This is a genomic window from Rhodococcus sp. FW305-130, from assembly GCF_058788335.1.
Map to the genome: position 1 here is coordinate 398,806 of NZ_JBYTAP010000007.1, position 57,671 is coordinate 456,476.

Below are 57,671 nucleotides of genomic sequence, written 5' to 3' on the forward strand. Positions count from 1 at the left end.
ACTCGACCGCCGAGCCGACGTGCACCGCTATCAAAGCCAGGCCTGTGTGCTGTCTTGGCCCGTTGGGGAGCGGTGCATCCTTCAAATACCGGACCTCCTAGTGTCCTGCGACAGTGGTGTAGAGATCGTCAGCGTGCGCGCCGAAGACGACATGGGCACGTACGCCCGAGTGATACTGACCGAGCTACTTCCGGAAACGTTTCGGGCGCACGGCATCGACTACCGCGTATGTGGGACGATGCCGCGCCAGCGAACTGTGAATCTTCGCCTGCTCGGCGCGCTCCGGTGGAAAGCGCCTGCCATGAAAGAGCCTTGGTGGGTGGCGGGTAGCGACATTCAGTCAACGAAAAGCCTTGGTGCAGTGTCGGATGCGTTCGGCGGCGGCCCGGTAGGACGTGGACGGGCTCTGCGGGCGCTCGCGCAGTGCCATCTCGACGTCGATCTCGACCGGCCCATCACGCAGGCGTCGGAGGTGGCATGGCGATGAATACCAACACGTTCGGCCTGGGAACCCGCTTCGAGGTGGACGGGCAGCTATGTACGGTGATCTCGATCGCGGCGACACTGACCCCACCAACTGCGACTCTGCGAAATGATGCCGGCGAGTACATCGAAACAGCTCTGCTGCAGGCTATTTGGATGTTCAATGACTTCTGCATGATCGATCAGCCGAGGATCACCGACACCAGCGACAGCGACCTACTCGACGATCTACCGACGCACGTCAAGTTGCAAACGATCGAACGAGCCGCACACGCACGCACTGTGATCCACGGGGACCCGTCAGGAGTTGTCGGCCCCGACAGCGATCCTCGGTACAACCCTGCACTGACCACGCGGCCATCGAGACTCCGGACGCTGACCCGAGATCTCGCAGGCACCCGTGGATACTCACGCGCTCAGTTGTATCGCATGGTTTCGGATTTCGAGAGCGGCGGCATCCACGCGCTCATTCCTCGTCACGCTGACAAATCGCGCCCCGACGACCCGAGATTGGGTCTCCGCGAGGGCACATTGGACACAATCTACCGAGTGTTATTGGATCTGGCGAGGCACAAGTCGACGGTGGGTCTCCAAGCGAGGAAGACGCGAGTGCTGCGAGAGCTAGACCACCTGGGAATCAACGACCCACTGCTCACATCTTTCCGCCTCGAAGCTGTCGTCCGGATACTGTCCACCGAACTGACTCTCGCGGGCACAGCACGGACTCGTCGCACCAACAACGCCCGGGCTCAACGCGGATATCGCAGGCCTGCACCGTCAATGCCCGGCGAGAGAATTGAAATTGATGCCACCGAACTCAACGTGTGGATTAGATGCCCCGACACGGGAAAGGAAATACGGCCATGGATCAGCGTCGCCGTGTGTGTGGCAACTCGACTGGTCACGGTACGGGTCACGGCTGAGAAGCCATCGGGCCGAGACACGCGGATGCTGCTCTTCGACGTAATGTCGCCGCTCGTCCTACCTGAAATTGCCCGCCCCCACACTCTTGCGCTGGGCGTGCCCCGAGAAACGCTCGTCCATCCAGGGATGGGTATCGGCGTGCTGGTTATCGATCACGGCAGCGAGTACGAGAATTACCGTGTCGTCGATGCGCTTGCACGGTGGGGTAGCACGATCGAACTGGCACGAACCCGACGCGGCATGGACAAGCCCTACGTCGAGTCTGTGAATCGGTCACTAGCCATCATGCAGCAGAACCTCGATGGCTTCACCGGCAACGGTCCCGAAAACCGAGGCGATGATGTCAATGCCACTCTGACATTGTCTGCGGTGCAATCGATCTGCAAGGAATGGGCGATGACCTACTATCCGCATCTTCCTCACAGCGGACTACCGTCAGCAACCAAGAAGGGGCACTTTTTGACTCCCGCCCAGCGGTATGAGCAATGCTTGATTCGGGGTGGTGATCTGCACGTAGCTCCCCACCCCGATGACGTGTTCGGTTTCCTCGACTGTGCCGATCTTGCAGTGTCGTCGGACGGCGTTCACTATCGAGACTTCCGCTACGATGGACCGATCCTCAACGAGGTTCGGAGAGGGTCCATCTCGCCGTTGGCTCGGCCTGGACGCAAGCGCCGGTTCTTTTACGACAGCTACGACAGGTCTCGGATGTTCTTTCGAGACGACTTCGACGGGCGCTGGCACACCCTCACCGCCATCCACGACGACGGTACGACATTTCCTCCGTTCAGTGACCTTGTCGCAGATGACTTTTCGCAGTTCCTCGGGCGCAATCGGTTGACCCGCGAAGAGCGAGACAACGCCGAAATTGCCTTCTGTAAGTTCGCTGACGAACTAGCCGAACACGAACGCAAACGTTGGTCCCTTGACCGCGCCCGTGTCGCGAACTCAGCTCCGGTCCCGCAGTCGAACCCCGGAACGACTGAGACAAGCGGCATCGGCATGCCGGCACTACCGCCAGTCGACGTGGACACTTTCGCGATCTGGGATCTCGAGCCAGCCGATACCGACGAGGTGTGGTGACCCATGACAATCCAGACAACATCTGCCATTCGTTCCCTCATAGCAGATCAGCCACCCGTCCTACAGAACCGCGCAGACTGGCCTCGACTGCGGCGGCGAGACTCTGCCGATGCGCCGCCGTGCGGGATCGACGGTGATGGGATCACACTCGCCCGATGGATCAGATCGATCGGCCCCATCGAGACTTCCGACATCCAAACGATCGAAAACGACATGCGCAAGTTGCTCGACCACAACGCCACTTCGGTGAATGCGGGCCGTCGATGGGTCGCGATCAACGGGCCATCACTCGTCGGAAAAACACAGGCGACCACGGCCGCCATGCTCCGAATACATGACGACCTACTCAAACATCCTCACGATCCAGGAAAAGGTATTCGAGCCGAACACATACCGGTAGTTTTCGTCAGCGATGCGGGCGCAAGCTGGCCGACACTCCTACGGGCTATCGGCGCATTCGCCAGCGTCCCGAACACCAGGCTGGCGACGGGGGCCGACATGCTCCGGCAGCTACGAACAGTGCTGCCCAGCATCGGAACTCGGATGATCGTCGTCGACGACGCGCACATGCTTCGCCGCGTGGGTGCCGCTCGTGATCTGACCGACAACCTGAAAATGACGGTCGACGCGCTTCCTGTCAGTTTCGTCTTCGTCGGAGCCGGACTCGAAAACAGCGCCCTCCTCAGACGGACGGATCGCTCAGAGGACGAATACTCCGCAGCAGTGCAGCTCGCTGGTCGAATGCATCGTCGCGATCTGATGCCGTTCGTCGACACGGACAAGACTCAAATGCGAGCCTGGCATCGACGTATCGGTGCACTGATCGGCCGACTTGAACTCATCGACGGACTCGACAGCAGCGAACTCCGTGACGCGACGTTCGCCGCCAACCTCTTTCACGCGTCCGGCGGCCGAACAGGCCTGTCCCTCGAGCTGCTCAAGGACGCCACTATCGCCGCAATTGCCCACCGCCGGAGCCCCACAGTCAATGACCTCATCTTCGAATCCAAGAGAAAGGCCACCGAATGATTCCAATCCGAGCCGATCTTCTTCACGACGAGTCACTCGATTCTTGGATCGAACTTCTCGCCGATCTCAACGGGTGCCGCCCACGCGACATTACAGGCCACGACGACACCATCAACAAGGACAAAGCCCTACCCCTCACCAGGGCCGTCGACGACCCCTCGCTCCTTCGCGTCTCCGAGTGCACCGGTGTGGACCCTGACCGATTGGCCGAGGCGACACTACGTCGATACAAGCCTGTCGGGCTCGCGAACGTCACGCGTGATTCATCGACCGGCCCATGGTCTCAGGTACGCGGAACCGGTTACTGCCCCATATGTCTCATCGACGACGATCTCCGCTGGAAATTGCCTTGGCACCTGCGCTGGATCAACATCTGCGAGGAACACCACACAGTGCTAAGAGACAACTGTCCCGCGTGCGGATCGAGAGCGCGTGACACGCGCACACACCACCCACGCACTACCGGCTCCCACATATCCGCATGGCGCCTCAGAAGATGCAGTCACGGATGTGCCACCGAAATCCTGGCTCAGAACACGGCGCACACAATCGAAATCCACTCGGCCGCTTACGAAACGCACTCATGGCTCACCAGAATCCTGCACACCAACGGCGCTTCATGCGCATACACCGGCGACGAGTTCCTCAGCGCGGAAAGCATCCTCACAGACGCCTCGCTCCTGACCCGGCACGCTCTCAACGCCATGACCTACGTCGATGGCGTCGGATCCATCCCCGACAGCCCGGACCCAGGAGCGTGGACTCAAAAACTGAGTCGGTCGGACTTCGTCAGCACACCCATGGGCCGAAGTGGAGTATCCGAAGTAACAACCCCACAGTTTCTCATCGCACAAACCGCGGCGATCGGCATCCTCACCACCGCTGCCAGCGGCAGAGACTTACTTGATACGTGGTTGTCACCATCGCGAATCACACACATCATCGACCATCTACGACGAAGGAACCACGCCACCTGCACCGTCCACCTCGAACGGTTACTCAGCTGGCGCCGACCGCCACAAACCGGAACCGTCTTGAGCGACCGGCTCGGACGCCGCCGACCACAGCATTCCGCGAAGGCATTGACTAACGCCACCACACGATCGATCGACGCGATGAATCTTCCCTCCTGCATCTGGAGGCAGGTACGCGACAACGCTCCCGAACTCCCCGACCGAGTCATACGACTCTTCCCGCTCACCGCACCGATCGCACTCGCCTCGATGGGACGCAAACCAGACTACAACCGACTCGCCCTGGAATTCAGCCTTGACTACAACGCCGACGAAATCCGCTATGCACTAAACCATCTCATCAGCAACGAACACGGAACCGAAGTATTCAACTACCTTCAAAACCTGCATGCGCATCTACTGTCATACCCGCCACCGATCGACTACCGGAGGCGGCGCCACCTCTTCCCCGCGCCATCCGACATCGGACGTAACCACACCAGACTTCTCGCCCGAGCAGCAAACACCTACCTGACCACCGCATTCACATGGAAGATCCAACGCTATATCTGGCAGCTCCTGACCGGCAGCGACCCGCTCGTGACCTACGGAGCCGCTCTGCTCCACGGCCCCGCAGCCTACAGCTACCGCAAGTTCGTCCTGACGATGCCGGTCGACCTCCAAGACAAGTCCGGCGAAGTCGCGCAACGCCTTTTGCTGAAGCATCGAATCGGTGAACCAGTAAGTTATACACCACAATTCACAATTGAAACTGATACATGGGCGGACCGCGGGCGCGAAGAACGCTACCTCCCCGACATCGGTCGCAGCGATCTCCGACGAACGAGCCTCTCACTCACACTCGCAGCATCCGCTGCAGGCGACCCCGAAGAACTCGTCCATCTGGCGCTCGCCGGCGAAAAGATTGCAGCACTTCGACTCTGCCGATTCGCCGACAGCGCCCACTGCAAGCTCGATGGCGACGCTGCCGCGATGTTCGGGGTCCGACCCACCCAGATACGCCGGGAATACACCTACCTTGCCAAGGCACTCGGAACCGACGTTTTCACACGAGATACCAGCCACGGGCCACGCCAACTCACACCGACTGGCAGTTCGCTGTACCACCTCGTGCGGGCGAACATCGATCGCCTCCGGCAGATAGCCAGCTACGAACCACCCCGACCAACCTAAACCCCCAACGATACCGACGTCTTGCGGTCGTATTTGCCCGCAAGGCGTCGCTGTGTGCAGGAAACAGTGTCCTGGCACGCAGCAATTCCAACCTTCAGAAAGCTGAGAGTGGGCTCAGCCCGCATTTGTCTCAAATTCACAAAACTGCAGGTGTTTGTCTCAAAATCTCATGATGTCCGATTTTTGTCTCATCACCAGGCGATGGCGGCAGCCACTATCCACGGGCCATGTCCACAAACTTGGACAGGTGAAGCTGGTGCGCCACAGTGATTGTCGCGGTTGGGCCGTTACGGTGCTTACCCAGAATCAGGTCGGCTTCACCGCCACGGGGATCGTCTCGCTCGGTCGCGTCGGGGCGGTACAGCAGAATCACCATGTCGGCGTCCTGCTCGAGCGATCCGGACTCACGAAGGTCGGCGACCTGCGGACGCTTGTCGGTTCGCTGTTCGGGACCACGGTTGAGCTGACAGATCGCGACAACCGGAACTTCGAGCTCCTTCGCCAAAAGCTTTAGGCTACGGGAGAATTCGGAGACTTCCTGCTGACGGGACTCGACCTTTTTACCTGAGCTCATCAGCTGGAGGTAGTCGATCACGATCAGGCGAATGTCGTGTTTCTGCTTGAGCCGCCGCGCTTTTGCGCGAATTTCCATCATAGTGAGGTTGGGGGAGTCGTCGATGAATAGCGGCGCCTCACTGATCTCACTCATGCGACGCGCGAGCTTGGTCCAGTCGTCGTCGGTCATCTTTCCGGAGCGCATGTCGCCGAGCTTGATCTTTGCCTCTGCGGACAGCAGACGCATGACGATCTCGGTTTTGCTCATTTCCAACGAGAACATGACGCTGGCCATGCCGTGCGTGATGGAGCAGGAACGCAAAAAATCCATTCCAAGGGTCGATTTGCCCACACCAGGTCTAGCCGCGACGATAATCATCTGACCAGCGTGAAGGCCGTTGGTGATCTCGTCGAGATCCTTGAATCCGGTGGGCACACCGAGGGAAATTCCGCCTCGGCTGGCGATGGAGTCGATCTCGTCCATCGTGGGCTGGAGGAGCTCGGTGAGGGGTACGAAGTCCTCGGTGGTTCGACGCTCGGTGACCTCGAAGATCTCGGCCTGCGCGCGGTCGACAACCTCGGCCACGTCCTGGCCCTCGGTGCCGGCGTAGCCGTACTGGACGATGCGAGTACCGGCGTCGACCAGACGACGCAGCACGGACTTCTCGGCCACGATCTCGGCATAGAAGGCGGCGTTGGCGGCTGTGGGCACTGTCTGGGTCAGCGTCACCAGGTAGGCAGCACCACCGATACGGCGGAGCTCACCTCGACGGTCGAGCTCGGCGGAGACCGTCACCGGGTCGGCGGGCTCGCCACGGCTGTAGAGGTCCAGGATCACGTCGTAGACGGACTGGTGGGCGGGCCGGTAGAAGTCACCCGGACGCAGTACCTCGAGGACGTCAGCGATGGCGTCCTTGCTCAGCAGCATGCCGCCGAGCACCGACTGCTCGGCAGTCATGTCCTGAGGTGGCTGGCGTCCGAACTCCTGGTCGGGCTCGGCCTCGGGAGGGCCCGGGTAGTCCGGCCCCGAGAAGTCGGAAGGTCCTCGATCATCTACAACAGCCACAAGCGAGACCTTCCCGTAAAACACTCGACGACACTGCCAGAAACCGCAGCGCCCTCATCATTTGTACCTGCCCCCACCGACATCCCCTAGCCGCATTCGGCCGGGCTGTAGATAGACGCCGAGATGACGTTAGGGACTAGTAGGTCCGCATACAAACCGGACTGTGGATAAACCTGTGGATGCTTTGTGGAAACTCCCGCCCCACGGTGTGCACCGCCTGTGGAGCATTTGGGGACTACTTTGCCTAGCAACCACAAAAGACCAGGTAGATGGCTATCCACAATTTCACAGGCCTGTTGATGAAAATAGTTTTTCCACAGTCGGCGCGTCGGCGTGTCGGGCGTGTTGCCTCGCCCGATTCGTCACTGATCACCAAGTCGAACATCACAGTGTGAGAGTTATCCCCAGGTCCGATTCGGGACGCTGTCAGGCGGCACACCTCACCCCGAAACAAAACGTCGGGCCCCACACACCGAAGTGTGCGGGGCCCGACGAGACGAACAGTCGACTATGCGCCGACGACGTTCAGGTTGAACTTGGCAACCACATCGGGGTGCAGGTTCACGACCACGGCGTGCTTGCCCGTGTTCTTGATGTGAGCCTTCGGCAACACGATGGAGCGCTTGTCGACAACCGGTCCACCGGCAGCCTTGATCGCAGCAGCGACGTCAGCGACGGTAACCGAACCGAAGAGCTTGCCCGAGCCACCGGCGGTCTTGACCGTCAGCGTTACGGACTCGAGGCCCTCGATAGCTGCCTTGAGCTCCTTGGCGTGATCCAGGCCGCGCACAGCGCGCGCTTCCTGTGCACGACGGATGCCCTCGACCTGCTTCTCGGCGCCACGGGTGGCGACGATTGCCAGTCCGCGGGGGAGCAGGTAGTTACGGCCGTAGCCGTCCTTGACCTCCACGGTGTCGCCAGGCGCACCGAGGTTGTCCACGTCAGCGGTGAGGATGAGCTTCATGTTCTTTCCTCCCTTTCCTTAGCGAGCCACGGTGGCGTAAGGCAGCAGTGCTACCTCACGTGAGTTCTTGACGGCAATGGCAACGTCGCGCTGGTGCTGGACGCAATTGCCGGTGACACGGCGAGCACGGATCTTTCCGCGATCGCTGACGTACTTACGAAGCAACGTCGTGTCCTTGTAGTTGATCTGCGTGTTCTTCTCTTTGCAGAAGGTGCAGACCTTCTTCTTCATAACCTTGTCGCGCAAGGGCGGCTTCGGCATGTCTTTGCTCTTTTCTGGATGTTCCTGATCAGGTACGGATCAGAAGGGCGGTTCGTCGCTGCCCGCACCACCGAAGGAGCCCGAAGCCTGAGGCGCACTGCCCCAAGGATCGTCTCCACCCGAAGGTGCAGCGCTCGGACGTCCGCCACCCGATCCGCCGGAGGAACCGCCGAAGTTGCCGCCTCCACCGCCGCCACCACGGTTGGCCTTGTTGACCTTTGCCGTGGCGTACTTCAGTGAAGGACCGATTTCATCGACTTCGAGCTCGACGACAGTTCGCTTTTCGCCCTCGCGAGTTTCGTACGAACGCTGCTTGAGCCGGCCGCTCACGATTACTCGTGAACCACGGGTCAAGCTCTCCGCGACGTTCTCGGCTGCTTCGCGCCAGATGTTGCAACGCATGAACAGCGCATCGCCGTCTTTCCATTCATTGGAATTACGGTCGAAGGTGCGGGGCGTGGAAGCAACCGTGAAGTTTGCAACCGCGGCACCCGCCGGGGTGAAACGAAGTTCAGGATCAGCCGTCAGGTTTCCGATGACGGTGATGATGGTGTCGCCAGCCATGTGGTTCCTCCTGCATTGATGTAAGACCGTTGGGCGCGAGAGTAGAGCTCGCTACCGACAGTAATTACTTGTTGTGGCGCAGAACCTTCGTGCGCAGAACCGACTCGTTCAGACCGAGCTGACGATCGAGCTCAGCGACGGTGGCGGGAGTGGCGTTGATGTCGATCACCGCGTAGATACCTTCAGCATGCTTCAGGATCTCGTAGGCGAGACGACGCTTACCCCAGACATCGACCTTGTCGATCGTGCCGCCGTGCTGGCGCACAACATTGAGGAACGTATCCAGTGAAGGAGCGACAGTGCGCTCGTCCAGGCTGGGGTCAAGGATGACCATCAATTCGTAATGACGCATAAGACCTCATCACCTCCTGTGGACTAAGTGAAAACGGCCACGGACTATCCGTGGCAGGAGGGTCGTTGCGTCAGCAACCCTCGTAGGTTACACGAGGGGCCTTGACCAGGGAAATCGTCCCGGCCCTCCAGGAAGACCACCAGATCGATGCGCGACGCGTGGCGCAGACGCATCACCCCGCGAGCCACTGCGCCCCCTAGGGTGAGAATCATGCGAACAGACCGCAAGACCCCGGCGTCGATCCTGGCGTTGGTCGTCGGATTGTGCGGGCTGACGATGGCGCTGGGCTATTTCAACAAGGCCAGATGCGGCGGTGCACCGTTCGCGCCCGACGGCCGAAGCCTGAACTTCGACGTCAACAAGAACATCGACGTCTGCTACTCCGATATCCAGTTGCTCTGGCTCGGACGAGGAATCGATCAACATCTGTTCCCCTTTGTCACCGGAGGGATAACGCCCGAAGGATTCCTGACCGGCGGAACTGTCGAATACCCGGTGCTCAGCGGAATTCTGATGTGGCTGGGCGGTATCGGCTCACACACCGACACCGATTTCCTTCTGCACTCGGCACTGATCCTGGCTCCTTTCGGACTGCTCACGGCGTGGATGCTCGGCAAGATGAGCGGCGCGTACGCGCTCGTGTGGTCGGCGACTCCGCCCCTGGTTCTGTACGCATTCCACAACTGGGAGCTCCCGGTGGTGGCCACCAGCGTCGGCGCGATCTTCCTGATGACGTTCGAGCGGATTCCACTGCGAACTCGCGCGGTTCTGGCGGCCGTCATCCTGGCGATCGGTTTCTGTTTGAAGCTGTACCCGGGAATGTTCGTGCTGCCGCTCATGGCCTACGTGCTCCTACGCGGCACCGAAGGCAAGCGCTACGACGTTCGTGGGGCGCTGATGACGGCGGGCGCGGCGATCGTCACCGTCGTCCTCGTCAACCTGCCGTTCGCCCTCATCTCGTACGAAGGCTGGCGCGCGTCGTTCAGCTTCCAGGAGAAGCGAAGCGCCGACATCACCACCAACTCGGTGTGGTTCTGGGGTTTGCGCCCGTTCTACGGTTTCGGAGTTCGCGAACTCAACGCCGACTACGACGCACTGGTGAGCATCCTGTCTCCGGTCATGATCCTGGTCTCGTTCGCGCTCGCGATGTATCTGGGTTGGCGCCGCTACGTCCGTGACGGCTACTTTCCGTGGATTGCAGTCAGCGCCGCGATGTTGTGCGGATTCGTGTTGCTGCACAAGGTCAATTCACCGCAGTACACACTGTGGATCCTGCCGTTCCTCGTACTGTTCAAGATCCGGTGGTTCTGGATCGTCGCCTATCTGATCGCCGACGCTGCGTTGGGTATCGGCATCTTCCGGTACTTCTACCAACTGGACATGAATCTCGATCCGAGCAAGTACGAAGCCGTCGTCCAAGCGAGTGTGTGGGGCCACGTCATCCTGCTCGCCGTGTTCTTCGTCCTGTTCCTGCGAGTCCCGTTGCGGTATCCGCTGGCCGGTGGGACCGATCAGATTGCGAACTCCGACAACAACCTTCCGACTCACTCACGGGAGCACGCCTGATGACTGCATCATGGTTCGAATCACCGACGCTGACCGGTGATCGTGTCCGACTCGAGCCCCTGGGCGTCGCGCACACCGACGCTCTGCTCGCTGCTGCCGACGACGCGGCGATCTTTCGTTGGACCGCATCGCCCATCACCGATCGGGAACAGGCACGGAAGTACATCGCTGCAGCAACCGACGACCCGAATCGGATCGCCTTCGCGCAAGTGAACATCGCCACGAACGCCGTGGTCGGCACTACGTCCATGTACCAGATCGACCCGGTAAACCGCAGTCTTGCAATCGGATACACGTGGTTGTCGCGATCGGTTCAGGGAACCGGGATCAATCCCGAATCGAAGCTGCTCCTGCTTCGTCACGCCTTCGACCAGCTCGAGGCCGTGCGCGTCGAGTGGCACACGGACGAGTTCAACGAACAGTCCAGGGCAGCGATCGCAAAGCTCGGCGCTCAGTTCGAGGGCCTGCTGCGCAAGCACCGGCGCCGCGCCGATGGCAGTTGGCGTACAACAGCGCTGTTCGCGATGACCGACGACGACTGGCCGACCATCGCACCTCAGCTCGAGACACGTACCCGAAACTAGCCATCACCTGCACTCTTCGACGAAGTCCATGCCAAGATTCACCTCATGAGCGATCAGGGTGGGTACGGGTACCAGGGCAATCAGAATTGGCAACCGTCTCCGTACGGGCAGCCCGATCCGTACGGCAGGCGGCCGACCAACACACTCGCGGTGCTCGCCCTCGTCTTCGCGTTCCTCATCGCGCCGTTGGGGATCGTCTTCGGGCACATCGCTCGCGGCCAGATCAAACGGACCGGCGAGGAAGGCGACGGACTCGCCCTTGCCGGACTGATCATCGGCTACATCTTCACCGCACTCGGCATCCTGGCCGTGATCGTGTGGATCGCATTCTTCGGCCTGCTTGCCGCCGCTTTCGGCAACGCCGCCGATGAAGCGAGTTCGCGGAGTTTCACCTACACGACGCCGTACTCGTACTCCACGACCACGACTCGGGCACCGAGTGCACCCACCACAGCGCCGAGAACGACGACACCACCACGCGTCACAACCTCGATCGGTCCGGCGCCGACCGTCTCTGGCACCGACCGTCAGGGTTTCATCTCCGGCGGCCCCAGTTGCAACTCCACCAATCCTGCCGTCGCCATCGCCGTCACGACCGGATCACGAATCGTCATCTGCGAAACGGGAGTCGGCCGCTACTACTACAAGGGTCAACGGCTGAGCGACGGCGCCACCATCGAACTCGACGATCCGACGCCCACTGGCAACGGATTCACCGTCACCAACAAGGACGTGACGTACAAGCTCACCTCCGCCGGACTGGTGATCACCGGCAGCGGAGGCGAGCTGGGTCGGGAAGCGGCGCTCGAGTTCTGGATGAACTGACCCACGTCAGCCGGCGCACGGATCCTGATAGGGAACACCGGGCAGGTACCGCTCCCATTCGGCTTCCGTGATGGGAGATCCTGCGGTGCGGCACAATCGATCAACGACGCTGTCGGGGTCGATTCCCCACAAGCGAACGGTCTTGTCCGACCCGCTGCCCGCGATCATGTCACTCGCGCCGGCGAACTGAGCGTCGTTGACGCGACCCGGGTAGGCGGACAGCGTCGCAAATCGTGTTGACCGCGAGGGAGTCTCGATATCCCAGAGCCAGACGGTTCCGTCACCGACACCGGCAGCGAGCCGATCACCGGCGCGGTTGAACGAGATCGAATAGATTGCGCCCTCGGGGCCGAGAAGACGAGCGAGCTCCTCGGGTGCCGACGGTGTGCGTACGTCCCACACGGCGACCCTGTGATCCGCACTTCCAGCGGCCAACAACGTCCCGTCGGCGCTGAAAGACACTGCTAGTGCGTAACTTTCGAATCCACCCACCGTCGCCGCCACCCGGGGCGACGCTGCGTTCGACACGTCCCACAGATCCACCTCGTTCTTGGCGTTCGCGATCGCCAGGATGTCGGCGCCCGGTTGAAATGCCATCATCTGCGGGTAGGAGCCGACATCGGTCGACGACAGCAGCTTCGGTTCCGATGGATCGGAAACGTCGACCAACGCAATGCTGTTGTCGTCCTGCGAGGACACCGCCAGCAGATCTCCGGCGGGATTCAACGCGACGACCGCCACGATGCCCTTCACGTACACCGCGGGTTCGCTGTAGATCCGTGGCGACGCCGGATCACTCAGGTCCCAAAGATAGGCACCGCCGCCGCCGGTGCCGCTCACAGCCAGGTTCCCGTCTGCCGACACCGCCGATGCACCGCTGAAAGAGTCGGCCCCTTGCGGTTTCAACTCCGGCATCACCGCGGGGCGATCGAGATCCTCGGTGTTCCACGCCAACATCGCGCCACCCCTGGCACCGACGCCGGCCACCAGACGCGAGCCGTCCGCGGCAAAGGGACTGGTGAAGATCGTGTCCCGAGCTCCCGCCCAGACCGGACCCGGTAGAGCCCACACGCGAGTCACACCGTTGAGTCCTCCGGTGACCAGGTTGCGGCCGTCGTCGCTGTAGTCGACGGTGGTCACCGCCCCACTGTCCGGAAGTGTTTCGATCAACGCCCCGGTTCGTGGGTCCCACACGCGCACGGAGTTGTCGGAACTTCCTGCGGCAAGACGTGTTCCGTCTTTGCCGTAGTTGAGTTCGTTGACGTAGCTGGAAAATCCCGTCAGTGCTGGCAGGGGAGTGGGGCGCGCCGGATCGCTCATGTCCCACCGAACCACCTCCCTGCCAGTGGTTCCCGCCGCAAGCTCGCGTCCGTCCGGGCTGAAGGCGACGCCGAGGTAATGGACGGTGGTGCCGTTCGGCTCGGTCGCGAAGATCGGCGCCGATTCCTCACCCCACTTTGCGACGTCCCACACACGAAGTGTCGATTGACGCCCGCCCGCCACGAGGAAACGTCCGTCAGGACTGAACGTCGCGGTGACGATGCCGTCAGCTGGGTGCGGAAGAGCAGGCAAAGCAACGGCATTCGCGGAAACGTCGATGTTCCATCGCAGGACGTCGGGCGTCGAGGTACCGGCGACCAGCTTGGTTCCGTCTGGACTGAACTCCATGTCCTGCACTACGCGTTCACCGTCGACGGGAAGTGTTCCACGGACCGGATTCTCGGGATCCGCCACGTCCCACAGCGCAGCGCCGCCGGCGCCACCGGTCGCAAGCAGCCGTCCGTCCGGGCTGTAGGCGACGGCAAAGAGGGCCGTGCCCTCCGAGACTCCGAGGAACTCCGCCTGCGGAACAGCTGAGGCCACACCGTCCACCATCGGATAAAGTCTGACCTTCCCATCCGAACCACCCACCGCCACAACAGTTCCGGCTGGGTTTATCCGGGCCTTCATCGCGCCGGGCGGTCCGATGATGCGAGTAGCCGAATGAACGCCCGACGCATCCAGCAACGCCGAGCGGGCTTCGGTTGTTTCGTTGACCGCAAATGCCGCCAGAGCAAGCTGCGACGCCAGCGACGGATCCCGCTCGCGCATCCTGACCGACTCGGTGGCCACCTGACGCGACATCGCCTCGTCTCGCGCGGTATCTGCTTGGACACGTTGACGGTTCGCTCCGATACCGGCGACGGTCGCAACCACCGCCAACACCAGAGCGATCACCGACGCAGCTGCCAACGCAGTCACGAGCCGTCGCAGAACGCGTGTACGTCGGCGATCGGCAAATTCCTGCTGATCACGATGCTCGATGCTCGCAGCGAGGTACTCCCGCTCGGTGGCGTTGAGGTCGGCGGCGCGGGTCCGACTCGGTTCCAGTGGGAGACCGAGTTCACCCGAGTTCAGCCATTCTTCCGTCAGGTGAAGACGTGCGGGTCCGAGCAGCGCACCGGGGTCGCGTCCACTGTCTTCCCACACCTGCGCCGCGTACGTGAACCGGCGATGCACCGCCAGGCCGGCGCGGTCCGAGTCGATCCAATCGCGAAGCCGACTCCACGCTGACAGTAAGACCTCGTGCGAAACCTCGACCGTCTCTTCGTCGACGGTGAGAAGGCGACGTAAGGCGAACCGGTCGATGACGGTGTTCACGTCGTCGACGTCGTCACCGAGGAAGAGTTCGGTGCGCGGTGCACGCCGACGCGTCTGCGTCACTTCGTCGACGTTGACCAATCGGAGGAAGATCCTGCGCGCCAACTGCTGCTGCCGCTCTGTGAGCTCGCCGTACACTTCCTCCGCGCTTTGCTGGACGGCTCCGGCAATCCCGTCGGTGGCGTAGTAATCCGAGACGGTCAGAGTTTTACGCGTCGACCGTTGCCAGGTCCCCAACAGTGCGTGTGACAGCAAGGGCAAAGCTCCGGGGTCGCTCGCCGTACGCGAGCCGCGTGGTGTCAGCTCGGAGACCAGAACCTGAACCAATTCGCTCTGCACGGTCATCCCGGCCTTGACCGCAGGCTCGACGATCACCTCGCGCAATTGTTCGTCGGTCAGTGGCCCGACCACCATCGGCGAATCGTCGAGCAGCGACACCAAAAGCGGTTCCTCCGCCGCGAGACCGTAGAAGTCGGCGCGCATTCCGATGACGGCGATGGTGTTCTCACCGAGTTCCGCGAGAGTCCGCAGTATTTCCTCGCGCCGATCACCGTCGCACTGCGTCCACAGTTCCTCGAACTGGTCGAGGATCAAGACGGTTGGTTCGTCGGAAATCGACGACGGAATTCCTCCCGTACCCGGCTGCAGGATTTCCACCCGCCAGCCGTCGAACCGTGAATCGCCCTCGGCAACCTTGGGGGCGAGTCCGGCCCGCAGCAACGACGACTTACCCGATCCGGAAGCACCGATCACCATGAACTGACTGCGGCCGACACCTCGTATCGCCGACGCCACCCGTTCGGCCAAGTTGGCAGTGAGTTCGTCTCGACCGAAGAACCACTCGGCGTCCTCTTGTCGGAAAGATTCGAGACCTCGGTACGGAACGGTGGCGTCGCCGCGTCGTCTGGCCGTCAACTGCCTCACTCGTTGCACCGCACCGATCCAGCGCTGCCGCTCATCCTCGGAGTCGACGCCGCACGCCTCGAGGAGCGCAAAAAACATCGGGGTACTCGCCGGCGTCGGCAGGTGTTGGCCGGCAAACCATCCGCTGACGGTTCCGTGCAAACCACCCGAACGCTCGACCGCTTCGCGAACCGTCAGTCCGGCTGCCTTCCGCAACGCCGTGAGCGCCTCAGCAAACTGTCCACGCGACTCGATCTGGCCCGGAACGACCTGATTGTGCCTACCGGCTTCCGCCTTCGAGTTCATAGCGACGCACTCTATCGGAGCAGGTAGGGGATTTGTCCGTTGTATGGACTCTGTATCGAGAGAGTTGCGCCCGTTCCACTGAGTCGCCTCGATCGAAATACTCGTTCTCAGTCGCGCCCCATCTCAGCAGCCCTTCTGCAAATACGGCAGTCGACGCCCATTCCCTCCGTCGAAAGGCGCTACTCGCATGTCTTCAATCGGCATTTCTCCGAAGATCGAGGCAAACGTGTCCCGAGTCGGCAACCCCAAGCACGGCAAGCACCAGCCGAAGCTGAGCGTCCGCGAGATCGAAGTACTTCTCGCCTGGCTTCGTTCGGATTCCAAGTCCGAGGTCGCCGAGACACTCGGCCTACGCGTCTGCACCGTCAACACACACATCACTCGGGTACGCACGAAGTACAGCGACGTCGGGCGGCCGGCTCCCACGAAGGCAGCGTTGTTCGCCCGCGCGGTCCAGGACGGGTACACCACCCTCGACGAGTGGTGACCTCAGACCGCGACGGTTTCCGGTTCCTTCGCTTTGGACGGCTTCAACCAACCGGGTAGCCAGGCAGGTTGTTTGTCCGGAGCCTGATCGAGAACACCGCCCGCCGGATCGTCGATGAACCCGTACCGCACGAGATCCTCCGACGGCCGGTAGATCTGCCGGAGCACCAGCGCGCACAGAACGAGTACCGCGATGTCGCGAATCACGACGGTGCCGGTGAACCACTGCTCGGGCAGCCCCTTGTTGGACACCCCGAGGTAATACATCATTCGAGGAACCCAGACCAGGGCGTCGATGGTCATCCACGCGAGCAGAAGTCTGCGGTGAGGCAAGGCCAACACGGCCAGCGGCACCAGCCACAACGAATACTGCGGGCTCCACACCTTGTTGGTGATCAGGAAGCCGGCCACCAACAGGAAGCACAACTGCGCAACTCGCGGACGACGCTGCGCCGTCAGGGCGACGTATCCGACACCGATGCAGACGGCCACGAACAAAAGCAGAGAGACGGCGTTGAGATTCGACGGTGACTCACCCTGGGCGAGAGGACCGTCGAGGCCCTTCCACGACGTGAACGACGCGATCACGTTGTAGAGGGAATCGGGATCGGCCCCGCGCTCGGAGTTGAGCCGGAAGAACTCGTACCAACCATGCGGGTACAGCGCGGCGATGGGCAGGTTCACCGCAAGCCATGCCGCGACGGCGCTGAGTGCGGTCACCAGCCAGTCCCTCGTCTTGCCCGCGCGCAGACACAGGACAAAAAGCGGTCCGAGTAGGAGCAGCGGGTAGAGCTTCGCGGCGCCGCCCAGGCCGAGCAGGATTCCCGCGAGCACGGGCCGCTTGCGTGCCCACGCCAACAATCCACCGGCCGCGAACGCCGTCGCCAGAGGATCGAAGTTCGTGAACACGTGCACGATCACCAACGGGGAACACGCGATGAGCGCACCGTCCCACACTCGTCGTCCGGCCAGCAGGGTGCTCGCCCACACGGTGACCAGCCACGCCAACGCCAATCCGAACGCCACGACGTTGAAATAGAGCGCCACCTGAATCGCGCCCGGCAGCCAGGTGATCGAATCCCACGCCTTCGCGACTTTCATTGCGCCGTACTGATAGAGCCCCGAGATGACCGGATACTCCATGTACCGCATCTGGATCGAACCGTCGCCGCGTACTTCTTCCCACGACGTCTTGTACGGGAATGCTCCCTGATCGAGGCGTTCGGCCCCGTACAGCGGAACGGTGTCGGAGTAACACATGGCCACGTACTGACGGCTGCCACTCCAGTCGAGGCCGACCTGCCCGCTCTCGCCGACCGGCGCCTGCTGAATACAGCCGGCCTTCGCGAACCAGCCGAAAGCCAAGAACACCACGGCGAGCAGAAGGATCACTCGCATCGGTGTGAAGAAGCGAGTGCGTCCGATCAGTGCGTGACGACCTACCGGACCGCCGACGGTTCCCGACAGCGCAGACACCATCGCGTCGTTGCGACTGGGAACGTCCCGCCAATCCGCCGAACGAAGATCTTCGGCCAGCGGAGCTGGGGAGGTCGGTTCGGCATCATCAGCATTCGCGGCCACTCCGCGAGGTTACCGTCTTTCGAACCGACCACCCTCCAACTACTGGCCGGGGCTCACACCTGCCGGTTCTTCCTCGGTGGTCTCGCCTGCCCCTGGTACCTGCGGCGTGGTTGTCGTCGGCCGGGAGATGCCCGGAATCGGGATGGTGATGCCTGGCAGAACCTCGACCTGCGTCGTCGTCACCACGGGCGGCGGAGTGGTTTCCGTCGTCGTCGGTGCGGTGGTCGGCGGCGCCGACGTCTTGGGCGGTGCAGGTGCCGTGTACTCCGGAACACCACCGGCTTGGCCGTTGATCTTGCCCGGCGTCGGGAACTTCTCGTTGTCGGTGCCGTCGAGGGCGCCGTCCATCGTGTCCTTCCAGATGTCCGAAGGCAGACCCGAGCCGTAGATCATCGCGCCGCCCGAGTTGGTGATCGCTTCACCGTCGGGAGTTCCGACCCAGACCGCGGTCGAGAGTGACGGCGTGTAGCCGACCATCCATGCGTCCTTGTTGGCTCCGGTGTCACCGAGCTGCGCGGTACCTGTCTTCGACGCCGACAGACGTCCGCCGGCCAGGTTGTGACCGCGCGAGTACGCCGCGATCGGCTGCATCGCAGCCGTCACGTTGTCCGCCACGGCAGCGTCGATGCGGTCCTCACCGGCGGGTGCGCCGCGGTCCAGCAGCACGGTGCCGTCGGCGGCAACGACCTTCTGGACGAAGTGTGGTGCGTGATACGTGCCGGATGCGGCGAGCGTCGCGTACGACGACGCCATGTCGAGCACGCGGGCCTGGTACTGGCCGAGCACGATGCCGTTGTTGGGACCGGAACCGTCAGCCTCGGTGAGCGACGGGCCGACGCCCGGGATGTCCTTCGGGATGCCTGCTTGGTGTGCGATGTCCGCGATTGCCTGCGGGCCGTTGCCGTCGAGGCTGAGCATCTGGCGGTAGAAGCTGGTGTTCAGCGAACGCTTGAGCGCCTCTGCGATGGTGCAGGTGCCGCAGCTTTCACCTTCGACGTTGCCGATGGAGATGCCGTTGACGGTCAGCGGCGAGCTGTCGTACATCTGCGAGAGCGGGATTCCCTGATCCAGGGCGGCTGCGAGACCGAACACCTTGAACGAGGAACCGGTCTGAAGTCCGGCATTCGCGAAGTCGTATCCCGCGCCGTCCTCACCGCCGTAGTACGCCTTGACGGCTCCGGTCTTCGGGTCGACCGATACAACGGCGGTGCGCAGGTTCTCCGGCTCACCCTCCATGTTGGAACGGGCTGCCTCGACCGCTGCGGCCTGAGCCTGCGGGTCGATGGTCGTGGTGATCTGCAAGCCCTCGGTGTTGAGCAACTGCTCGCTGATTCCGGCGTCGCCGATCTCCTTGAGCACCTGACGCTTGATCAGGCCCTCGGGTCCGGTCGAGCCTTGGCTGCTGTTGTCGACCTGGGCGAGCGGGATGTAGGCGGGGTACTGCATCGGCGTGCGCGCGGCCTGATCCAGCGTGCCGGCGGACACCATGCCGTCGAGCACGTAATCCCAACGGGACTTCGCGCCGGTCGGGTTGGTCTCGGGATCGAGGAGCGACGGAAGCTGAATCGACGATGCCAGGACGGCGCCTTCTTCGATGGTCAGCTGGTCGACGGGCTTGCCGAAGTAAGCCTTGGATGCTGCGCCGATGCCGTATGCGCCGCGACCGAAGTAAATGGTGTTCAGATACGCGGCGAGGATGTCGTCCTTGGACCACTCGTTGGCCATCTTCGAGGAGATGACGAGCTCTTTCATCTTTCGCGTCAGCGAACGCTCCGAGCCGACGAGCGCCTTCTTCACGTACTGCTGCGTGATGGTCGAGCCACCACCGGCACTGTCGCGACCGAGGACGTTGTCTCGGGCTGCGCGTGCGAAACCGGAGATCGAGAAGCCCGGGTTCGAGTAGAAATCGCGGTCCTCTGCGGCCAGAACGGCGTTCCGAACGTGAAGCGGTACCTGATCGAGCGAAACCTCGACGCGGTTGCCGTCCGGCGGGACGACGGTACTGATCACCGTGGTGCCGTCGGCGGCGAAGACCGTCGCCACCTGATTGGTCTTGAGGTCACCTGGCTTGGGGACGTCCTGCACGATGTACGCCGCCATGAAGGCAAGGACGGGCAGAACAAGACCGAGCGCCACCAAGACGTAGGCCGAGCGGCGAACTGTGCGCCACTTGGACTTCTTCTTCACGGTGCTCTTTCTTCCCTTCGGGGGTTGTCCGTCGTTGCCACCGCCACCGGAGCCACCTGTCGGCGGCTTCGTCGGCGGAGGTCCGACCGGCGGGCGGGTGCCCGCGTTGGTACGGGTGGTCGCTGCTGCTGCCGCGACGCGCTGGGTCGGTTCGTTTGCCTGAGCGCCTGCGGCGCGATCTCGAGGCGACGGGCCGGCAGGTCGGCCTTGCGGCGGACGACCCTGAGGAGGGGGACCGGCGGGGCGGCCCTGAGGAGGCGGGCCCGAAGGTCGACCCTGAGGCGGACGACCCTGAGGCGGGGGTCCCATCGGACGGCCTTGCTGCGGACGACCCTGAGGGGGCGGACCCATCGGAGGGCGTCCCTGCGGAGGTGAACCCTGCGGTGGTGGACCCATCGGACGTCCCTGCGGCGGACGACCCTGAGGAGGTCCGGCGGGACGGTTGGGACCGACGGGACGGCCACCCGGGTTGTTGCCTCCCGGGTTGTTGTTGCTGGGGGAACTCACGAATCAAATCTCCAGTGGTCACGGACCGATCACGTGCAGACTTCGATCGGGCCCTTCTTCGGGTGTGGCGTTACTCGCTGGCGGTGCGCCGGCTTGGTGGGCGTGCTCGCCGCGGTCGCGGCGGCGCAGGTACTGCGCCGAGCACATAGGACTGCACCAAGTGGTTCCAACTGCAGGTACGGCACACCTCTACAACGTGCACCGTGAACTCCTCTGCTGTTTCCGCAAGCCGAGCGAGCTCGTCCGAGGTTCGGGCCGATCCCGAAACCTGACCGAGCTTGTCGCCGAACACCCAGGACACGAGCGTCAACTGTTCCTTGCGGCAAATGGGGCAGACGACGTCGCTGCCCCGGCCGTGGAACTTCGCGGCTCTGAGTAGGTACGGATCGGCGTCACACACTTGCTTGACGTCGGTCCTACCCGCAGACACTTCGGCCAGCACAGACCGACGCGCGAGCGCGTAGTCCACAACTTGCCGCTGTATCCGCACCTGACCAGCGTACGTGCGTCCGTGCCGCCACGGACGGTTCGGGAGGGTCACGATGAACACATTTTGCGGTCCGGACGCATGGCGACCAGCCATTACGATCACTTCCTGTGAAGTCTTCCCGTTCCCCGATGACGCGTGCTCGTGATCTTGATCGCGTCGAAACGTGCAATGTGTTGGACGCCGCGTACGCCGAAGGGCAGTTGAGCGCGGAGGACTACTTCGAACGGACCGAAAAGGCGAGGTCCGCGAAAACCCTGCTCGAGCTCGCGCGCCTGGTCAACGATCTGCAGGTGCCGAAGATCGATACCACAACGGCGCCTCGGACGTCGGTGACGCGCAAGGCCGTGTACATCGGTGGCGCTGCTCTGATCGTCGTCGGCGCGGTCGCCGCGGTGGCCTGGAGTCGCTCACCATTGACGCCTTCGGAAGACATCACCGCCAGTTATGCCAGCACTACTTCCCTCGCGCCACCGTTGCCGACCACCACCCTGGTGCCGGAGCCGACCGTCGAACCGATCCTGATCGCACACATCGACACATTGACTCCCGAGGGTATCGGCGCATTTATCGAGAAGTATCGCGACGAGTTCGGCGACATGTTCATCGATGACGCCAGCTTCCACGGCGACTTCTCCCTGGTGAGCCGGGCGGTACCCGACGCTCCAGCCCTCACCGAGTCCATCAGTTTTCGCGACGGCTTCGAGCGGGAAGTGACATCCATTCCGCGGCGAACGGGCCAGCCGACCTTCGATCTCGGTTCCATCCAGATCGACAAGCTCGCGCCGTACATGGTTAACATCGGCGCCTACGTCAATGTTTCGGACGCCACGATCACGCACTTGATCGTGGACGCGAACTACGGCCTCCCGGAGATCGCGATCTATGCGGAGAACGGACTCGGCCACCAAGGACGAATCGAGGTCACGCCGTGGGGCGAGATCTCTCGTTCCTACCCGTACGGGAGCTAGGGTGAGCCGGTGAGTGGGTCCCCGACTACTACCTCTACGCGCACCCGTGCGCGCGACGTCGACCGTTCCGATACCTGCGCCGTTCTCGATACGGCTCTGTCCGACGGCCAGATCACGGTCGACGAGCACGCGAACCGGACGGCTGCGGCCATGACCGCGACCACCCTCGGCCAGCTCGATCTACTGGTCCGCGATCTGCAGAAAGCAACGCTGCGCAACGCAGTTGCCAAAGTTCGTCGTATCGACAAGATCTGGTACCTCGCGGCCGCATCGGTTGTCTTCGCGGGCCTGATCGGGTTCCTCACCTTGTCCGCCGACGATTCACCCCCACCGCCTCCACCGGCGGCAGACGAAAACGTCGAACCGCTTGCCCCCATTGTGAGTTCGACACTGAACACCGTCACCGCAAGCGGGATCGGGGAATTTATCACAAAATACAGCACCAAGTACGGCACGACGATAATCGATTCCGTCAACTTCTACGACGGCTATGCAAGCGTTACTCGCGCCGCCGCTATCTCGCCGAATCTGGAGGAGGACATCGACTTTCGAGGCGGTTTCACACCACGTGACAGCACGTCGACTCGAGCGGCCAGCACTGCCACCTTCGACCTCGCTGCCGTCGACATCGACAAACTCGCCGGATATCTGGCAGGAGTGTCCGCAAATCTCAACGTCCCCGACGCCGAGATCACACACATCAGCATGAGTTCGTCGAGCGATGATCCACGCGTCTCCATCTACGTGAGCAACAACCTCGGCGCGAGCGGGTGGATGGACCTGACGCCTGACGGACGCCCGATCCGCTTGTCTCCCTTCACTCCTCGATAGGCCCGGACATGCCGAACGATCTGACCAGGACCACCCGCGCTCGCAATGCCGATCGCGAGGCTACCTGCGCGGTGCTGGACTCCGCCTTCGCCGACGGGCAACTCACGGCGACCGAGCACGACGAATTGACCGAACTCGCCGCGGTGGCTGTCACTCTCGGCGATCTCGAAGATTTGACGTCCGATCTGCAGACCGAAGCGTCTCTGCCTGTTCTCCGGAAAGAACCTTCGCTCGACACGCGTTTGATCGCCCTTGCGATCATCGCTCTGTCACTGGTGTCGGCAATCGGCTTCGGAATCAAATATGTGGCGTCGGACGTCACGATCTTCTCCAGCCCCGAGCCACAGTTGCACACCGTCGACGGCCTGGGGGCGATGTTCCGTGCCATCGAAACGGAGTACGGCAGCGGACTGGTCGACGAGATGACCATCTATCCCACTTATGCACGCGTAACGCGCGCCGATCCTGCTGCGCAGCGCAAGAGCCTCGACAGTTACTACCGAGGCGACCTCGAGGACACGACTTCGGGAGGATCGCGCGAACCCGGCGTGACACAGATCGACGTCACACAGCTCGATCCTCGCATCGTGATCGCCCTGCTCGACGGCGCCGGAACCACAACGTCGGTGCAAAATCCGACCACTCGGTACGTCTCTGTCGGAAGCACCGAAACCGTGCCGACCATCGAGATCCACGTCGGCAACGACCTCGACGAAAGCGGGTACCTGACCGCTGGCCTCGACGGGGAAATCATGTCGATCTACCCGTTCACCCCCTGATCTAGCCGTGACACCTTGGTACACGTATCGGGCCGCAGTGTGGTTTTATATATCGGCGCGATATAGTTGGTTATCGCATCAAGCGGTTAGGTTCAACGACTCGGGAGGTTTGTCAGTTGCTCGAACTCGCAATCCTCGGGCTGCTCCTCGAGTCACCGATGCACGGATACGAGCTGCGTAAGCGGCTCACTGGTCTGCTCGGCGCATTCCGCGCGTTCTCGTACGGATCGCTGTACCCGGCACTGCGGCGCATGCAAGCCGACGGATTGATCTCGGAAGACGTCGACACTGCCACCGGCACGCTCAAGCGTCGGGCGCGTCGCGTCTACCAGCTCACTCCGGAAGGTCGGCAACGGTTCACCGAACTGGTCGCCGACACCGGGCCGCAGAACTACACCGACGACGGTTTCGGCGTTCACCTCGCCTTCTTCAGCCGCACCCCCGCAGAAGCGCGGATGCGGATCCTCGAAGGCAGGCGACGCCAGGTCGAGGAGCGCCGTGAGGGGCTCCGCGAGGCCGTCGGTCGGGCCAGCGGATCGCTGGACCGCTATACCCGTCAGCTCCATCAGCTCGGACTCGAATCGAGTGAACGCGAAGTGCGTTGGCTCAACGAATTGATCGCAGCCGAGCAATCGACAACAGGAACATCCCGGAAAGAAGGAGAACCCGACCATGGGTGAGAACAGCACCGCGGTGCGCGTAGCCATTGTGGGCGTGGGTAACTGCGCCTCGTCCCTGGTTCAGGGCGTCCACTACTACAAGGATGCCGACGAGACCCAGACGGTCCCCGGCCTCATGCACGTCAAGTTCGGTAAGTACCACGTCCGCGACGTGCAGTTCGTCGCTGCGTTCGACGTCGACGCCAAGAAGGTCGGCTTCGACCTCTCCGAGGCGATCCTCGCGAGCGAGAACAACACCATCAAGATCGCCGACGTCCCGCCCCTGGACGTTCCCGTTCAGCGTGGCCCGACCCTCGACGGCATCGGCAAGTACTACGCCGAGACCATCGAGCTGTCCGACGCCGAGCCCGTCGACGTCGTCAAGGCACTCAAGGACGCTCAGGTCGACGTCCTCGTCTCCTACCTGCCCGTCGGTTCCGATGACGCTGACAAATTCTACGCACAGTGCGCGATCGACGCAGGCGTTGCATTCGTCAACGCCCTGCCCGTCTTCATCGCTTCCGACCCGGAGTGGGCTGCCAAGTTCAAGGACGCCGGCGTCCCGATCGTCGGCGACGACATCAAGAGCCAGGTCGGCGCCACCATCACCCACCGCGTGATGGCGAAGCTGTTCGAAGACCGCGGCGTCGTGCTGGACCGCACCTACCAGCTCAACGTCGGTGGAAACATGGACTTCAAGAACATGCTCGAGCGTGATCGCCTGGAGTCCAAGAAGGTTTCCAAGACCCAGGCCGTGACGTCCAACCTGACCGGCGCACTTGCCGGCAAGGTTCACGACCGCAACGTCCACATCGGTCCCTCGGACTACGTGGAGTGGCTCGACGACCGCAAGTGGGCATACGTCCGCCTCGAAGGCCGCGCCTTCGGTGACGCTCCCCTGAACCTGGAGTACAAGCTCGAGGTCTGGGATTCGCCCAACTCTGCCGGCATCATCATCGACGCCGTCCGCGCAGCCAAGATCGCCAAGGACCGCGGCATCGGTGGACCGGTTTACCCGGCTTCCGCTTACCTGATGAAGTCCCCGCCGGTCCAGATGGCCGACGACAAGGCTCGCATCGAGCTCGAAGCGTTCATCATCGGAGCCGATGAGGCGTAGCTAGACGCCGGGCCGACGAGGCCTGATTTAGGTTCACGCTGATTCGGGGTCTTGCGCCAACGGCGCAAGGCCCCGATTCTGTTATCCGCAGGGTGTTTCCGCATCCGCGCGGGTAATCACGCCTGCGGCTGCCGAATCGCTGCGCGGGTCCGGGTGCCGATCAGCGTGGAATGATGGACATCAGAACCATCACACGGATCGAGGACCCCATGTCGATTACGTCGCTGCCAGTGCTCGATCTGTCGCTTGCGCAGAATCCCGACACCGCCGAGCAGTTCCGCACTCAGCTCCGCGAGGCCACCCACGAGGTCGGATTCTTCTACCTGGTCGGCCACGGAATTCCCGACGAACTGCAGCGACGCCTCCTCGCCGTCGCCCGCGAGTTCTTCGCGCTACCGACTGCCGAGAAGCTCGCGATCGAGAACGTCCGCAGCCCGCACTTCCGTGGGTACACCAGGCTCGGCGGCGAACTGACCGAAGGCAAGCAGGACTGGCGCGAGCAGATCGACATCGGCGCCGAACAGCCCGCAGCCGAGCGCACCGACACCTCACCGGCCTGGGAGATCCTGCAGGGCCCCAACCAGTGGCCCGACGCCCTTCCCGAACTCCGCGACGTCATCACCGAGTGGAACGACACACTCACCTCGATCGCATTGAGCCTCTTACGCGAATGGGCGGTAGCCCTGGGCCAGGATGCGAACATCTTCGACGACGCGTTCGCTCACGATCCGTCGATCCTCATCAAGGTGGTGCGTTACCCGGGCCGCCCGAAAGGTGCCGGCTCCCAGGGCGTCGGCGGGCACAAGGACGCGGGTGTGCTGACCCTGCTCTATGTCGAACCGGGCAAGGGCGGTCTGCAGGTCGAGCACGACGGCGATTGGATCGACGCACCGCCGATCGACGGGGCGCTGGTGGTCAACATCGGCGAACTTCTCGAGGTCGCTACCGGCGGCTACTTGAAAGCGACTGTGCACCGGGTAGTTTCACCCGAGGGCGACGGCGAACGTATCTCGGTGCCGTTCTTCTTCAACCCGAACTACGCAGCGCAGATCCCGGAGTTCGACCTACCACCCGAGCTGGCGGCGCGCGCCACCGGCGTCACCGTGGACGCGAACAACCCGATCCACGATTCCTACGGGGCGAACGCCCTCAAGAGTCGACTACGCGCGCACCCCGATGTCGCGGCCCGATGGTGGCCGGACATCGTTGCGGCACAAAGCGCTACCTAGGGGATGGGTCAAAGATCCATCGCAACTTTCCACGCCGTGTGCATCGCACCTTCGATGTAGTCGACGTTCACCGCGTCACCGACCACGTGCACGTCGGAGACGACGCCGATCAGAGCGTCGGCCAGCGGCGCTTGCGCTGACACCCCCGATGCGACGACAACCATGTCGGCTGGAGCGGTCAGTGTCTTGTCACCGGAACGGAATTCGACGTGCTCCTTGGTGATTCGCTGCACCGTAGAATTGCGGTGAATGTCCACACCGACATGCTTGGCGTGGCGCACAGCCGTCCAGCGGCGCGGCATCGCCATCGGAATACCCAACTGCTGGCCTTCTTCGATCAGCGTCACATTGCGACCTCGCTCGGCCAGGAACTCCGCAAGCTCGAGTCCGACAAGCGAACCACCGATCACGACAACGTCCTTACCCATGGGCAGGAACTTGCGGGTCACAGCTCGAATCGCCGCGGGGCTCTTGGTGATACCGGACAGCTTGCCCAACTTGGCCATCGTCCGCAGGAACGGCGGCACCTGTGAGACGTCTCCCGCTCCGGTCATCAACGCGCGCAACGAATCACCGGTGTGCACGTGCGGCAAGTCGCCGCCCGGAACACTAGGCCGCTCACGAACTGCACCGGTGGCCACGACTGCGGCGTCGGGGTTCAGTGCCCGGATCGAAGCAACCGAGGCTTCGGTCTTCAGTCGAACATCGACACCGAGACGCTCGATTTCCACTTTCAACCAGCTGAGCAGACGCCCGTTGTCCGGGGTAGTGAGGCTCGAGAACCACAGGGTGCCGCCAAGGCGATCGGATTTGTCCAACACCGTGACTCGGTGCCCACGTTCAGCGGCCACGCGAGCCGTTTCGAGACCACCGGGGCCCGCTCCGACCACAACAACGTGTTTCGGAGTGCTGGTCCGAACGAAGGGGAGCAGCGCTTCGTTGCCCAGGGCAGGGTTCACCGCGCACAGCGGGGTCTCGTCCCAGAAGTTCTCCTGCACGCAGACGTAGCAATTGATGCAAGGCCGAACCCGCTCGGGTGCACCGTCTTTGAGTTTGTTCACCAACTGTGGATCGGCCAGGAGCTGGCGGCCCATCGCGGCGAAGTCCGTGCGACCTTCCGCGATCATCTTCTCGCCGACCTCGGGGAGCATACGTCCGACCGTGATCACGGGGATCGATATCACCTGCTTGATTCGCGTTGCGTTGTCCGTGTAGTAGCCGACCTTGTCGGGCAGGGGGCCGTCGGTGAAGTTGGCAAAAGCATTCAGCGCGGTACCGGTGACGTGAATGGCGTCAGCGCCGGCCTCTTCGAACATCTTGGCGGCCGCAGCAGCCTCGTCGACGGTCAGCCCGTCGGTTTCGCCGTACTCTTGACCGGCCAGACGCACGATGACGGCAAGCGCACCGCCGACCTCCTCCTTGACCGCCCGAATAACCTCACAAGCCAGGCGTGCACGGTTCTCCATGGAACCTCCGTACTCATCGCTGCGCTGATTCGTGTACCGACTCAGGAACGCTCCGAGGACGTAGTTGTGGGCACAGTGAATCTCGACGGCGTCGCCGCCCGCCGCCTTCACTCGTCCGGCAGCCTCGGCGAACATGCGGACGAGCCAATCAAGATCTTCCTTGGTGGCCTCGTGGTAGGTCGCCCTCTTGCCCTCGTTGATGGCAGCCATCTTGCCCAGTTCTTCGGGCGTGCAATCGGCCATCGCACTCATGTCACCCGGCGGCTTCGGTGTGGACGGGACCAGCTGCGGTCGGCCGTCGAGGGTATCGATGCGCGCCACCTTGCCGTGGTGTGTCATCTGCACACAGAGCTTGCTGCCTGCGTCGTGCACCGCGTCGGCCAACGCTTTGAGCCCGGGGATGAACCGGTCTTCCGAGAGCCCTGGTTCCTTGCGGCTGGTGCAGCCCAGCGGGTACGCAACAGCGCAGCAACCGGTGATGATCAGACCCGTTCCACCGGCCGCACGAGCCACGAAGTGGTCGATGTCGCCCTTTTCGATTTCCCCGTCTTCACACAGGTTCATGTCCATCGCAGGGAGAACCACGCGATTGGGCACGGTCATCGGGCCGATGGTGCCTGGTGCGAGCAGGTGCGGAAAGGTCTGGCTTCGGATCGTCACGAGCAGACGCTAGAACTGGACCACGCCCATCCGTTGCCGCACTCCCGATCAACGAGACTTCACGCGCTGTGACGTGCGAGGCACTCGGCTATCACCTCGAGCGCATATTCGAGGTCCGCGGATTCCACTCGCCCGTAGCCGATGACCAATCCACCGGGGTCTCCGTGCGTTCGGGTGGACTCGACCAGGGTGGGCACTTCGACGCCGTGTTCAAGTGCCTCGCGAGCGACGGTGGCTGCCAGATCCGCGTCGAGCATGAGCGTCGTGTGCATGCCGGCGCCGAGTCCGCGCAGTTCACCGAACGATGACAGTGCTTCCTCGACCGCCCGATCGCGCTCGCGGTACCTACGCCGGGCGGTACGTACCGCTCGATCCCATTCGCCGTCACGGAGCAGGGACAGGAGTGCTTGCTGCAGCGGAACCGACGGGAAGTCGCCGATTCGCTTGCGGTGTAATGCTATGCGGTCGACCAGGTCGAGGGGAGCTACCAACCAGCCCAATCGAATTCCGGCGCCGAGCGTTTTGGCAACCGTTCCGAGATACACCACCCGATCAGGAGCCAACTGGGCGAGCGCAGGCAAAGGCGCTACGTCGTAACGGAATTCGGAGTCGTAATCGTCCTCGAACAGGACGACGTCGCGGGCGCGTGCGAACTCGATCAACTGGTTGCGCCGACCTACCGGAAGCAGCCCACCCGTCGGATACTGATGGGACGGTGTCACATACACACCGCGGACGCCCTCCGACGCCGTTTCGAGTTGGTCGACACAGAGACCATGAGCGTCGACGGGCACGTCGAGCAGCGACCATCCACAGGCTGTTGCGGCCGAGGACGCATACCGGTATCCGGGATCTTCCATCGCCAGAACAGCACCACGGGTACGCAGAGCCGACAGGGCGAGGCCGAGACCATGCGTGGCACCTGAGGTGATCAGGATTCTCTCGGGTTCAACCGACATTCCGCGGGCTCTTGCCAGCAATTCCGATAGTGCCGAACGCAATTCGTAGTCACCCGCAGGATCGGGATCCTCGAATGGTGGCGGTTTGGACCCGACGTCACGCCACGCCCGCCGCCACGCTGCCGATGCACGCGGCGGCGTCCACGGCACGCCCGGCCGGAGCTGCACCCTGGGTGACATCTTGTCGGCGGTCTTCTTCGGTGTAGTCGTGGGAGTGACCGCGGGAGAGGGCGCCTCGGCAACGAAGGTGCCCGAGCCGTGCACAGCGACAAGCCACCCCTCGGCGATCAACTGCTCATACGCCCGTTCCACGACGCCCCGCGCCACCTCGAGCTCCGCCGCCAGCTTCCGGGAACTGGGTAACCTCAGTCCCACTGCCGCCTTACCACTGCGGATATCAGCTCTGAGGTGGTCGGCAATCTGGATCGGGAGCGCCCGCCGATCTGTCCGGTCGAGGACGACGGCTACCGCCGAAGGAAGAAACATTCAGAACCCTCCCGGAAGTGGCAAATCGAAGTGGCCTATCGAAGTCTCCACTGATTGGACCATGACTTGAAGCCACTTTGCCACCAGCATTGTCTGCATGACAGATTCCGTTGTCTTTGCTGCCCCTGCTCCTGCCCCCACTGCACCTATTCCGCTGTCTCCGACAGCACGTACGACGCACAAGCGCGCCCGCCACCACGGCGTCGCAGAACGCGCGGCACTCGTCGACGTCTTGCAGTCCGCGAAGCTGTGCCACATGGGCGTGAACGTCGGCGGAGTTCCCATGGTGTTTCCCACCGCGTACGGGTTCGACCTCGACGGCCCTGACCGCGACGGGTCTATTTATGTTCACGGCTCGGTGGCCTCGCGAAGCTTGGCTCCGGACAGCGAAATCTGCATCACCATCACGATCCTCGACGGGCTCGTGTTGGCGCGGTCGGGCTTCCACCACTCGATGAACTACCGCAGCGGCGTCATCATCGGATCACCTCGAGTCGTGACCGACGGCGACGAGCGAGTGAAGGCTTTGAATCTGATCGTCGACCAGGTGCTTCCCGGACGTTCCCAACATCTTCGGGATCACACGCGCAAGGAAATGGCGGCAACCATCGTTCTTGCACTGCCGTTGTACGAGGCTTCCGTCAAGGCTCGCACCGGCGGCCCCGGCGACGATGCCGCCGACATTGGTGTCGAAACCGTTTGGGCTGGAGTAGTTCCCGCAGCTACGCACTTCGGTGAACCGATCCCGTCCGAGGATCTCGACTCCGGTGTCGCGCTTCCGGACCATATCTCGACGATGCTCTGACCGCACACGCGACTCCGACAAACGCAGCTCGCACCGGGGCATGGCTATGCCCCGGTGTGTACGTATTCAGTTGCGCCCGTTCAGGCTGCTGTGGGCGGGCTGTTCCCGCCGATCGGCTGCTGATACGGATCGATCGACATCGGCGGGTAGAACACCGTCTTCCGATCCGGACCGATCTCCACCCGCCACTCCGTATGGTGCAGTGTCCGATGATGATGACCGCACAACAAGATCAGATTGTCGAGATCCGTTGGGCCACCATCACCCCAGTGAACAATATGATGAGCATCGCACCACCCCGACGGCGTCCCACACCCCGGAAACGCACACCCACCATCACGAACCGCCAACGCCCGCCGCTGCGGAACCGTCGCCGTTCTCGCTTCCTTACCGCAGTCGAGCGGAACACCATTCTCATCCAACACAATTCGGGTGACGGTGCAGTCGCACGCCAGCATCCGTGCGGTATCGATACTGATCGGACCCACCCAATCCGTCCACGCGAACCCCAACTCCTCCGTGGACGGCAACAGGTCTTTCAACGCTTGCAGGTCCGTCATGTCTTTCGCGGACGCGGTGACCGTGATGTGTGGTTTCACGCCGCCCTCGATCGGACCCAACCCCGCTCGCTCGTACCGGCGCAACAGTTCGCAAAACCCATCGGCCCGTCGTAATGCCGGCGTGCGGGTGTCCTTCACGCCGTCCTTCTCCGGTGTCGGAGCGGACAGGCTCGACAGCAGCGTGATCAACCGTGCCCCGTTGACCGCATCCAGATCACCCTTCACAGTGACCCGCCCGTACAAGCCTTTCGAGGCGTAGAACTCGTTACGTTCGGAATCTTCCCCGACCGGGACGCCGTCCTCACGCTTGCCGTACTGCTTCTCGATCCGCCGAATCGCTGCCCGCACTGCATCACAATCGGCAATGTTCTTCGCCGCCAGGCCGAGCAGGATCCCGCGGGCCTTGTCCACATCCGCCAGGGTCATGTTCTTCGGCGGATGCTGACAAAACGACGCCACCTGCCGGGCTTTCAACGCATCAACGTCACCCCGGTGAAACGCATCCGCGACAACAGGTTCGAGCATCAACAACCGCGCCAACCCGACCAGCAGACTGCACTCACCGATCTCCAAATTCGTCGAACCATGCAACCACTGCGCGATCGCCCGAAAACCCTTCCCCCCGAGAACCTCACGGGAAAACATCTCCACAATCAGCAACACCATCCGCGACTGCAACTCGTGCCGGGCGCGCACCAGATCGAGAACCTCACTCTTGAGGTCCTCGCCATCCAGTTGCCACGGATCCCGACTGTCCATGCAGCAATCATATTCGAACACAGTTTCGAATACAAGAGAATATCGAGATGAAACTAGCTGCTAATCAACAACTTTCGCATTCCAGACAGAACGGGCATGTTCTTGGGTGGCTGTGGAAACCTCCGTTTGGCCGCCCATGAAGGGCCGGACAAGATCCAGCGGCAAGGGGAAGACAACGGTGGAGTTGTTCTCGCTACCGATCTCGTGAAGTGTCTGCAGATATCGCAATTGCAGGGTGGTCGGATTGCGGCTGATCACCTCGGCCGCCTCGGCGAGCTTGGCCGAAGCCTGAAACTCGGCGTCGGCGTTGATGATCTTGGCTCGACGTTCACGTTCGGCCTCTGCTTGCCTGGCGATGGCGCGCTGCATGTTGGCTGGAATCTCGACGTCCTTGATCTCGACGGTCGTGACCTTGACGCCCCACGGTTCGGTCTGCTGGTCGATGACTTTCTGCAGATCCTCGTTGAGGCGTTCACGTTCGGATAGCAGCGAGTCCAGCTCAGCTTTACCGAGGATGGAGCGCAGTGTGGTCTGGGCGATCTGTGAGGTGGCGGCCAAAAAGTCCTCGACTTCGACTATCGAACGGTCAGCGTCGACGACCCGAAAGTAGGTGACGGCGGTGACCTTCACCGGAACATTGTCGCGGGTAATCACTTCTTGGACCGGTATTTTCAGCGTGACGGTTCGCAGACTGACCCGTTCCATGCGATCGATCGCCGGCACCAGAATCACCAGGCCTGGGCCTTTCAAGGTGATCAATCGGCCGAGGCGGAACACCACCGCGCGCTCGTACTCGCGCAGAACTCTCACCGACATTCCCACAAGGACTGCAATCAGCACGACAAACACGGACAACATGACAAGCACGGTGGTCATAGCGGCAGCTCCCACGGTTCACGACGGCGCACTTTCAGAGTCAGGCCTCGTACCTGCTCTACGACGACGAATTCGCCCACGGCAGGCACGGAGTCGTCGTACCCGAATTCCATTCGAGCACTCCATAATCCGCCGTCAAGCTCGACCTGACCCTGCGCGCCGGTCCAACTGCGAACGGTCGCGTCGGAACCGACAAGAGATTCCGTCCCCGTACGCACGGGAGCGCGGCGCGCGGTAAGCGCTTTTCGACTCGCTACCGCCACCACGCCCAGGCCGACTACCGCGACTCCCGCCGTCACCGGGATCGCGATCAATTGGCCGATACCGTCGGATGTGAAAAGCATCCAGACGCCGGCACCGATCATGAGTGCTCCAAGCACACCGAGCACCCCCGCGGTTGGGGCATGCGCCTCGACCACGATCAACAGGACGCCCAGCAGCAGGGCAACGACACCGATCGTCGTCATCACTCGTCTCCACGCTCGCGAGGACGCGGTCACGTCGCGTAGCCATTGTGCGATCGCGCCCTCGACTTCAACGGTAATCACGTTCGGCCGGATCTGCCACAAGCGCTTCACGCCAGTTCAGAGAAGCACTTCACCGATCTGTCGCGCAGTCACCTTGGCAAGGTCGGCGAGGAACGGAATCCGTTCGTCGATCATCAGCTCGACCGGACCACGAAGCCCGAGAGCGTAACGCACAGTGCCGGATCCATCGATGATCGGAATTCCGATCGTTCGGTAATCCGGGGTCAACTCCTCGTCGTTGAATCCGTATCCTCGCTCACGAGTCAGTTCCAATTCCCGGCGGATACCGGCAACGTCGGTGATCGCACGCTGAGTGGTCGCTTCACGTGGCAGCGCAGCGAGCTCGGAATCGTCGACATCGGACCAAGCCAGAAAGGCCTTCCCCAGTGCGCTCGCATGCAAGGGAAGGCGGACACCTTGGAGCACGTGCCCGTCGGCCTCGCGCCACCGACTGAATCCGAGCAACACCACCTCACTTCCGCTTCGCACTGCCAGGGAGGCGGATGCTCCTGTCGTCGCGGCCAATTGCTCCAAATAGGGCTCGGACAGATAGATCCGATGCTGCCGGTAGGAGACCTGTCCGTAAGCCGCCAGCGCCGCGCCGATGCGATACCGACTGGTTGCGTCGTCCTTCTCGAGGAACCCCGCGTCGACGAGAGACTGCAGCAATCGATGCGTGGTGCTGACCGCAAGCTCTTGTCGCCGCGCAACTTCCGAGACTCCCAGTTCTTCGCCACTGCGAAAACATGTGAGCATGGTCAGGGCACGGGTTACCGTCTGAACTCCCGCGCCGCGTGCGTCCGTCACGAACGATCCTTTCGCTGTGGCCTGATCGACCTGAGAATCGGACGCTAACACGGACCCAGCAGTCCGGCCATCCTTTCCATCAGGTGGAAAGGAACCAGACGACGGTCCATAAAAGCCCAGATGAACAGACTTCCGATGTTGTCAAGATTTCCAATCTCCAGAAAACAAACGGGGGTAAAACGGACAGGCACCCAATAGCGTCATCGTCGTCAGTTCTGACGAATCAACGCCTGAAGGAGCCACATACATGTCCCGCTTCCGCCGACTGCCACGAGCTGCCGCTGCGCTCGCCATGATCCCGCTGGCCGGGTTGGCGGTGGCGTGTGGGTCTTCCGATTCCGACAGCGCCGCAGGCAATTCCAGCGCCGACTTCACGCTCAAAGTCTTCGATCCCGGAAACTCCGGTGCCATCGCCGTCGGCAAGCGTGACGGAACCTACGACGAGGCGCTGGCACCGCTGGGCGCAAAGATCGAATGGGTCAAGACCACACCGGGATTCAGCTCCAACCTCAAACTGTTCAACAGCGGAGAACTCGACATCCAAACCGGCGCATACAGTCCCGTCGTCGGCGCACTGTCCAAGGACGTGGGTGTCCGCATCTTCGCCACGTCCGACCCGTACAACAAGGACCAGGCCGGCATCATCGCCACTCCGGAATCCGGAATCAAGACCGTCGCAGATCTGGCCGGCAAGCGCATCGCCGTCAACCCTGCAGGTAAGGGCGAGTACATCACGCTCAAGGCCCTGACACAGGCCGGAGTGCCGATCGATTCCGTCGAACGCGTTCCGCTGCAACAGGCTGACGCGGCGTCGGCGTTCTCCACCGGGCAGGTCGACGCGTGGGCATCGTTCCTGATTCCGTATCAGGAGGCGAAGGCCAAGGGCGCGGTCGAGATCGCAACCGAGGCGAGCATCGACTCCGTGGACAGCACCATCATCGCCGGCCGCACCGCAGTACTCGAAGCCCATCCCGAGGTTGTCCAGAAGTTCCTCGAGGTCACCCAGGAACTCACCGCGAAGCAGCAGGCCGACCCAGCAGCCTTCGAGAACGTCTTCGAACAGACCGGTCCGCGTGCACTCTCCGGACAGCGACTCGACGACGCGATCACCCTCGGCGGCCAGATCACCAACTTCCGCTACCCGACTGCAGCCGACGCTACCGACCTCGAATCCATCTCCACGCTGTTCGCCGAGAACAAGGTGATCCAGCAGCCCCTCAAGGGCAGCGATGTGATCTTCGACCTCCAGGGTGCTGTGGCAGGTTCGGCAGCGGCAGCGCCCACCACCGAGGGGAAGTGACCCGATGGTGACGCTGACCCGGCCCGCACGAACGGCGTCGCCGTCAGTGGAGCATCCGCAACTCGAAACGCCCCGCTACCGGCGCAATCGCAGCAGGCCCAAGTGGGTCTCGATCCCCCTCCGCTTCCTCGTGCCCGCGCTGCTGGTTGCCGGATGGTGGATCGGATCCGCTACCGGACTGATCCGCGAAGAGATCCTGGCCGGACCTCCGGCGGTGTGGACGGCATTCGCCGAGCTGTACCAGTCGGGTCAGTTGGTCGACTTCGGTCTCGCGTCGCTTCAACGTGCTGCACTCGGTGTTTCGGTCGGTGTGATCGTCGGATTGGTGCTCGGGGTTCTCTCCGGTCTCTCCTCGCTCGGCGAAGAACTGATCGACTCGACCATGCAGATCAATCGCGCGGTCCCGTTCCTCGCGCTCGTTCCGCTGTTCATCGCCTGGTTCGGTATCGACGAAACTTTCAAGGTGGTCCTGATCGCGGTCGCGACCGTCGCCCCCATGTACGCGTACACCTACCTCGGTGTGCGCGGGGTCGATCGCAAGATGGTGGAAGCGGCACAGGGTTTCGGACTGACAGGTTGGCGACTGGTGTTCGGAGCGATTCTTCCGACCGCCCTCCCCGGTGTTCTGATGGGGCTTCGAATCTGCCTGTCGCTCAGCATCACCGGATTGATCGCCGCCGAGCAGGTCGGCACACGTGAGGGGATCGGATACCTGGTCACTCTGGCGCAGGAATACAACCGCACCGATTACATGGTTCTGTGCATCGTCATGTACGCGGCGCTGGGTCTCATCTTCGACGCCGTCGTCAGGCTGATCGAGCGGTACTCCATGCCGTGGCGGAGATTGTCGGTGGCGCGATGACGAACACGACCGTCGGCTCGCTGCCTACCTCCGAAGCACCTCTACCACCGTTGGCAACGCGTGAGCGGACCGGTACCACCGCGGCCGAACGACGAGCCGGATCACCAGTGGCAGTCTCACTCACCGGAGTGCGGAAGTCGTTCGGTGACAAGACTGTTCTGGGCGGCATCGACCTCGAGATCACACGCGGAGAGTTCGTCGTTCTCCTCGGCCCCAGCGGCACCGGCAAGACGACCCTGTTGCGAGTGCTCTCCGGTTTGGAAGCACCGGACAGCGGCGAGGTGCTGGTTCCGCGCGACCGCACGGTCGTCTACCAGGAACCGCGATTGATCCCGTCGAAGCGAGTTCTGGCTAATGTCACAGTCGGACAGAAGCGGTCACGTCAGGTGACCGACAATGCACGCAACGCACTCTCCGAGGTCAACCTCGCGGACAAGCACCGTGCCTGGCCGGCCACCCTCTCCGGCGGCGAGGCCCAACGCGTCGCATTGGCTCGCGCTCTCGTTCGCGAACCTGAACTATTACTGCTCGACGAACCGTTCGCGGCCCTCGACGCTTTGACCAGGCTCCAAATGCAAGACTTGGTAGGCGATCTGGTCGCCCGCCACCGTCCGGCTGTACTACTCGTCACGCACGACGTCGACGAAGCCGTACGACTTGCCGACCGCGTGCTCATCCTCGACAAGGGCGGGTTTGCCGTGGACGTCGACATCGACCTGCCACGCCCCCGCGATCGGAACGATCCCGAATCTTTGCGCTACCGAGCGAGTTTCCTGAAGGAACTCGGTGTCGGCCGCACCTTCCCCGACGGACAGGACAGTCATGACATTGATCGCTGATTCCGCAATCGACACACTCTGGTACACCCGCTGCCCCGTTCCCACCGCCAGCGGTCTCGCCAACAGTCTCGGTTGGCTCGACCGGACGGCAAACGAATCCGGAGTGCGTTTCGGCGTACTGCAAGATGCCGGACCGGAATTGGCAGTGCGCCATTTCGATCACCACCTCTCCGGACTCATTCGCGAGGGCGGCAACGTCCCCGCACTGGCCGCGCGTGCCAGTGGTTCTCCGACGCGGCTCATCGGGCTCACCTGGATCGACGAGGCCCAGGCGATCCTGGTGCGCGGAGACTCCGACATCCGAGAAGCAGGTCTTCTGGCCGGCGCTCGGATCGGAATCCCGGCCTGGGCTGCGGATCAGGCCAGGAGCTTTCCTCGCGCCATGGCCCTGCACGGCTTCGCCTCCGCACTTCGACTGGGCGAGTTGAGTTTTGCCGACGTCACCCTCGTCGAGGTTGCGACGACCGCAGCCCCCGAGGTCCGCACCGCCTCGTCCACCCGCAACACGACGTGGGGTGTCGAATCCCTGCTCCGCGGCGACGTCGATGCCATCTACGTCAAGGGCGCCCGCGCCCAGGAAGTTGCCCGCGAACACGGCCTCGCCGTGGCCGTCGATCTCGATTCCACTGCATCCCTCCGTGATCGCGTGAACAACGGCACCCCACGACCGATCACGGTTCATGCCGACCTACTCGAACAGCGCCCGGACATCGTCGTCGGTTTCCTCGCCGAGAGCCTGAGAGCAGCGGACTGGGCCGCAGCCAACATCGACGAGGCCCGAGCCGTGCTGCAGACCGAAACACAGTCCGGGCCCGAAGGTGTGGTGGCAGCCTACGGCGAGAACTTCCACACCGGACTGCATTTGAGCCTGTCGGACGAGCGTGTGGACCTGCTCGGCATGCAGAAACAATTCCTGTATGCGCATGGCTTCCTTGCCGCCGACTTCGACCTGCAGTCCTGGGTGGCGCACGAACCACTGGAACAGGCACGCGCACTTGTCGCCGCGCAGAAGGGCACAGAAGAATGACGGACGTCTACTGGGAGCTGCCCTCGCGCGGTGACGGACGCCGGGCCGTGGCCGCACTGAACAGTCGCGGCGGCTTCGGGCCACAGCGACCGACTACCGTCGCGACCGATGTTCGCCCCGGAAACTTCGGGCCCTTCGACGAATTGGCACAGATCGTTCTCGCAGCCGAACTGTCGGGCGTCGACGGCGTTGTCGCACCGTACGATCCGAATGGCGAAGAATCCTGGATCGTTGCTGCCGCCGCCCTACGTCAGACGCGTCATTCGCGAGTGGTCGTGGAGTTTCACCCCACTTTCGGCACCCCCGTCTACGCCGCCAAAATGTCGGCGACACTTCAGCGCCTGTCGGCAGGTCGTCTCGAATGGCGAGTGAAGGTAGAGACGGACCCCGAAGACGCCGCTGCTCGCGGAGACGCGGTTCGAGGAGCCGACCGCTACGCGCGCGCCGCGGAGTTCCTGACCGTCGCACGCGGTGTGTGGAACGAGGAAAAGATTCTCCCCGGCGGATTCGGCGGCACGGGTTACGACTTCGACGGCGAGTACTACGACGTACTCGGCGGCGGATTCCGAGGCATCTTGTCGGGACTCCGTTTTCCCCGAGTACATCTGACCGGAGACTCACCGGAAGCTCTGGAACTCTCGGCCCACCATGCCGATGTCCATCAGTTCACCCTTTCCGGTGGCGAGTTGTCGACACGGATCACCACCCTCGACGACCGAGCATCCGAACTCGGCAGGACCGTCGAGAAGGTCCTGCGCATCCCGATCATCGCGAGGGAGACAGCCGACGAAGCCTGGGCTCGCGTCGAACGGCAACTGAGAGAATCCGATTCCGCTGCACTCGAGATCGACCGGGGCGGCATCCTGTGGTCCGGATTCGACCGCATCGGCTACGAGCACAGTATCGGCCTCGTCGGAAGCTACGAGGAAGTGGCGCAGCGATTGTCGTCGTATCGCGATCTCGGCGTGGACGGTTTCGTCCTGTCCGGTCGGCCACACATCGAAGAGCTGCACCGGGCGGGCGAGCATCTCCTGCACCTGGTCGATCCCGAGGGTCGGATCCGCAAGGAAGAGAAGGCCACCACAGAAGAGAAGGCCACCGCATGAGCATCGATTTCTATTGGCGGATCGGGATGGAAGGCGACCACGCGTCGCTGCGTACTCCGCGTCGCTACAACCGCGGCGATGCCGGTGGATACGGGCCGGGCAACATCGCTCCCGCGATCCGCGGCGGCGAGTTGGACGGATACAGCTACATCGACCACATGGCCGCAGTGGCAAAGGCTTCCGAGTCTGCCGGCTTCCTCGGTGGACTGCTGCCGTCCTTCCCGATGACCGAGGATCCGTGGGCGACCGCAGCAGCGTTGGCCGCCGAGACCACCACGTACCGTTTCATGGTCGCGTTCCAACCAGGGTTCCTTCACCCGGTGCAGGCCGCGCGGATGTCGGCGAGTCTGCAGCGAGCAACTGGCGGACGTCTGGTTTACAACATCATCAGTGGTGGAGGCGGCGCGCCTCAGCTGTGGTGGGGCGACAAAGTCGACCACGACGATCGCTACACCAGGACATCCGAGTTCCTCGATGTCCTCAAGGGTGTGTGGGACGGCGAACCTTTCGACTTCGACGGTCGCTTCTTCCAAACCCACGGCGCTGCACTGCCACCCGGACTTGCCGGCCAGCCGTTTCCCGAGGTGTACTTCTCCGGATCTTCGGCAGCAGCCGTCGCCGCCGCCGGACTGCACTCCGATTACTACCTTTCCTGGCTGGAGCCGTACGCCGATCTGAGAGCCAAGATCGACGGCGTGCGGGAGAACTCGGCCAAGCTGGGACGCACCCCGAAGTTCGCCGTACGCATCGACGTCGTTGCCCGGCACACCGAAGAAGCCGCGTGGGCCGAGATCGAGAAAGGCTGGGCTTTCGTCGACAAGGGGGCCGCCGACCGCGCAGCGCAGGGTGATTCGGTGGGCGCCGCCCGCATCAAGGGGTGGGTGCCCGAACACATCACCGGTTACCGAGATCTGGAAGTGCAGCCCAACGTGTGGTGTGGCTTCAGCCTCATCCGCGGCGGACCAGCGTTCGGACTGGTCGGCAGCTACGAACAGGTCGCCGAAAGACTCGACGAGCTGCGCGAACTGGGCGTCGACGCCTTCATCCTCGCGGGTAACCCGCATCTCGAAGAGGCATACCGCGTCGGCGAAGAAGTTCTTCCCCTCCTGCAGCGCACCCCGATCACACCTTCTGGACTGGAGACTCGATGACCACCACCGAAACTCGACTCGACGCCGATACCGCAGCATTCGTCGAAGCAGCGCGCAAAGCAGCAGACAAGGCATTCGACGTCTTCCGCAAGACTGGAACGGTTGCAGCCAACGGGACCGTGAACTTCGTCGAACGCGTACCCGGCACCGAAATCGCGGTCGCCCTGAACGACCCGGGACCGTGGGCGGACGATCCGTCGGTGTCACCGGTTGTCGCTACGTTCGATGGAGAGGTGCTGTCCGGCAACGGATCGGCTGGTTTTGTCACCGGCTACGCGTCAGTGTTCCGTGAGCATCCGGAAATCACCAGCGTTGTCCACATCCACACTCCGTGGCTCGGCGGTTGGGCCCAGACACACCGGACGCTACCCATCCGATATGCGGCTTCGCAGAGGCTGACGCTCTCCCGAGAGATTCCGCCGCACATCGATCGGTCCCGTTCTGCGGGCGAGTTCATTCTCGAGCGTCTCGAACACGATCCCGATCTGGTGGCGATCTTCGAAGCCAACGGCGGGGTCAACGTCATCGGCCGCAGCGGGTTGCTCGACCTCGCGAAGTTCGTCGTCCTCCTCGAGGAAGGCGCGCAGTTCCAGGCGATCGCCGAAACCCTCGGCGGTTCGGTCGAATTCGATCCGTCCAACCTCACGGTCCAGTGGGGCCGTAGCGGACTCGCCGACGAGGCGCGTCGACGCGGCCTCATCTAGCCACCCCCATCACTGATTCAGAACAGGAAAGCGTAGATCTCATGACCGTTCGCGTCGGATACTTCCCACACAACAATTCACTGTTCGTTTTGCGCCACACCGGAATCCTCGAACGTCGTCTCCCGGACGTCGAGTGGGTGGACCTGCGTGAGCTTCCCGCCAAGCCTGCAGTGAACCCGGAAAACGCCTTGCCGACCCTGCACTCGGACTGGCTGTTCGAGGAGGGCGGATACGATGTGATCGGAACCGGATTCACGCCGCCGGTCACCGGATTGGCTCAGGGCCGCGATCTCGTCTACATCGGAATCTCCGGCCCCCGCGTGGAGAACGGGCGCCTGGTAGTCAAGGCAGAGTCCGAGATCAACACGGTAGAGGACCTGCGCGGCAAGCGCGTCGGCATCGCGCACGGATCATGGCAGACCACACTTTTGTTGTTCGCCTTGGATCAGGCGGGGCTGACCTGGTCCGACATCGTCCCTGTCGACACCGACGTGCGCGGTGGTGGAGCGGACCTCGTCGACGGCACCATCGATGCCTGGGTAGGGGCGTACCCGGGGCTGACCGACATCGAAGCGAACCACGAACTGCGCACGCTGATCGCCACCGACGGACTCTTCAGCCACCCCTCACTGTGGTTCACCCGGCGCGATTTCGCGGATACCAACCCGGAGGCCCTCCAGGCGATCATCGAGGCCCTGCAGGAATCCGACGCCTGGATCGAAGCCAACCCCCGCGAAGCCGCGCAGATCTTCGTCGACGACATCGAGAAGCGTGGCGGGTCCGCGAGCATCAATGCCTGGGAAGCTGCACTGCGCGGACGTCCTTTCGGTGTCAACCCGGTCACCGACGAGTTCCTCGACGAGCAGCAGCGCGCGGCCGATCTCCTGCTGAGCAACGGACTACTGCCGCAGGCGGTCACCGTCCGCGAAGCAGTCGTGCCGTGGATCAGCGAGTTCGTCGGTTCGGATCGTTCGTCGATCTGAGGGCCCACACCTGACAGATCCGCTTCACACGTGACAGATACCGAACGGTCTGCCATTGTGAAGGGATGCGGCGGCGCGTGGGTGAGAGTTGGTCCACGCGACCAGTCTCAGGGGTAACCCCTGGGTCGGCCAGAAGAATTGGATGCTGCGTCCACCGGCGTTCGGCACGCTCCGCGTGCTTGCCGCCGCACCGGACAAAGGATTTGGTCACCCCGCCCCGTCGCATCCCGGGGTCGAATCATGCGTGACTTCGAGCTCGATCCCGAGTTGGCGCGTCGTCTGGCCGTTGCGGCTGCTGATGCTCCGTGGACCCTCAGCGGCCTCGAGGAGGCATTCGGAACCGTCTTCGGCGTTTCCCCGACGCTCCTGGCCGTGCGCGTTCTCGACCTCATGCCCGCCCCACCGTTCGAACCGCAAACGCTGTACCGATTGCTTCGCGAACTACCTCGCCTGCGGCCTGTTCCTCTCTCACTGGACACCAATGAATCCTCGGTGTGGCAGTTCGACGTTCCTCGCTACAACACCAGTGTGGACCTGGCTCGTTCACTGGATCTGACGATCTCCGAACTCGAGTGGTTTGCCGACCGAGGGGATTGGCTCCGCACGAAACCCCTACCGCTACGCCACTACCGGCCCATGCAGATCAGCAAGAAGACCGGCGCTCGCCTCCTCGAGGTACCGAAACCTCGATTGCGCGAAATTCAGCGCAAGATTCTGCGCCGCATACTCGACCTGGTGCCCCCGCACGACGCGGCACACGGATTTGTCCGTGGTCGAAGCCCTCTGACTTTTGCAGCGCCGCACGCACAGTCGGAAATCGTGATCGGTGTGGACCTCGCGCAGTTCTTCCCCTCGATCAGCGGCAGCCGCGTCCACGCCGTCTTCACCGCCCTCGGCTATCCACCCGCAGTGGCAGAAGTTCTCACCGGATTGTGCACTGTTGCAACACCTGCCGATACCCTGCGCGGACTACCGTATGCACAGGCATCACAGCTACGCACCGCGCATCTTCCGCAAGGCGCGCCAACTTCGCCTGCACTGGCGAATCTCGTCGCACGCAAACTCGACATCCGCTTGAGTGGACTCGCACAAGCGAACTGGCTCACCTACACCCGATACGCCGACGACCTCGCGTTCTCCGGAATTGAAGTAGCCGACGTCGGAACCCTCCTCTGGACGGTCGAGCAGATCGCCAGGGACGAAGGGTTTGCCATCCATCCACGAAAGACCAAGGTGATGCGCCCTCATCGACGCCAACACCTCACCGGATTGGTGATCAACGACCAACCGTCGTATCCGCGTGACGACTACGATCGCTTGCGCGCCCTGCTGCACAATGCCGCCAGTACTTCTGCGCAGGAACAGAATCGGGACGGTATCGAGAACTTCCGCGCCCACATCTACGGCCGGATCGCTCACATCGGCGAAACCAGCACTACGCGCCGACGCACATTGCTGCGCCTGGCTGAACGTGTGGATTGGGACGGCTAGTGCCCGCGAGCAGTCAGACCCGCGGTGTGTACGCCATGCATTCGACCTCCATGTGCGCACCCAGCGCCAGTCCGTCTGTTCCGAACGCACTGCGGGCCGGCAGTCTCGACGCCGGGAAGTACTCGAGGTAGACCTTGTTGAACTCCTGCCAACGAGACATGTCGTCAAGCATGACAGTGCATTTGAAGATTGCTTCGACGCCGGAACCGTAAGCGATCAGCGAAGCCACGATGTTCTCCATGGTCTGTCGAGCCTGCGCTTCGAAGCCGTCGGCCAAAGTCCCGTCCGGGAGCATGCCGATCTGACCCGACAGATACAGAACGTCTCCGACGCGCACTCCGGTAGAGAACGGCGTATCGAAAGCGGGTGGGATGAACTCGACGGTCTGAGATGAATCCATTAGATCTCCTCGGAGTTGGAATATGCGTGACGAGTTGGTGTTTCAGCGCACTGGGCGGGCACGAACATCGGCCAGGAAGTGCGCCACCAACTCGTTCCACGCGTGTGGGTCCTCGAAGTAGGGGGAGTGGCCGCGGTCGGCAAGTTCGACCACTTCGGCGTGGGGCAGGAACTCGGCGGCGCTGCGAATCCGCTCGGGTGTCATCAAATCGTCCAGCTCACCCGCGATCAGCAGAACCGGCGCCGTCACCGCGGCAAGATCGCTCGGCGAGTAGTTGTGGGCCTTGAGAATTCGGAAGAACTCGGTGTCAGGTGGGCGATGGCCGAAGGTGCCGAGAGCTTGGTACAGGTATGCCCTCGCCATGTCCAAGCTCGGCAACCGTCCGCCCACAGCGGGGTGTTCCCCCAGTGGCCGCGCCGTGACGGGCACCGCGGTGAGGGGAGGTGCGCCGTCCGGACCGAATCCGACGGGAATGCCGCCGGTCGTGCAGGCCAGGACTACCGACTCCACCCGCTCCGGAACAGCGATCGCGGTCCCCAATGCGGCCCAACCGCCCATCGACTGGCCGACCACGTGCGCTCGATCGACCTCCAACAGGTTCATGATTTCGATCAGATCCGAGACTGCCGCTACCGGGCCGTGGTTGCCCTTTTCGTTGGTGGACCGGCCGAATCCTCGCTGATCCCAGCTGATTACCCGATAATGCTGAGCGAAGTACGGTACCTGTTGGTACCAGACCGCGGCGTTGCCGCCGAGCCCGTGCGTGAGAATCAGATCCGGGCCTTCGCCGGCAGTCTCGTACCAGACCCGTTCGCCGTCTGCGACGGTGATGAAGCCCTCGGTCCGTGAAATCATCCTTCTTCTCCTGTGTCGGACGGGCGCTTGCCCGAAGTGTGGTCAGTGAGGAGTTGCTGCACTTCATCGGTGGCCCGCAGCAGGTGTTCTTCGACCATTCGCGTCGTTTTCGCATCGAAGTCGGTATCGAACCCGATCACCGTCAACGCGCAGAGCGGAGATCCCTTGCGGGAAGACACTGCACGCGAGACCGAACCGATGATGTCCTGAGATCGTTTGTGTACAACGGCGAATCCGGTTTTCTGCGTCTCGGCTATGTCGGCGAGAAAGCCGGTGGGGCCTTCCAGCGGATAGCCACTCTTCTCCACCATCGCCAGGTAGGGCGCCCGGGTGTTGTCCTCGAGTGCCGCGACCAACGCGAGCGGACCCGCGAACCGGTGCGGCGGAAGTAGATCCCCGAGCATCCGAGTGATCATCTTGAGTCTCTCGGGACGCAGCGCCGCGATGATCCGCGTTCCGCCGCTCTCGAGAACCTGCAGATTCACCATCATGTCCGTGCTCTCGGACAGCACCCGCATGGTCGGATCGCACAAGGCCGCCAACGAGTGCGCTGCCGCTTCGTGGGAAACCTGCAGTGCAGCCGGGCCGGGGAGATAGCGACCGTCGTAGCGGAAGACCCAACCACGGTTCGCGAGTTCTCCGAGCACTCGGTGCGCAGTCGGGCGGAGCATCCCGACTTCTTCTGCCAGTTCGCTGAGCTTCATCGGCGTGGTCGAGCGCGCGATGGCCTCGAGTAGATCCAGCGCTTTGTCGACGGCGGACGCAGAACCCTTCGTCATCCGATCCCCTCCCGGTGCCGTGGATGTACCCGGCGATCCGAAATCTCGTGTTCTTGGAAAACCCTTGGCATTCGTCTTGGAAATTACTATAGTCACAACAATCGTTCCGGCGTACGGAATTCTTTGAGCGTCTTCACCTTCCCACCGGATTACCGGCAAGGAAGTCATATATTTCCCAGCGAGAGGCTTTCGGACATGACGGTTGGACATACCCTTCGGTCGACACCACGGTTCAGAGTTGTTGCCCTAGCTGCGGTCGCGACCGCAGCATTGGCACTGACCGGCTGCTCGAGCGACGCCACGGCCTCCGACGACGGGGGCACCCAGACCACCACGATTCGAATCGCACCTCAGCCGATCGCAGACTTCGCACCGATCTGGCTCGGAATGGAGCAGGGATACTTCACCGACGAAGGACTCGACATCCAACTCGTCGAGGGCGGCGCCAGTTCCTCGGCTCAAATTCCGTTGCTGCTCAGCGGAAATGCAGATATGGCAGCCACGACCGCCGCCGCCGCAATTCAGGCACGCAGCCAGAACATGCCCGTCACCATCGTCGGAGGACTCACGAATTTTGCCGCGAGTGACGGCGTCGACCAGTCCGGCCTCGTCGTCGCCAAAGACAGTTCCATCAGCGGCTTCCGTGACCTCGAAGGCAAAACCGTTGCGATCAGCGGATTGAAGTCCGTCAGCGAGGCAGTCATCTCTGCTGCGGTGGAGAAGTCCGGTGGAGCAGCGGACAAGATCTCGTTCATTCAGGCGCCCATGCCCAACCTCGGTGACCTTGTTTCCACTGGCGGAGCCGATGCGGCATTCCTCATCGATCCGTTCCTGAGCAAAGCAACCGACTCGGGGCTGAAGATCCTCGGCCACCCCTTCCCCTTGGCCGCGCCCGGTGTGCCAGGGACCTCGCTGGTCGCTTCGGAATCGTTTGTCGACGCGAACCCGGACTCACTCGCCAAATTCCGTACGGCGCTTGCCAAATCCGTCGACTACGCCAATCAGAATCCGGGCGCCGTCAAGGCTGCACTCTCGACACAAGCCAAGATTCCGCTCGAAATGCTGGCCAACAGCAAGAATCCTCAGTTCGTCGCAGTAGTGGAACCGGGTGCTCTGGGCACGGAGATCGAACTGCTGGTCAAGTACGGGGTACTGACGGATTCGGTCGAGGCCGAATCCCTGCTGACACCGGCCAACTGAGTTGTCCGCCTTGACAACCCTGCAGACTCGCCGCAGGCAGGTTCTGCTCGGTCGGCTGCTGACGCTCTTCGCGTTGGCAGCCGCCTGGCAGATCTTCGGAATGCTGGGCGGCGAGGACGTCAAAGGTATTCCGAAGTTCAGCGACGTGGCAGTGGCCCTTGTGAACGAACTCGGCACGTCATCGTTGTGGACATCACTGGGACAAACGGTGACCACCACGGCGATCGGATTGGCTCTGTGCCTGGTGATCGGAATCCCGGCAGGACTGCTGCTCGCCGCGCACCCGTTCCTGACGGTCTCCTCCCGTTTCGTCGTCGACTTCTGCCGAACCGTTCCGCCGCTCGCAATCATTCCGCTCTTTCTGCTGATCATGGGCCCGACGCAACGGATGGCGGTGGCGCTGATCGTGGCAGTAAGTGTGTGGCCGATTCTGCTCCAGACCATTCACGGTGTGCGCAACGTCGACCCGGAACTGCTGGCGACCGCACGCTCCTTCCGACTTCCGCTGTGGCGCAGACTCGCTCTCGTCGTCGCACCGGCGTCGATGCCCTACATCTTCACCGGGATTCGCATCTCGGCAACACTGAGCTTGCTGCTGACCATCGGTGCAGAATTGATCGCGGGCGTGCCGGGACTCGGTAAGGAGATCCTGCTGAGCCAATCCGTCCCCGATCGAATGTTCGCACTGATCATCGTCGCCGGACTACTCGGAATGCTGCTCGCCTTCGCCGTGATGGCGATCGAGAATCGTTTACTTGCTTGGCATTACATCCCGAGGAGGATGACGACGTGAAGATGATGTCAGGACTTCGACTCCTCGCGTGGGAGTTGTGGCTGCCGATCTTGATCGTCGTCGTATGGTACCTCGGTTCGGAGTCGAGCAAGTCGCCCTACTTCCCGCCACTGTCGCGTATCTGGAAAGCGTTTGTGGACAACTGGTTCGGTCCGGGATTCGCCCACGACGTCGTACCGAGCTTGACCAACCTTGCCTTCGGTCTCGCCGTGGCACTGGTGGTCGGCATCGGCGCCGGTCTCCTGCTGGCACTGTTCCCGCTGGCTGCCGATATTGCCGATCCGTTTCTCCAGTTCTTCCGCGCCATTCCGGCGCTGGCCGTATTGCCCGCCCTCTTCATCGTTTTCGGAACCGGTTCGACGGGTAACGTTGCCGCCATCGCCTTCGGTGCGGTCTGGCCGATACTCCTCAACACCCTCGACGGCATTCGCTCCATCGACCCGAGTATCCGATTGGTGGCGCGCAGCTACCGGATCCGTACACCCCTCCTGGTGACGCAGGTACTCCTCCCCGGAGCGATGCCACAGATAACGGTCGGTATCCGTACCAGTCTCGCGATCGGTGTCGTCATCATGGTCGGCAGCGAAATGTATGTCTCCACTGCAGGAATCGGCCACTTCGTGATCGTCGCGCAACAGACATTCGCCATCGCGGACATGTGGTCCGGAATTCTCCTGTTGGGAATCATCGGATACGTGCTCAACCTCGGATACGGCGTGATCGAACGATGGTTGCTCAGATGGCAGCCGCGGACCCACGACGCTCTCGCAGTGAAAGGAAACTGATGTCATCCACAGAACCTGCGGCATCGATACCCGCAGTCGAACTGAACGGCCTCGGGGTGACCTACGGCGGCCCCACCGGCCGCGAAGTGCTCCGCGGGATCGACCTTACGGTCGCACCGGGAGAAATCGTCTGCATCGTCGGCCATTCCGGCATCGGCAAAAGCACGCTGATTCGTTGCATCGCCGGTCTGCAGAAGCCGACCACCGGTGAGGTCCGCATCGCCGGGATCGCGATCGATGCACCGCCGGCCACTCTGGCTCTCGTGTCACAGGACTACGGACGCACACTGATGCCGTGGCTTCGAGTGGGCGAGAACGTTCGCCTGCCGCTGCGGGGCAACGGTCTGGCGCGGAAGGTTCAGAACGAGAGGGTTACCGATGCACTCGCCGTTGTCGGTCTAGGTGGTGCTGCGCGTTCCTACCCCTGGCAGTTGTCCGGCGGAATGCAGCAGAGAGTAGCGATAGCTCGCGCTCTCGCCTATCGGCCGCAGGTACTCCTCATGGACGAACCCTTCGCGTCGGTCGATGCGCAGACCCGCGCGGAACTCGAAGACCTGCTGCTGACGCTTCAACGTGATCTTGGTATCACCGTCCTCCTGGTCACCCACGACGTCGACGAATCGGTGTACCTGTCCGATCGAGTGGTCGTACTCGGCGGAACGCCGGCATTGATGCAGGACATCGTCGACGTCCCGTTGACCGGAGCTCGAGATCAACTGACCACCAAGGCGGACCCACTGTTCATCGAGTGCCGTACCAGGGTGCTGTCCGCAATCCAGCAGTCCAAAACGGTGGCGCCCGTGTAGTGGGCACCTCGCCTAGTCTGGCTCCGTGATCCTTCTCCTCATCGGCCTCGCGCTGCTCGGATTCTGCGGCTACCGGTTCAGGCAGGATCGGCGGAGGCTGAGCAACGGCGTCTATCTACTTCTCGGAGTGATCTTCACCGGTCTGTGGATGCTGCAGTCGGGTGCACCGGGGACCGAGATCCCGTCGTTCGTCATCGCGACGATCGCTCTGCTCTCGCCGTTGCTGGTGCTCCTGCTTGCAGGATTCCTGATCGTCAACGGGGTCACGATGCTGCGGCGCGAGGGATTCAGCGTGGCGAACCTGCTCTCCCTCGTCGCCGGACTCGGACTGCTCGTTCCCTACGTACTGCTCGCATCAGCGTTGCTGACGCAGAGATATTGGCTCGCAGTCGTTCTCGGATCGTTCAGCCTGGTCGCGTCGTACCTGGGGTTTCTGTTCACGAGCTTTCTGCTCTACTCCTACGTGTACGGACGCCAGAAGTACCAGCCCGGGATGGACGCGATAGTGGTGCACGGCGCCGGGCTTTCGGGTGCCGACGTGACGCCCCTGCTGGCCAGCCGTCTGGACAAGGCCGCGGACGTCTTCCGCGCCGAGGTCCGCGAAGGACGTTCCCCGCTGTTGGTCGTCAGCGGCGGGAAGGGATCGGACGAGGTGGTCAGCGAGGCTGAGGCAATGTGCGTCTACCTCGTCGATCACGGGATCCCGCGCGAGAACGTGATGCTAGAGGACCGTTCGACCACCACGCTCGAGAATCTCGAGTACACCAGGGACCTTCTCCGCGCCGACACCACGAAGCCTCGAATGGTTCTGGTCACCAGCAACTTCCACATACTCCGAACCGCAACGTTTGCCCGAAGCCTCGATCTGGACGCAGAAGTCGTCGGTTCCCACACCGCCCGGTACTACCTGCCGAGCGCTATTCTGCGCGAGTTCGCCGCCGTCACGGTGGAACACAAGTGGCTCAACGGAACGGTCTGCCTGATCCTCGCCGCCCTGCCCCCACTGGTTGTCTGGGCGGCAGGGGGCATTGCGTAGCAAGCCTCACCGCATCAGGCTCTCGACGCCCATCGGTCGGCGACCCAGAAGCAGTTCCACGGCAGCACTGCCCGCAAGGAAGTCGTGGTGGTTGTAGAACTCGAACATCGCCGCCAATCGTGAGCTCGCGTTGACGTCCAGGCCGCTGCCGATCTGTTCACGCCATTGATCCACGCTGATCTGTTCTATCGCGACGGTACGTGACGTCTGCTTCTCCACCATCTGTGCCACCTCCATGACGCTCAGAGCTTGCGGGCCGCCCACCTCGTACGTCGCTCCGTGATGCTCGCCCGGGCCCTCGCTCAGGACGACCGCGGCAACAGCTGCCACGTCCGCCAGACTCACGAACGAAAACCTCGTGTCCGCGCTGTACGGCACGACGATGGTCTCTGACCGACCCGTGAGTACCGCTTCGAAATTCTGCGCGTACGCACATGGTTGCAGCACAGTCCATTTCAAGGGAGAACGATGCAGTTCGTCCTCACACCTGGCTTTGTCCAGGTGATGCGGCATTGACGGGCTGAACGGCCACGCCACGGAGTGATAGACAAAGTGCTCCACCCCCGCCGAAGCCGCTGCCGTCAGCGCATTGCGAAGCAGTGCCGGCTCGTCGGGATGGACGTTCGGGGCAATGAAGTACACACCTCGGCACCCGGCGAGCGCCTTGCGCAGCCCTCTTCCCGTTTCGAGTTCTACCTCGAAGTCCCCGTCGACACGCGCCTTTCGCACCAGTCGCCGAGCTGTCACGCTCGGCGGCAGTGCAGCGACGACTGCCTCACCGGTCTTACCCGCGGCACCGATCACCGCGATGTCGGCGCCGCGAGCAATTCCGTTCTCCATGAGAGTTTTCCGTCCTAGACGTAGTCGTAGACCGCTGAGGTGGCGCCACCGGAAAGCTGCGCGTAGCCCGGACCCCGATCGAAGAAGGGTTCGTTCTCACCGCGCTCCGAGCGCAACTGATCCCGTAGCTCCGTGGTAGCAGCCTCGTCGACGGACGGCTCGTCACCCTCGATCATGACAACACCGTAGTCGTCGCGTGCGCCCTCTACGGAAACCTTGCGCCACTGAATGTCTCGCAAGACCTCTTCGATCGGGCGCTCCAGTGGATCTCCCCAACCGCCACCACCGGTGGTGCGAATCCGTACGACCTCGCCGGCCTTGATCGGCTCGGCATCGGTCAGCGCGTCGAACTCACGCTCGTTCGGTCCACCCGGATCCAGGACCACGGAGAACGGCCGACCGGCCTTGCCGCCCTTGACTCCCCAGCAGGCGAGGATCGAACGATCCGCAATGGACATGAAGTGCGCATCCTTGAGCATCCGGATGTGCTTCTCGTATCCCAGGCCGCCGCGGTAGCGTCCGGCTCCGCCGGAATCCATGGCCAGACCGAGCTTCTCGACGATGAAGGGGAAACGGCTCTCGGTGAATTCGGTCGGCAGGTTCCGTGAATCGGGAACGACGTGAATCGTATCCTCACCGTCGGCGTAATAGCGTCCGCCCGAACCGCCGCCGAGCACCTCACGCATGAGGTACGAGTGACCCTCGAAGTCTTCACCGTAAACGCCGGTGTACCTGATGGTCTCCTGATCGGCGGGCATGTTGCCGTCCACAGCCTTGGCGACGACGCCGGCCAGCACTCCGAGAAGACGGAGGATGACAAACGTGCGAGCGTTGGTGGGGGCAGGGAAGATCGGGGTGATCAATGTTCCCTTCTCGGGGAACTTCATCTCGATCAGCGGTACGACGCCCTCGTTGACATCCAGTTCGGCCATGCGCTCCGGGGTGTCCGCGAGGTTACGCAGAATCGGGGCCAACCACTTGATGAGGAAGTTTCCGTCCGCGTAGTCACCGCAGTGGTTGATCGGGCCCTTTGCCTGCGGTCCGGTTCCGTTGAAGTCCAGGATGAGTCGCTCGCCGCCCTCGTCCTCCGGCCGCGTCTTCGTGAGCGTGATGCGCTGGATGTGGAGCATCGGCTCGTCGACGCCGTCGTGCTCGGCGTAGTCCTCCCACGTGTACTCACCGACCGGGATCTTGCTGAGGATCTCGCGGCGGTACGTCTCGGTGGTCGCGTCCATCATCGCGTCGAAGCACGACTCGACGGTGTCGACTCCGTAGCGCTCGAACAATTCGGTGAGTCGACGCGCACCCATCAGGCACGCCGAGCACTCGGCGTCGAGGTCAGCTGCGAGAGCGTCCGGCATGCGGGAGTTACGCGTCATGATGCGCAGCGCCGCCTCGTTGGGAACTCCCTGGTCCCACAGTTTGATCGGCGGAACCATCAGTCCCTCTTCGTACACCGTGGTGGCGCCGGACGGCATGGAGCCGGGGCAGCAACCGCCGATGTCGTCGTGGTGACCGAACGCCTGAACGAACGCAACAACCTTCGGCTCGGCATCGGGAGTGACGCGGGCGAAGACAGGCACCGTGACACAGAGGTCGGGGAGATGGCCGATGCCACCTTCGGACAGGTAGACGTCGTTGTGGAAGTACACGTCTCCCGGCTTCATCGTCTCGAGTGGGAAGTCCCGGGCGATCGGATGAACCAGGGCGGAATACGAACGGCCCGTGAGCTTGCGGAGGTTCCGGTCGTGAATACCCGCGCGGAAATCGTGAGCGTCACGGATCATCGGCGAACGCGAGGTGCGCGAAATGGAGGTCTCGACTTCCATTTCCACGCTGGCGAGGTAACCGGCGACGATCTCGACCAGGATCGGATCAGGTGACGCGCCGTCGGTAGCGGTGAGTCGGTACGGCTTGGCCGCGGTGGCAGCAGCAGCATCGAGAATGGCGGTCATCACTTCACTCCGTTCGAGTCGGAAGACTTCGAGATACGAATGTTCCCGAAGGTGTCGATACGTGCCGAGAATCCGGGGTGGATCGGGACAGTCGAGCTGAACTCCTCGATCACGGCCGGTCCTTCGATGACGTCACCCGCACCGAGCAGCGTGCGGTCGTAGGTAGCAGTTTCGACCCAGCTGTCGAAATACGATTGCCGCGAACCGGTTCGGGCGTTGTCGGCGCCGGTGCCGGCGGGGATCTCCTTGAGCGTCGGACGCTTGATCGGGCCGATGCCGCTCACGCGCAGGTTGACCCATTCCACGTGCTGCGACGGGTCTCCCCGGAAGTCGTAGCCGTACAGTTCGCGGTGCGCCTGATGGAACGCCTCGGCCGCGTCGTCCATGATCTGCGCCGTGACGGTACCTTCCGCCACCGGGACGCGTACCTCGAAGGCCTGACCGAGGTAACGCAGATCCGCAGTACGGGAGTACTTGCGCTGCGTCTCGTCGAAACCCTCTTCGGCGAGCGCGATCTCGGCTTCGCCGGCCAGCGCGTCGAACTGACTCTGCAGGTCTTCAGCCTTCAACCGGTCGTGACGACTGACATGCGTCTGGACGTAGTCGTTGCGGACATCGACCGTCAGCAGACCGAACGCGGAGACGTTACCCGGATTGAGCGGGACAAGAACGTCTTTCAGACCCAGGATGTCGACGAGACGGCAGGCGAGCAGGGAGCCGGAGCCGCCGAACGTCACGAGGGTGAAGTCGCGAACGTCGAGGCCACGCTTGACCGTGATCTGACGCAGGGCGTTGGCCTGGTTCCACGCCGAAACCTCGAGGACACCGACCGCACACTCCTCGAAGCCCAGACTGAGCTGTGTTGCAAGCTCTTCGAGGCCCTTGCGTGCCAGTTCTGTGTCGAGGGGAATTTCGCCGCCGAGCAGATGGGGTGGGATGCGCCCGAGCAGGACGTGCGCGTCGGTGATGGTCGGTTCGCTGCCGCCCTTGCCGTAGCACAACGGTCCGGGATCGGCGCCCGCCGACTGAGGGCCGACTCGGAGGGTGCGTTCCGGCGTCATCCACGCGATCGAGCCACCTCCGGCGCCGACGGTCACGACGTCGATCATCGGGATCTTCGAGGGGTAGTTGCCTACTCGCCCTTCGGTGGTCAGCGCGGGCTCGCCGCAAACCACGACGGTGACGTCCGTCGATGTTCCGCCGCCGTCACAGGTCAACACCTGCTCGACGCCGGCCGCATCGGCGATCAGCGCAGCACCGAGAGCTCCGGCAGCCGGTCCCGACAGGACTGTCGTAATAGGCTGGTGAACAACCTCTTTGGCTGACAGGACACCGCCGTTGGACTTCATGACGTAGAACGGTATGTCGCGGGGTTCGCCGTCGGTGGTCGAGAACTCACGCAGACGATTCGCGATGTTGTTCACGTAGTTTCGGATGTTCGGCTTGACCGCGGCGTCGACGAGAGTGGTGATGGACCGCTCGTATTCGCGGTACTCACGAAGCACCTGGCTCGAGATGCTCACCGTCGCATCGGGGAAGACCTCGAAGAGGATGTCGCGAACGCGCTCCTCGTGCGTCGGATCGGCGTACGAGTGCATGAGGCAGACGCCGATGGTCCGGATGCCGCGGTCCTTGAAGAACTGCGCTGCGCTGCGGACGCTCTCTTCGTCGAGCGGACGAATCTCGCTGCCGTCGAAGGAAAGCCGTCCACCGACGGTGCGTACACGATCGGCGGGAACGATGCGTTCGGGCTTGACCCAGAAGTACGAGTTGCCGTAGCCGTCCGGCACCGACTGACGAGCGATTTCGAGAACGTGTTCGTAGCCTTCGGTGGTGATGAAGCCGAGGTTCTCGACCTTGCCTTCGAGCAGCTTGTTGGTCGCAACGGTCGTGCCGTGGCTGACCGCACCGATCGAGTCGCCGCTCTCGCCGAGCTTGGCGAGCACTTTCTCGATACCGGCGAGAAAGCCCTCGGCGGGATCCGCCGGGGTGGACGGGGTCTTGGTGGTGACGATGGCGCCGGTTTCGTCGTCCACTGCCACGATGTCGGTGAACGTTCCGCCGGTATCGATACCGACCCGAATCTTCCTGGGTTCCACGCTTCCTCCTGAGATCTTTGGCTCGTCTCGTCTGGTACCGATCGACGGTTGTGGCCTAGCCGGTGAGTGGCTCGTACCTGACGTGTAGTGCTATTCCACAGGTTCGGAAGGGCGGATTCTTTGTCACAATTCGCCGAATCGGGGGACCAAGGTTCGGCGCACGATCACGAGCGGATCTTCGCCGGCGCCTCCATGGGTTACGCGGACGTGAAAAACGCCCCGAACCTGGTCGGTTCGGGGCGTTTCCCTCATCGTGAATCAGCTGTTGACACCTGAGTGAACTACTCGCGACAACCAGAACGCGCCAGGAATCCGCCTATAGCAACACCTGACAAAGCAATGGCTGCGCCGACGACGGCGCTGACCATCACCGTGCGAGCATCTGTGCCACCCGCTGTCGGTGCAGCGACCGGAAGAACCGCCGGTGCCGCAACAGCTCCGGAAACCACCGGCGCGCCTTCGACCGCCACTGTCGGTATTGCCGCCGCCACGGCGGCAGTGACCTTCTCGGGGATGCCGTTGGCAATGACGCCGTCGATGCTCTTGAAGAACACCCCGGCCATCTTCTTGGCTACACCGGTGATCATGCGCTGCCCGACGCCGCCGACCATCCCGCCGACCACGGCATCGGCGTCATACGAAAGCAGCGTGCCACCCTCGTTCTCCGTCAAGGTGACCGTGACGTCCGCCTTCACCGTGCCGGGAGCACCAGCCCCCGAAGCCGTCATGACAAACGAATTGGGCCGATTCTGTTGCGACAGAACAACCTCGCCGTCGTAGACGCCCTTGATCGACGCAACTCCGGCCATGATGGAGAGCTTGTAGTGATTGTCCGTGAGCTGCTCGAGCGACTGCACACCGGGAATGGTCGCGGCCAGTACACGACCGTCCTGGAGCTTGTCGTAGACCTCTTCGCGAGGTGCCGTCAGCTGCGCGGTGCCGGCGATTCTCATGCATTCTCCTCTGATGACGAACCCGCATGTGCGAGTCGAAGTTCGAACAGTTCGGACGGTGAAATGGGCATGGACGTGATCGAGATTCCTTCGGCGTCCTCGATGGCGGCCGCGATGACGGCGCTGGTGGGGATCACACCGGCCTCACCGGCACCCTTCATTCCGAGTGGGTTGAGCCCTGACGGCGTGACGGTGTGATCCATCTCGAGCGAATCCGGCATCTCGGTGACGAACGGCATCAAGAAGTCCATGTACGACGCGTTGAGCATCTGCCCGTGCTCGTCGTAGACGATCCGCTCGTAGAGTGCGCCGCCGATACCTTGCGCGACGGCGCCCATGACCTGACCTTCGACGATGCGGGGGTTGATCACGTTTCCGCAGTCGTGGATGACGACGTAACGACGGACCGTGATCTCGGCTGTCACGGGATCGGTTTCGACGATCGCCGCGTGCACTCCCGAAGCGAAGGTGGAACTGGGCGGCGAGTAGTAGCCTGTTGCTTCCAGACCGGGCTGCTCACCCTCGGGAATCGGCGGCTTCGACATGTCCGTGTCGGTCTTGGCGAAACCGGTGGCCAGCTTCGACTCACGGTCGAACGCATATCGTAGCGGGTTCGACAGCACGGCAACAACACTCAGCGGTACGGACGTACCTTCCACACCGGCTTCGGTGCCGATCTTGCACACGTGGCCTTCCCGGAGTTCCAGTTCGGTTTC

General features: G+C 62.7%; 52 protein-coding genes (2 of these 52 only partly in view). 29 read left to right on the plus strand and 23 right to left on the minus strand.

Going from position 1 to position 57,671, the window contains the following annotated elements; translation table 11 throughout:
• The 4 genes in view from AC3WQS_RS23270 to AC3WQS_RS23285 are tightly spaced (at most 3 nt apart) and all read left to right on the plus strand, a layout consistent with a single transcriptional unit that may run on beyond the window.
• Nucleotides 1-487, plus strand: partial view of a hypothetical protein gene (locus AC3WQS_RS23270; RefSeq protein ID WP_192712634.1) — the 3' portion only. The gene continues 338 nt to the left of window position 1, outside the view; the window shows 487 of its 825 coding nt (coding positions 339-825); its start codon lies beyond the left edge, outside the window; it ends in the stop codon at nt 485-487.
• Nucleotides 484-2,490 (plus strand): TnsB C-terminal domain-containing protein, encoded by a 2,007-nt coding sequence (locus AC3WQS_RS23275; RefSeq protein ID WP_192712633.1) that lies wholly within the window; start codon nt 484-486, stop codon nt 2,488-2,490. The genes AC3WQS_RS23270 and AC3WQS_RS23275 overlap by 4 nt, the downstream gene beginning before the upstream one ends.
• 3 nt (nt 2,491-2,493) lie before the next feature.
• Entirely contained in the window at nt 2,494-3,519 is a 1,026-nt protein-coding gene (locus tag AC3WQS_RS23280; RefSeq protein WP_192712632.1) for a TniB family NTP-binding protein, read from the plus strand.
• Nucleotides 3,516-5,666, plus strand: coding sequence for a TniQ family protein (locus tag AC3WQS_RS23285; protein WP_192712631.1), 2,151 nt, complete (start codon nt 3,516-3,518; stop codon nt 5,664-5,666). Before AC3WQS_RS23280 ends, AC3WQS_RS23285 begins: the two co-directional genes overlap by 4 nt.
• 214 nt (nt 5,667-5,880) lie before the next feature.
• On the opposite strand, the gene dnaB is transcribed toward AC3WQS_RS23285, so the two are convergent.
• The 5 genes from dnaB to rpsF all read right to left on the minus strand — a co-directional run bounded on the left by dnaB (nt 5,881) and on the right by rpsF (nt 9,428).
• Entirely contained in the window at nt 5,881-7,287 is a 1,407-nt protein-coding gene (gene dnaB, locus AC3WQS_RS23290; RefSeq protein ID WP_019746049.1) for a replicative DNA helicase, read from the minus strand.
• 508 nt (nt 7,288-7,795) lie between these two features.
• Nucleotides 7,796-8,251 carry a 50S ribosomal protein L9 gene (rplI, locus tag AC3WQS_RS23295; protein ID WP_007735531.1) on the minus strand — a complete coding sequence of 152 codons (456 nt, stop codon included), beginning with the start codon at nt 8,249-8,251 and terminating at the stop codon, nt 7,796-7,798.
• A gap of 18 nt (nt 8,252-8,269) precedes the next feature.
• A complete protein-coding gene (gene rpsR / locus AC3WQS_RS23300; RefSeq protein WP_003941245.1) occupies nt 8,270-8,512 on the minus strand; it encodes a 30S ribosomal protein S18 in 243 nt (80 codons plus the stop codon).
• A gap of 39 nt (nt 8,513-8,551) precedes the next feature.
• Nucleotides 8,552-9,076 (minus strand): single-stranded DNA-binding protein, encoded by a 525-nt coding sequence (locus tag AC3WQS_RS23305; RefSeq protein ID WP_003941248.1) that lies wholly within the window; start codon nt 9,074-9,076, stop codon nt 8,552-8,554.
• A 64-nt stretch (nt 9,077-9,140) separates the two neighbouring features.
• Complete coding sequence (rpsF, locus tag AC3WQS_RS23310; RefSeq protein ID WP_003941237.1) at nt 9,141-9,428, minus strand: 30S ribosomal protein S6; 288 nt, start codon at nt 9,426-9,428, stop codon at nt 9,141-9,143.
• Between the two features lie 210 nt (nt 9,429-9,638).
• On the opposite strand from rpsF, the gene AC3WQS_RS23315 reads away from it, so the two are divergent.
• The 3 genes from AC3WQS_RS23315 to AC3WQS_RS23325 are packed head-to-tail and all read left to right on the plus strand — an operon-like array spanning nt 9,639 to nt 12,403.
• Nucleotides 9,639-10,994, plus strand: coding sequence for a glycosyltransferase family 87 protein (locus AC3WQS_RS23315; RefSeq protein ID WP_462376893.1), 1,356 nt, complete (start codon nt 9,639-9,641; stop codon nt 10,992-10,994).
• Nucleotides 10,994-11,578, plus strand: a complete 585-nt coding sequence (locus AC3WQS_RS23320; protein ID WP_197942213.1) for a GNAT family N-acetyltransferase — start codon at nt 10,994-10,996, stop codon at nt 11,576-11,578. Before AC3WQS_RS23315 ends, AC3WQS_RS23320 begins: the two co-directional genes overlap by 1 nt.
• A gap of 45 nt (nt 11,579-11,623) precedes the next feature.
• Nucleotides 11,624-12,403 (plus strand): DUF4190 domain-containing protein, encoded by a 780-nt coding sequence (locus AC3WQS_RS23325; RefSeq protein WP_462376894.1) that lies wholly within the window; start codon nt 11,624-11,626, stop codon nt 12,401-12,403.
• 6 nt (nt 12,404-12,409) lie between these two features.
• On the opposite strand, the gene AC3WQS_RS23330 is transcribed toward AC3WQS_RS23325, so the two are convergent.
• Entirely contained in the window at nt 12,410-16,252 is a 3,843-nt protein-coding gene (locus tag AC3WQS_RS23330) for an nSTAND1 domain-containing NTPase (protein ID WP_492712524.1), read from the minus strand.
• A gap of 187 nt (nt 16,253-16,439) precedes the next feature.
• On the opposite strand from AC3WQS_RS23330, the gene AC3WQS_RS23335 reads away from it, so the two are divergent.
• On the plus strand, nt 16,440-16,739 hold the full coding sequence (locus AC3WQS_RS23335) for a helix-turn-helix transcriptional regulator (protein WP_492712523.1): 300 nt from the start codon (nt 16,440-16,442) through the stop codon (nt 16,737-16,739).
• A 2-nt stretch (nt 16,740-16,741) separates the two neighbouring features.
• Here the strand turns inward: AC3WQS_RS23335 and AC3WQS_RS23340 are convergent, their stop codons facing one another.
• The 3 genes from AC3WQS_RS23340 to AC3WQS_RS23350 all read right to left on the minus strand — a co-directional run bounded on the left by AC3WQS_RS23340 (nt 16,742) and on the right by AC3WQS_RS23350 (nt 21,503).
• Nucleotides 16,742-18,319: a glycosyltransferase family 87 protein gene (locus AC3WQS_RS23340; protein ID WP_205907120.1), complete on the minus strand. Its 1,578-nt coding sequence runs from the start codon at nt 18,317-18,319 to the stop codon at nt 16,742-16,744.
• A 39-nt stretch (nt 18,320-18,358) separates the two neighbouring features.
• A complete protein-coding gene (locus AC3WQS_RS23345) occupies nt 18,359-20,506 on the minus strand; it encodes a transglycosylase domain-containing protein (RefSeq protein WP_019746057.1) in 2,148 nt (715 codons plus the stop codon).
• Nucleotides 20,507-21,083: 577 nt separating this feature from the next.
• On the minus strand, nt 21,084-21,503 hold the full coding sequence (locus AC3WQS_RS23350) for a DUF5318 family protein (RefSeq protein ID WP_042448217.1): 420 nt from the start codon (nt 21,501-21,503) through the stop codon (nt 21,084-21,086).
• Between the two features lie 128 nt (nt 21,504-21,631).
• On the opposite strand from AC3WQS_RS23350, the gene AC3WQS_RS23355 reads away from it, so the two are divergent.
• From AC3WQS_RS23355 to AC3WQS_RS23380, 6 genes are all read left to right on the plus strand, one after another.
• A complete protein-coding gene (locus AC3WQS_RS23355; RefSeq protein ID WP_053062083.1) occupies nt 21,632-22,471 on the plus strand; it encodes a DUF1707 SHOCT-like domain-containing protein in 840 nt (279 codons plus the stop codon).
• 9 nt (nt 22,472-22,480) lie between these two features.
• A complete protein-coding gene (locus tag AC3WQS_RS23360) occupies nt 22,481-23,302 on the plus strand; it encodes a DUF1707 SHOCT-like domain-containing protein (protein ID WP_134999340.1) in 822 nt (273 codons plus the stop codon).
• A gap of 8 nt (nt 23,303-23,310) precedes the next feature.
• Entirely contained in the window at nt 23,311-24,081 is a 771-nt protein-coding gene (locus tag AC3WQS_RS23365; RefSeq protein ID WP_069145287.1) for a DUF1707 SHOCT-like domain-containing protein, read from the plus strand.
• Between the two features lie 116 nt (nt 24,082-24,197).
• Nucleotides 24,198-24,761, plus strand: a complete 564-nt coding sequence (locus AC3WQS_RS23370) for a PadR family transcriptional regulator (protein WP_003946014.1) — start codon at nt 24,198-24,200, stop codon at nt 24,759-24,761.
• Nucleotides 24,754-25,857: an inositol-3-phosphate synthase gene (locus tag AC3WQS_RS23375; RefSeq protein ID WP_003945979.1), complete on the plus strand. Its 1,104-nt coding sequence runs from the start codon at nt 24,754-24,756 to the stop codon at nt 25,855-25,857. The genes AC3WQS_RS23370 and AC3WQS_RS23375 overlap by 8 nt, the downstream gene beginning before the upstream one ends.
• Before the next feature lie 170 nt (nt 25,858-26,027).
• Nucleotides 26,028-27,086 carry an isopenicillin N synthase family dioxygenase gene (locus AC3WQS_RS23380; protein WP_019746062.1) on the plus strand — a complete coding sequence of 353 codons (1,059 nt, stop codon included), beginning with the start codon at nt 26,028-26,030 and terminating at the stop codon, nt 27,084-27,086.
• An 8-nt stretch (nt 27,087-27,094) separates the two neighbouring features.
• Here the strand turns inward: AC3WQS_RS23380 and AC3WQS_RS23385 are convergent, their stop codons facing one another.
• Nucleotides 27,095-29,212, minus strand: coding sequence for an oxidoreductase (locus AC3WQS_RS23385; protein WP_172932792.1), 2,118 nt, complete (start codon nt 29,210-29,212; stop codon nt 27,095-27,097).
• A gap of 59 nt (nt 29,213-29,271) precedes the next feature.
• Nucleotides 29,272-30,657 (minus strand): MocR-like pyridoxine biosynthesis transcription factor PdxR, encoded by a 1,386-nt coding sequence (gene pdxR, locus AC3WQS_RS23390; protein ID WP_172932791.1) that lies wholly within the window; start codon nt 30,655-30,657, stop codon nt 29,272-29,274.
• 97 nt (nt 30,658-30,754) lie between these two features.
• On the opposite strand from pdxR, the gene AC3WQS_RS23395 reads away from it, so the two are divergent.
• The gene (locus tag AC3WQS_RS23395) at nt 30,755-31,462 is read left to right on the plus strand and encodes a pyridoxamine 5'-phosphate oxidase family protein (RefSeq protein WP_492712522.1); all 708 of its coding nucleotides are present in this window, start codon (nt 30,755-30,757) and stop codon (nt 31,460-31,462) included.
• Nucleotides 31,463-31,542: 80 nt separating this feature from the next.
• Here AC3WQS_RS23395 and AC3WQS_RS23400 read toward each other — a convergent pair whose 3' ends face one another.
• From AC3WQS_RS23400 to AC3WQS_RS23415, 4 genes are all read right to left on the minus strand, one after another.
• Entirely contained in the window at nt 31,543-32,781 is a 1,239-nt protein-coding gene (locus AC3WQS_RS23400; protein ID WP_492712521.1) for an HNH endonuclease signature motif containing protein, read from the minus strand.
• Between the two features lie 60 nt (nt 32,782-32,841).
• Nucleotides 32,842-33,657, minus strand: a complete 816-nt coding sequence (locus AC3WQS_RS23405; RefSeq protein WP_492712520.1) for a slipin family protein — start codon at nt 33,655-33,657, stop codon at nt 32,842-32,844.
• Entirely contained in the window at nt 33,654-34,124 is a 471-nt protein-coding gene (locus AC3WQS_RS23410) for an NfeD family protein (RefSeq protein WP_080910792.1), read from the minus strand. The genes AC3WQS_RS23405 and AC3WQS_RS23410 overlap by 4 nt, the downstream gene beginning before the upstream one ends.
• 117 nt (nt 34,125-34,241) lie before the next feature.
• Entirely contained in the window at nt 34,242-34,991 is a 750-nt protein-coding gene (locus AC3WQS_RS23415; protein ID WP_020971387.1) for an IclR family transcriptional regulator, read from the minus strand.
• Between the two features lie 247 nt (nt 34,992-35,238).
• Between AC3WQS_RS23415 and AC3WQS_RS23420 the strand changes: the two genes are divergently transcribed.
• From AC3WQS_RS23420 to AC3WQS_RS23460, 9 genes are all read left to right on the plus strand, one after another.
• On the plus strand, nt 35,239-36,291 hold the full coding sequence (locus AC3WQS_RS23420) for an NrtA/SsuA/CpmA family ABC transporter substrate-binding protein (protein WP_019746070.1): 1,053 nt from the start codon (nt 35,239-35,241) through the stop codon (nt 36,289-36,291).
• Between the two features lie 4 nt (nt 36,292-36,295).
• Nucleotides 36,296-37,153, plus strand: coding sequence for an ABC transporter permease (locus AC3WQS_RS23425; RefSeq protein ID WP_019746071.1), 858 nt, complete (start codon nt 36,296-36,298; stop codon nt 37,151-37,153).
• Complete coding sequence (locus AC3WQS_RS23430) at nt 37,150-37,992, plus strand: ABC transporter ATP-binding protein (protein WP_029256741.1); 843 nt, start codon at nt 37,150-37,152, stop codon at nt 37,990-37,992. Before AC3WQS_RS23425 ends, AC3WQS_RS23430 begins: the two co-directional genes overlap by 4 nt.
• The gene (locus tag AC3WQS_RS23435) at nt 37,976-39,019 is read left to right on the plus strand and encodes an ABC transporter substrate-binding protein (protein WP_492712519.1); all 1,044 of its coding nucleotides are present in this window, start codon (nt 37,976-37,978) and stop codon (nt 39,017-39,019) included. Before AC3WQS_RS23430 ends, AC3WQS_RS23435 begins: the two co-directional genes overlap by 17 nt.
• The gene (locus AC3WQS_RS23440; protein WP_355332922.1) at nt 39,016-40,125 is read left to right on the plus strand and encodes an LLM class flavin-dependent oxidoreductase; all 1,110 of its coding nucleotides are present in this window, start codon (nt 39,016-39,018) and stop codon (nt 40,123-40,125) included. The genes AC3WQS_RS23435 and AC3WQS_RS23440 overlap by 4 nt, the downstream gene beginning before the upstream one ends.
• Entirely contained in the window at nt 40,122-41,276 is a 1,155-nt protein-coding gene (locus tag AC3WQS_RS23445; protein ID WP_003946051.1) for an LLM class flavin-dependent oxidoreductase, read from the plus strand. The genes AC3WQS_RS23440 and AC3WQS_RS23445 overlap by 4 nt, the downstream gene beginning before the upstream one ends.
• The gene (locus AC3WQS_RS23450; protein ID WP_020909735.1) at nt 41,273-41,980 is read left to right on the plus strand and encodes a class II aldolase/adducin family protein; all 708 of its coding nucleotides are present in this window, start codon (nt 41,273-41,275) and stop codon (nt 41,978-41,980) included. The genes AC3WQS_RS23445 and AC3WQS_RS23450 overlap by 4 nt, the downstream gene beginning before the upstream one ends.
• Before the next feature lie 41 nt (nt 41,981-42,021).
• Complete coding sequence (locus AC3WQS_RS23455) at nt 42,022-42,963, plus strand: ABC transporter substrate-binding protein (RefSeq protein ID WP_141488107.1); 942 nt, start codon at nt 42,022-42,024, stop codon at nt 42,961-42,963.
• Nucleotides 42,964-43,203: 240 nt separating this feature from the next.
• Entirely contained in the window at nt 43,204-44,454 is a 1,251-nt protein-coding gene (locus AC3WQS_RS23460; RefSeq protein ID WP_492712518.1) for a reverse transcriptase family protein, read from the plus strand.
• A 13-nt stretch (nt 44,455-44,467) separates the two neighbouring features.
• Here AC3WQS_RS23460 and AC3WQS_RS23465 read toward each other — a convergent pair whose 3' ends face one another.
• Genes AC3WQS_RS23465 through AC3WQS_RS23475 form a run of 3 tightly spaced genes read right to left on the minus strand, consistent with a single transcriptional unit; the run spans nt 44,468 to nt 46,488 of the window.
• Nucleotides 44,468-44,854: a RidA family protein gene (locus tag AC3WQS_RS23465; protein ID WP_003946047.1), complete on the minus strand. Its 387-nt coding sequence runs from the start codon at nt 44,852-44,854 to the stop codon at nt 44,468-44,470.
• A 42-nt stretch (nt 44,855-44,896) separates the two neighbouring features.
• On the minus strand, nt 44,897-45,709 hold the full coding sequence (locus AC3WQS_RS23470; RefSeq protein ID WP_492712517.1) for an alpha/beta fold hydrolase: 813 nt from the start codon (nt 45,707-45,709) through the stop codon (nt 44,897-44,899).
• On the minus strand, nt 45,706-46,488 hold the full coding sequence (locus tag AC3WQS_RS23475; RefSeq protein ID WP_019746079.1) for an IclR family transcriptional regulator: 783 nt from the start codon (nt 46,486-46,488) through the stop codon (nt 45,706-45,708). The genes AC3WQS_RS23470 and AC3WQS_RS23475 overlap by 4 nt, the downstream gene beginning before the upstream one ends.
• Before the next feature lie 195 nt (nt 46,489-46,683).
• Between AC3WQS_RS23475 and AC3WQS_RS23480 the strand changes: the two genes are divergently transcribed.
• Genes AC3WQS_RS23480 through AC3WQS_RS23500 form a run of 5 tightly spaced genes read left to right on the plus strand, consistent with a single transcriptional unit; the run spans nt 46,684 to nt 51,108 of the window.
• Nucleotides 46,684-47,688 carry an ABC transporter substrate-binding protein gene (locus AC3WQS_RS23480; RefSeq protein ID WP_060939381.1) on the plus strand — a complete coding sequence of 335 codons (1,005 nt, stop codon included), beginning with the start codon at nt 46,684-46,686 and terminating at the stop codon, nt 47,686-47,688.
• Nucleotides 47,689-47,698: 10 nt separating this feature from the next.
• On the plus strand, nt 47,699-48,481 hold the full coding sequence (locus tag AC3WQS_RS23485; protein ID WP_492712516.1) for an ABC transporter permease: 783 nt from the start codon (nt 47,699-47,701) through the stop codon (nt 48,479-48,481).
• A gap of 2 nt (nt 48,482-48,483) precedes the next feature.
• Nucleotides 48,484-49,266 carry an ABC transporter permease gene (locus AC3WQS_RS23490; RefSeq protein WP_492712571.1) on the plus strand — a complete coding sequence of 261 codons (783 nt, stop codon included), beginning with the start codon at nt 48,484-48,486 and terminating at the stop codon, nt 49,264-49,266.
• On the plus strand, nt 49,266-50,072 hold the full coding sequence (locus AC3WQS_RS23495) for an ABC transporter ATP-binding protein (RefSeq protein ID WP_492712515.1): 807 nt from the start codon (nt 49,266-49,268) through the stop codon (nt 50,070-50,072). Before AC3WQS_RS23490 ends, AC3WQS_RS23495 begins: the two co-directional genes overlap by 1 nt.
• 25 nt (nt 50,073-50,097) lie before the next feature.
• On the plus strand, nt 50,098-51,108 hold the full coding sequence (locus tag AC3WQS_RS23500; protein ID WP_428690271.1) for a YdcF family protein: 1,011 nt from the start codon (nt 50,098-50,100) through the stop codon (nt 51,106-51,108).
• Nucleotides 51,109-51,114: 6 nt separating this feature from the next.
• On the opposite strand, the gene AC3WQS_RS23505 is transcribed toward AC3WQS_RS23500, so the two are convergent.
• The 5 genes from AC3WQS_RS23505 to cutA all read right to left on the minus strand — a co-directional run.
• Nucleotides 51,115-51,948: an NmrA family NAD(P)-binding protein gene (locus AC3WQS_RS23505; protein ID WP_492712514.1), complete on the minus strand. Its 834-nt coding sequence runs from the start codon at nt 51,946-51,948 to the stop codon at nt 51,115-51,117.
• Nucleotides 51,949-51,962: 14 nt separating this feature from the next.
• The gene (locus AC3WQS_RS23510) at nt 51,963-53,903 is read right to left on the minus strand and encodes a hydantoinase B/oxoprolinase family protein (protein ID WP_069145277.1); all 1,941 of its coding nucleotides are present in this window, start codon (nt 53,901-53,903) and stop codon (nt 51,963-51,965) included.
• On the minus strand, nt 53,903-56,002 hold the full coding sequence (locus AC3WQS_RS23515) for a hydantoinase/oxoprolinase family protein (RefSeq protein ID WP_492712513.1): 2,100 nt from the start codon (nt 56,000-56,002) through the stop codon (nt 53,903-53,905). Before AC3WQS_RS23515 ends, AC3WQS_RS23510 begins: the two co-directional genes overlap by 1 nt.
• A 281-nt stretch (nt 56,003-56,283) precedes the next feature.
• Nucleotides 56,284-56,955 (minus strand): SRPBCC family protein, encoded by a 672-nt coding sequence (locus AC3WQS_RS23520; RefSeq protein ID WP_492712512.1) that lies wholly within the window; start codon nt 56,953-56,955, stop codon nt 56,284-56,286.
• Nucleotides 56,952-57,671: the 3' portion of an aerobic carbon-monoxide dehydrogenase large subunit gene (gene cutA / locus AC3WQS_RS23525; RefSeq protein WP_019746089.1), read on the minus strand. 1,803 nt of this gene lie beyond the right edge of the window; 720 of the gene's 2,523 nt are visible here — the last part of the coding sequence; its start codon lies beyond the right edge, outside the window; it ends in the stop codon at nt 56,952-56,954. The genes AC3WQS_RS23520 and cutA overlap by 4 nt, the downstream gene beginning before the upstream one ends.

Coding starts and splice junctions, on each gene's coding strand:
- AC3WQS_RS23275 (WP_192712633.1), top strand. CDS start 484: ATGAATACCAACACGTTCGGCCTGGGAACCCGCTTCGAGGTGGACGGG.
- AC3WQS_RS23280 (WP_192712632.1), top strand. CDS start 2,494: ATGACAATCCAGACAACATCTGCCATTCGTTCCCTCATAGCAGATCAG.
- AC3WQS_RS23285 (WP_192712631.1), top strand. CDS start 3,516: ATGATTCCAATCCGAGCCGATCTTCTTCACGACGAGTCACTCGATTCT.
- rplI (WP_007735531.1), bottom strand. CDS start 8,251: ATGAAGCTCATCCTCACCGCTGACGTGGACAACCTCGGTGCGCCTGGC.
- rpsR (WP_003941245.1), bottom strand. CDS start 8,512: ATGCCGAAGCCGCCCTTGCGCGACAAGGTTATGAAGAAGAAGGTCTGC.
- AC3WQS_RS23305 (WP_003941248.1), bottom strand. CDS start 9,076: ATGGCTGGCGACACCATCATCACCGTCATCGGAAACCTGACGGCTGAT.
- rpsF (WP_003941237.1), bottom strand. CDS start 9,428: ATGCGTCATTACGAATTGATGGTCATCCTTGACCCCAGCCTGGACGAG.
- AC3WQS_RS23315 (WP_462376893.1), top strand. CDS start 9,639: ATGCGAACAGACCGCAAGACCCCGGCGTCGATCCTGGCGTTGGTCGTC.
- AC3WQS_RS23320 (WP_197942213.1), top strand. CDS start 10,994: ATGACTGCATCATGGTTCGAATCACCGACGCTGACCGGTGATCGTGTC.
- AC3WQS_RS23325 (WP_462376894.1), top strand. CDS start 11,624: ATGAGCGATCAGGGTGGGTACGGGTACCAGGGCAATCAGAATTGGCAA.
- AC3WQS_RS23330 (WP_492712524.1), bottom strand. CDS start 16,252: ATGAACTCGAAGGCGGAAGCCGGTAGGCACAATCAGGTCGTTCCGGGC.
- AC3WQS_RS23335 (WP_492712523.1), top strand. CDS start 16,440: ATGTCTTCAATCGGCATTTCTCCGAAGATCGAGGCAAACGTGTCCCGA.
- AC3WQS_RS23355 (WP_053062083.1), top strand. CDS start 21,632: ATGACGCGTGCTCGTGATCTTGATCGCGTCGAAACGTGCAATGTGTTG.
- AC3WQS_RS23365 (WP_069145287.1), top strand. CDS start 23,311: ATGCCGAACGATCTGACCAGGACCACCCGCGCTCGCAATGCCGATCGC.
- AC3WQS_RS23375 (WP_003945979.1), top strand. CDS start 24,754: ATGGGTGAGAACAGCACCGCGGTGCGCGTAGCCATTGTGGGCGTGGGT.
- AC3WQS_RS23380 (WP_019746062.1), top strand. CDS start 26,028: ATGATGGACATCAGAACCATCACACGGATCGAGGACCCCATGTCGATT.
- pdxR (WP_172932791.1), bottom strand. CDS start 30,657: ATGTTTCTTCCTTCGGCGGTAGCCGTCGTCCTCGACCGGACAGATCGG.
- AC3WQS_RS23395 (WP_492712522.1), top strand. CDS start 30,755: ATGACAGATTCCGTTGTCTTTGCTGCCCCTGCTCCTGCCCCCACTGCA.
- AC3WQS_RS23400 (WP_492712521.1), bottom strand. CDS start 32,781: ATGGACAGTCGGGATCCGTGGCAACTGGATGGCGAGGACCTCAAGAGT.
- AC3WQS_RS23405 (WP_492712520.1), bottom strand. CDS start 33,657: ATGACCACCGTGCTTGTCATGTTGTCCGTGTTTGTCGTGCTGATTGCA.
- AC3WQS_RS23410 (WP_080910792.1), bottom strand. CDS start 34,124: ATGACGACGATCGGTGTCGTTGCCCTGCTGCTGGGCGTCCTGTTGATC.
- AC3WQS_RS23420 (WP_019746070.1), top strand. CDS start 35,239: ATGTCCCGCTTCCGCCGACTGCCACGAGCTGCCGCTGCGCTCGCCATG.
- AC3WQS_RS23425 (WP_019746071.1), top strand. CDS start 36,296: ATGGTGACGCTGACCCGGCCCGCACGAACGGCGTCGCCGTCAGTGGAG.
- AC3WQS_RS23430 (WP_029256741.1), top strand. CDS start 37,150: ATGACGAACACGACCGTCGGCTCGCTGCCTACCTCCGAAGCACCTCTA.
- AC3WQS_RS23435 (WP_492712519.1), top strand. CDS start 37,976: ATGACATTGATCGCTGATTCCGCAATCGACACACTCTGGTACACCCGC.
- AC3WQS_RS23440 (WP_355332922.1), top strand. CDS start 39,016: ATGACGGACGTCTACTGGGAGCTGCCCTCGCGCGGTGACGGACGCCGG.
- AC3WQS_RS23445 (WP_003946051.1), top strand. CDS start 40,122: ATGAGCATCGATTTCTATTGGCGGATCGGGATGGAAGGCGACCACGCG.
- AC3WQS_RS23450 (WP_020909735.1), top strand. CDS start 41,273: ATGACCACCACCGAAACTCGACTCGACGCCGATACCGCAGCATTCGTC.
- AC3WQS_RS23455 (WP_141488107.1), top strand. CDS start 42,022: ATGACCGTTCGCGTCGGATACTTCCCACACAACAATTCACTGTTCGTT.
- AC3WQS_RS23460 (WP_492712518.1), top strand. CDS start 43,204: ATGCGTGACTTCGAGCTCGATCCCGAGTTGGCGCGTCGTCTGGCCGTT.
- AC3WQS_RS23465 (WP_003946047.1), bottom strand. CDS start 44,854: ATGGATTCATCTCAGACCGTCGAGTTCATCCCACCCGCTTTCGATACG.
- AC3WQS_RS23470 (WP_492712517.1), bottom strand. CDS start 45,709: ATGATTTCACGGACCGAGGGCTTCATCACCGTCGCAGACGGCGAACGG.
- AC3WQS_RS23475 (WP_019746079.1), bottom strand. CDS start 46,488: ATGACGAAGGGTTCTGCGTCCGCCGTCGACAAAGCGCTGGATCTACTC.
- AC3WQS_RS23480 (WP_060939381.1), top strand. CDS start 46,684: ATGACGGTTGGACATACCCTTCGGTCGACACCACGGTTCAGAGTTGTT.
- AC3WQS_RS23490 (WP_492712571.1), top strand. CDS start 48,484: ATGATGTCAGGACTTCGACTCCTCGCGTGGGAGTTGTGGCTGCCGATC.
- AC3WQS_RS23495 (WP_492712515.1), top strand. CDS start 49,266: ATGTCATCCACAGAACCTGCGGCATCGATACCCGCAGTCGAACTGAAC.
- AC3WQS_RS23505 (WP_492712514.1), bottom strand. CDS start 51,948: ATGGAGAACGGAATTGCTCGCGGCGCCGACATCGCGGTGATCGGTGCC.
- AC3WQS_RS23510 (WP_069145277.1), bottom strand. CDS start 53,903: ATGACCGCCATTCTCGATGCTGCTGCTGCCACCGCGGCCAAGCCGTAC.
- AC3WQS_RS23520 (WP_492712512.1), bottom strand. CDS start 56,955: ATGAGAATCGCCGGCACCGCGCAGCTGACGGCACCTCGCGAAGAGGTC.